Here is a 55758-nt window from a genome sequence, read left to right on the forward strand (position 1 = left end):
GACCGCCACCGCGGGCTCGGCGCCGACGGCGTGCTCCGGGTCGTCCGGGCCGGCGCGCTCGGCGAGGCGGTCGCCGAGGGCATCGCGCCGCAGGACTGGTTCATGGACTACCGCAACGGCGACGGCTCGGTCGCGGAGATGTGCGGCAACGGGGTCCGGGTCTTCGCCCACCACCTGCACGCCGCCGGCCTCGAGGTCCGCACCGGGTTCGTCATCGGCAGCCGGGCGGGCGCACGACCGGTGATCGTGCACGCTGCCGGTGCGGTGGGCGACGTCATCGTCGAGATGGGGCCGGCCCGCGAGGGCGGCACCAGCACGGCGACCGTGGGCGGGCGGCACGTCGAGGGTGTGGTGGTCGACGTCGGCAACCCGCACCTGGCCTGCGTGGTGGACGACGTCGCGGGCCTCGACCTCACGAGCCGGCCGGAGTTCGACCACGACGTCTTCCCGCACGGGGTCAACGTCGAGCTGCTGACCCCCCTGGTGGACGGGGCGGTGGACATGCGGGTGCACGAGCGCGGGGTGGGGGAGACCCGCTCCTGCGGGACCGGGACCGTGGCCGCGGCGCTGGCGGCCCTGCACCACGACGGACGCAGCACCGGTGAGGTGCGGGTCCACGTGCCCGGCGGCGAGGTCCTCGTCCGCATCGGGGGTGGACGGAGCTCGCTGCGCGGTCCGTCGGTGCTCGTGGCCCGCGGCGTCCTGGACGCCGCGTGGTGGGCCGCCCAGGTCTGACGCGTCCACCCCCCGCGTCCGCCCATGGAGTAATGACGTGCGCACCTGGAGCGGTGCGTGGGACCATGGAACGCACATGACGAACTCTGCGACGCGGTCCGACCACCACGAGCCCGACCGCCACCCCGACACCGACCTGCCCGAGAGCGCACGGGCGGAGGTCTACCTCGACGACCTGCTGCTCGACGGCCTGCCCGCCGGTCCCGCCCCGCGAGGCACGGCCGACGACCCGTCCACCGGGGACATGCAGCTCGAGGAGCGGACGTCGCTGCGCCGTGTCTCCGGGCTGTCCACCGAGCTCGCCGACGTCACCGAGGTGGAGTACCGCCAGCTCCGTCTGGAGCGGGTGGTGCTCGTCGGCGTGTGGACCAGCGGCACCAGCGCCGAGGCCGACGCCAGCATGGCCGAGCTGGCCGCGCTCGCGGAGACCGCCGGGTCCGAGGTGCTCGAGGGCCTCGTGCAGCGCCGCAGCACCCCGGACGCCTCCACCTACATCGGATCAGGCAAGGCCAAGGAGCTGCGCGACGTCGTGGCGGCAACCGGTGCGGACACCGTGATCTGCGACGGCGAGCTCACCCCGGCCCAGCTCACGGCGCTGGAGAAGGTCGTCAAGGTCAAGGTCGTCGACCGCACGGCGCTGATCCTGGACATCTTCGCCCAGCACGCCACGTCCCGTGAGGGCAAGGCGCAGGTCGAGCTGGCCCAGATGCAGTACATGCTCCCGCGGCTTCGCGGCTGGGGTGAGTCGCTGTCCCGGCAGGCCGGTGGAGGCACCGGTGGTGGCTCGACCGGCGGCGTGGGCACCCGTGGTCCCGGGGAGACGAAGATCGAGACCGACCGTCGACGGATCCGGTCCCGCACCTCCAAGCTCCGCAAGGAGATCGCAGGGATGCGGCAGGCCCGGGAGACCAAGCGCGACAGCCGCCGCCGCAACGAGGTCCCCTCCGTGGCCATCGCGGGGTACACCAACGCCGGCAAGTCCAGCCTGCTGAACGCCCTGACCGGGGCCGGCGTGCTCGTGCAGGACGCGCTGTTCGCCACCCTGGACCCCACCACCCGTCGCGCCGAGCTGCCCGACGGTCGCGAGTACGTCCTCACCGACACGGTGGGGTTCGTGCGCCACCTGCCCACCCAGCTCGTCGAGGCCTTCCGCTCCACCCTGGAGGAGGTGGCGCAGGCGGACCTGCTCGTGCACGTGGTGGACGGGGCCGATCCGTTCCCCGAGGCGCAGGTGGCTGCCGTCCGCCAGGTCCTGGTCGAGATCGCCGACGAGCGCAGCACCACCCTGCCGCCCGAGCTGCTCGTGGTGAACAAGATCGACACGGCCGACCCGGTGATGCTGACCCACCTGCGCAACCTCATGCCTGACGCGGTGTTCGTCTCCGCGCACACCGGGGAGGGTGTCGCCGCGCTGCAGGCCCGGCTCGTGGACCTGCTGCCGCACCCGGAGATCGACGCCGAGGTGCTGCTGCCCTACCAGCGGGGTGACCTGGTGGCCCGGGTGCACTCCGAGGGTGAGGTGCTCAGCGAGGAGCACACCCCCGAGGGAACCCGTCTGCACGCCCGGGTGCGGGGTGACCTGGGCGCGGTGCTGGCGCCGTTCGCGGTGGCGGCCACGCCCGCCTGACGCCTGCCCGCCGGGCCACCTGGAAGACTGCCGGACATGCTGCTGCCCGCCCTGCTGCTCGCGCCTGCGCTGCTGCTGACCGTCTCGACGGTGGGCCCTCCCACCCCCGGCACGCTGTGCACGCCGTCCGACGCACGGCTGGCGGAGCTCTCGGCGCTGGGTGTCCGTGCGGGGACGGTGCTCGCGACCGGGGACGGCGACGTCACCGAGGTGCTGGCGCTCGACCCGGCGAGCTGCGCGGTGACGGGGACCCTCGACGTGGGGCTCGACCTGCGTGACGTCGAGGACCTGGCGGTGGCCGCCGACGGGACGGTGTGGCTGGCCGACACCGGGGACAACCGCAGGACCCGCGACACGGTCGCCCTCGTCTCGGTGGGTGAGGCAGGGGTGCCGTCGGGCCTGCACCGGCTCAGCTACCCCGACGGCCCGCACGACGCCGAGGCCCTGCTCCTGCAGCGCGACGGACGGCCGGTGGTGGTGACCAAGGCCGTCTCCGGCACTGCAGGGGTGTACGCGCCGGACGTCCCGGTCGACCGGCTGGCCGAGCCGGGCCCGACCCCGATGGCCCGGGTGGGACAGGTGCGCATCGCCGCGACCGACACCCCCGGCGGGCCGGTGGGTTCGCTCGGGTCGGTGCTCGTCACCGGAGGAGCGGTGAGCACCGACGGGACGGTGGCGGCGCTGCGGACCTACACCGACGCCTACCTGTGGTCGGTGCCCGACGGAGACGTGGTGGATGCGCTGGCCAGCGACCCGGTGCGCGTGCCGCTGGCCGGCGAGCCGCAGGGCGAGGCGGTCGCGTTCACCGCGGACGGTGCGCTGCTGAGCGGATCGGAAGGCCCGGCTGGAGTGCTGCCGGCGATCCGGACCGTCGTGGGCGCGACGGGGCTCGCGGTGGTCGCGCCCGCCCAGACCCCCGGGGCCACCACGCCCCCGGCGAGCGACCAGCCCGCCCCGGCGAGCGACGGGAGCGGGCTGGAGCGGTGGCAGGCCGCGGTGATCGCCGTGGTGGTCGCCGGTGCCGTGGTGTGGCTGGTGGGCCGGCTGCGCAGGGCGGGCCGTCGCCGGTAGCTGCTCAGAGCTTGCGCATCACCGTGACGACCTTGCCGAGGATCGTCGCCTCGTTGCCCGGGATGGGGGTGAACGCGGGGTTGTGCGGCATCAGCCAGACGTGGCCGTCGCGGCGCTTGAACGTCTTGACCGTGGCCTCGCCGTCGATCATGGCCGCCACCACGTCCCCGTTCTCGGCCACGTTCTGCTGGCGCACCACCACCCAGTCACCGTCACAGATGGCCGCGTCGACCATGGACTCGCCGACGACCCGCAGCAGGAACAACGAGCCCTCGCCCACCAGCTCCCGGGGCAGCGGGAAGACGTCCTCCACGGCCTGCTCGGCCAGGATCGGCCCACCGGCCGCGATGCGCCCCAGCACGGGCACGAAGGTGGGCGTGGGCATCGAGTCGTGGCGGGCGGCCTCGTCCGGCTGGGCGTCCCCGCTCTCGACCTGCGCCGCGAGCGCGGCCGCGGCCAGGTCCTCCGGGGTGCGCACGTCCACGGCGCGGGGACGGTTGGGATCGCGCCGCAGGAGCCCCTTGCGCTCGAGGGCCTTGAGCTGGTGGGACACCGAGGAGGTGGACGTGAGGCCCACCGCGTCGCCGATCTCCCGGACGCTCGGCGGGTAGCCGCGCAGCTCGACCGACTCGCGGATGACCTCGAGCACCCGCCGCTGCCGGGAGGTGAGCCCACCGGCGACGGAGGTGACCTCGGCGGCGGCCGGAGCACCGGCCGCTCCGCCGACGTCCGCCGGGCCTGGCTGCTGGCTGTCCTTGCTGCTCATGGTGTGACGCCTCCTGCTCTGCGGTCCTGCGCCGACGCGGTTCCGACGGTGCCGAACGTAGCGGGGGAGGGGTTCCCGTTCAAACACCTGTTCGATCGACACGCCGACAGATCTCGTTTTTGTCGGACCGTCCTGGTAGACATCGCCCAGACGTTCGATCGAACGGGTGTTCGAGATGTGCGCCCGCACTGGATCGGGTGACCGACCGACGGAGGATGACATGACTGTTCTCGCTGACACCACACCGCTGGGCACCGGCGGCTGGACGCAGGGCTCGAGCGAGGCGCCACCGGTGCGGCGGCGGGCCGTCCCGCGGCAGCAGGCGCTGCGGCGCCCCGGCGGGCGGCCGCTGTCCTACTCCGGCGCTCCGGCCCCCGTCCGTGTGTCCCGTGCGCCGCACGCGCCCACGCGCGTGCAAGTGCGCCGGCGCCGCCTGGCGGCGTGGGTGGCGATCTCGGTGCTCGGCGTGGCGGCGGTGGCCGGGCTCGTCGCGCTGCGCTCGGCGGGGGCCGACGCCGTTCCGGTGGCCACCTCGGTGGTCCAGGTGCGGGCGGGGGAGAGCCTGTCCGAGCTCGCCGGCCGGGTCGCTCCGGGTGCGCCGACGTACGCGGTCGTGGAGCGCATCGTGTCGCTGAACGGGTTGTCGGGTGCCGTGGTCCGGCCGGGTGAGTCGCTGGTCGTGCCCGTCCGCTGATCACGACGTCGGCTGGTCACGTCCGCGGTCCCGCCCCGGCGTGCCCGGCGACCGCTGCCTCGACACGCTCGGGTACCTGCGGGAACGCGGTTTCCCTGCGTGTCACTTGCGCGGAGTCTTGGGTGCGCCTACCGTCCGGACCACAACATCTAGTGCTTACACCGTTGTAGTTCATCCACAGGTTGGGTCCGGTTGTCCACCGGAACTCACAGGCGCACGGGGAGTTGTTCACCGCACGGTCCACAGGGCCGGTGGACAACCTCGACTCGAGAGGGGGTCCGGACGTGCACTGCCCGTTCTGCCGGCACCCCGACTCCCGGGTCGTGGACTCCCGCGAGGCCGACGAGGGCCAGGCCATCCGCCGCCGCCGGTCGTGCCCCGAGTGCAGCCGCAGGTTCACCACGGTGGAGACCGCCGTGCTGGCCGTCGTCAAGCGCAGCGGGGTGACCGAGCCGTTCAGCCGCGACAAGGTCGTCCGCGGCGTCCGACGCGCGTGCCAGGGAAGGCCCGTCGACGACCACGCGCTCTACCTGTTGGCGCAGCAGGTCGAGGAGCAGGTGCGAGCCGGTGGTTCCGCCGAGATCCCCAGCCACGACGTCGGCCTGGCCATCCTCGGGCCGCTGCAGGACCTCGACGAGGTCGCCTACCTGAGGTTCGCCTCCGTCTACCGCTCCTTCACCTCCGCCGAGGACTTCGAGAAGGAGATCAGCCAGCTCCGTCACCACCAGTCCGGCTGAAACCGGACCCGCACGTCGCTCGACCCGCACGTCGCTCGAACCGCACGTCGCTCGAACCGCACCGCCGTCCCCGCAGCACACCAGGAAGAGGAACCACTCGATGACCGAGACCGTCGGAGCCGACACGGCCAGCAGCTCCTCCACCCGAGGGCACGGCGAGACCGCCGAGTCCGGCCGCAAGCTCGGCCTGCGCGTCGAGCGGATCTACACCACCGAGGGCGTGCACCCCTACGACGAGGTGACCTGGGCGCGACGTGACGTGGTCATGACCAACTGGCGCGACGGCACGGTGAACTTCGAGCAGCGCGGGGTGGAGTTCCCCGAGTCGTGGTCTCTCAACGCCGTCAACATCGTCACCAGCAAGTACTTCCGTGGGGCGGCCGGGTCCGACACGCGCGAGCAGAGCCTGCGCCAGCTGCTGGACCGGGTGGTCACCTCCTACACCGCGGCGGGCCTGGACAACGGCTACTTCGCCAGCGAGACGGACGCGGAGATCTTCTCCCACGAGCTCACCTGGATGCTGCTCCACCAGGTGTTCAGCTTCAACTCTCCCGTCTGGTTCAACGTCGGGACGCCGTCCCCGCAGCAGGTCAGCGCCTGCTTCATCCTCGCGGTCGACGACACGATGGACTCGATCCTCAACTGGTACAAGGAGGAGGGGCTGATCTTCAAGGGCGGCTCGGGCGCGGGGCTCAACCTCTCGCGCATCCGGTCCTCCAAGGAGCTGCTCTCCTCCGGTGGCACCGCGTCCGGCCCGGTCAGCTTCATGCGTGGAGCGGACGCCTCGGCCGGCACCATCAAGTCCGGTGGCGCCACCCGCCGCGCGGCGAAGATGGTCGTGCTCGACGTGGACCACCCGGACATCCAGGAGTTCGTGGAGACCAAGGCGCGTGAGGAGAACAAGATCCGGGTCCTCCGCGACGCCGGGTACGACATGGACCTCGGTGGCAGCGACATCACCAGCGTCCAGTACCAGAACGCCAACAACTCGGTCCGCGTCAACGACGAGTTCATGCGCGCGGTGGAGACCGGCGGTGACTTCGGCCTGCGTGCCCGTGGCACCGGTGAGGTCATCGAGACCGTCGACGCCAAGAAGCTTTTCCGCCAGATCTCGCAGGCCGCGTGGGAGTGCGCCGACCCCGGCATCCAGTACGACGGCACGATCAACGACTGGCACACCTGCCCGGAGTCCGGGCGCATCAGCGCGTCGAACCCCTGCAGCGAGTACATGCACCTGGACAACTCCAGCTGCAACCTCGCCTCGCTGAACCTGATGAAGTTCCTGGACGACGACGGCAGCTTCGACGCCCAGACGTTCAGCAAGGCCGTCGAGGTCATCATCACGGCGATGGACATCTCCATCTGCTTCGCCGACTTCCCGACCGAGCCCATCGGTGAGACCACCCGTCGGTTCCGCCAGCTCGGCATCGGCTTCGCCAACCTCGGTGCGCTGCTCATGGCCACCGGACACGCCTACGACTCGGAGGGCGGTCGGTCGCTGGCGGCGGCCATCACCTCGCTGATGACGGGCACCGCCTACAAGCGGTCGGCCGAGCTCGCCGGGGTGGTCGGCGCCTACGACGGCTACGCCCAGAACGCCTCGGCGCACCAGCGCGTCATGCGCAAGCACGCAGCGGCCAACGACCTGCTCCGCACGGTCGGGCGCTCCGATGCCGCCGTGCACGAGGTGGCCACGTCCGCCTGGCAGGACGGGCTCAAGATCGGTGAGCGCAACGGCTGGCGCAACGCCCAGGCCAGCGTGCTCGCGCCCACCGGCACCATCGGCTTCATGATGGACTGCGACACCACCGGCATCGAGCCGGACTTCTCGCTGGTCAAGTTCAAGAAGCTGGTCGGCGGCGGATCCATGCAGATCGTGAACCAGACGGTGCCGCGAGCGCTGGCGTCGCTGGGCTACCAGCCCGAGCAGGTCGAGGCGATCGTCGAGCACATCGCCGAGAAGGGCCACGTCCTTGACGCACCGGGCCTGCGCCCGGAGCACTACGAGGTGTTCGACTGCGCCATGGGCGAGCGGGCCATCGCCCCCATGGGGCACGTGCGCATGATGGCCGCGGCGCAGCCGTTCCTCTCCGGCGCCATCTCCAAGACGGTGAACATGCCGGAGACGGCCACCGTCGAGGAGGTCGAGGGCATCTACTTCGACAGCTGGAAGATGGGGATCAAGGCGCTGGCCATCTACCGCGACAACTGCAAGGTCGGCCAGCCCCTCTCGGCCGGCAGCACGGGCTCGGCCTCCTCGGACAAGACCGCCACGGCCGCGGTCGTGCACGCCGGACCCACGCGCAAGCGTCTGCCTAAGAAGCGGACCGCGCAGACGGTCTCCTTCGCCGTCGGTGGCGCCGAGGGCTACCTGACCACCGGCTCCTACCCCGATGGCGGGCTGGGCGAGATCTTCGTGAACATGAGCAAGCAGGGCTCGACCCTCTCGGGCGTGATGGACGCGTTCTCGCTGGCCATCTCCATCGCGCTGCAGTACGGCGTGCCGCTGGAGACCTACGTCGGCAAGTTCGTGAACAACCGGTTCGAGCCCTCGGGCATGACCGACGACCCGGACGTCCGCATCGCGACCTCGGTGGTGGACTACCTGTTCCGCCGGATCGCCCTGGACCACCTGCCGGAGGAGAAGCGGGCCCAGCTCGGCATCTACTCCGCCGCCGAACGCTCCGCCCAGGTCGCGGCGACGGACTACGGCACCGGTGCGCCGGCCGAGATCGACGTGGAGGGCCTGCGCTCGAGCGTCGGCACCGCACCGACGGTCAACGCCAAGGAGGTCGCGGTGGCCAGCCCGGCACCGTCCTCGGTGGGCTCCACGTCCGAGCTGCTCGAGGCGGTCACCGGCTTCGCCACCGACGCGCCGCTGTGCTTCACCTGCGGCACCAAGATGCGCCCCGCCGGCAGCTGCTACGTGTGCGAGGGGTGCGGCTCGACCAGCGGCTGCAGCTGAGTCCGGCGCGTTCGCCCCGTCCCCGAACCGGGGGCGGGGCGTTGCGCCGTGTGCGGATGACGCGGTCCGCCGTGGCCACCGCAGCGTGGTGCGCGGGTCCAGCGGTGCCGTGAGCGTGCAGGCCCGGTCGTGCGCCATCCGTGGCGTGCGGGTTGCGTCCGGTGGACGTTGCTCGACGCGCTGACGTCCCTTGTCGGCCGGAGCGACGCCGCCGTCCGCCGTTGATCAACGCTCGTCCTGCCCGGGGCCGATCGGCAGCAGACCGCCGCGGAGCTCCCGACGCGCCGAGGCCGGCGGCCTCACGCCCGCAGTCGGTGCCTCGCGACCTCCTCCAGCGCGTCCACCAGCCGCGCCGGCGCCGGCATCCCGGCCATCTCCCGCTGCACCTCCTGCGCGGCGCACCGCAGCCCGGGGTCGCGGACCAGGTGGGAGAGCACGTCGGTGGTGATCTCCCGCACCGGGACCGCCAGGGCGGCACCCCGCGCGGCCAGCAGCTCCGCCGTGGACCGGCGGTCCCCCGCGCCCGGCACCACCAGCTGGGGCAGCCCCGCCGCGAGCGCACCGAGCGCGCTGCCCGCCCCACCGTGGTGCACGAGCGCGGTCGCGTGCGGCAGCACCTGGTTCAGCGGCACCCATCCTGTGCGCCGGACGGAACCGGCCAGACCGCGGTGCGCGGCGTGGCCGCGGGGTCGGACCAGCACCACCTCTGCGTCCAGGGCGACGGCCGCAGCGGCCACCGCACGGGCGGGGTCGGCACCCGATGCACCCGGCGCGGTGCTGCGGCTGACCACGATGCGCGGGCGGTAGCACGGGCGCCGCAGCCACTCGGGGGCCTCGCCGCCGGCTTCCGGTGGCACGGCGCGCAGCGGGAGACCGGCCCGCGGGCCGACCACGCTGCGCGGCGCCACGGTGAGGACCAGCGCCGGCGCGGGCAGGTCGTCCAGCCCGTGGTGGTGCAGGGCGGCGCGCAGGGCCGGTGAGGTGAGGGTGGCCGCGACGAGCGCGGGACCGTCGGCGAGGCTGTTCTCCTGCAGCACCGCGGGCACCCCGAGCCGCGCAGCGGCCACCGCCCCCGCCACGGCGAGCGGTTCGTGGACCACGAGGTCGGGTCGCCAGCGCCGCGCGAGGTCCACCACGGCGTCCACCAGCCCGGCGTTGACCCGGCCGAACAGCTCGCCGACCACGGCGGTGCCCGCCCGACCACCGCGCTCGCGCACCGCGGAGCCGGGTCGGCGCAGCACCACGCCCGCCGTCACACGTCCGAGGTGAAGGCCGCCGGCCACGTCGTCCACCGGCAGACCTCGGGTGTTGACCTCGGTGACACCGCCGCCGCAGGCCACCCGTACCTCGTGACCGGCCTCCCGCAGCGCCACCGCCAGGGGGACCAGCGGCAGCACGTGGCCCAGGAGCGGGGCCGCGACGACGAGGATCTTCACGCCCCCACACCACCCTGGTGTGACGCGAAACACAAGTCCTGGGGGTGGGCGGGTTCGGTGTCGGCACCGCCACGGGCTGGCCGCGCGGGGGAGGGGACGTGGGCGGGGTTCCACCGCGGACCTCGCCACGGACCCGGCCGCGCGGTGCGCGCGGCTGCCGGTGCGGTCGCAGCAGGCTCGGGCGGTCCTCCCCACACGGTCCAGGGCGCGCAGAGCGGGGAGACTGGAGCCATGGGTGCCTACGACGAGCTCGCGACCACGGGGCAGGCGGGGGAGCTGACCACCGAGCTGCTCCGCCAGCTCGTGCTCGCCACGGTGCGGACCCGGGGGTTCGTCGCGCCGGCGACCCACACCGCGTGGACCCCGGACGCGGTGGACGAGACCATCTCGCAGCTCGTCGGGGCGCCCGGCACCGGTTTCCTGCTGACGTGCTGGGCCCGGGCGGAGGACGACGCGACGCTGGCGGCGGTGATGGCCGACCTGGTCGGGTCGCTGCTGGAGGAGGCCGGCACCGGGTGGTCGGCGGCGGAGGTGGCCCGTCGGCTGGACACCGCGGTGCTGCCGGGCGACCCGGGCCTGGAACGCACCTCGGAGCCGACCGGCTGGGGGCTGCCGGGTCAGGCCCGGTGGGACCCGGCGCGCCGGCCGGAGGTGGTGACCGCACTCGCGGCGGTGGCGGTGCAGACGCGCGGCCGCACCGGCATCGCCACCGTCCCCGTGCTCCGCGCGCTGGGCCACGCCGCGCTCCAGGCCGCCGGGGGCGCGATGACCACGGCCGAGCTCGCCGGGCTGGTGGTCGACCGGCTGGCGCCGGCCCGCCGCCGGCCACCGCGCCCGGTGCTCATGGACGGGGTGGGGGAGTCGGTGTCCCCGCTGCTGGACGGCCCCGAGCCGGGGCTCGTGGTCAACGACACCGCGGAGGAGATCTGGGCGTCGCTGACCTCCCTGGAGCGCACCCTGGTCCCCCACCTCGGCCTGCCGGTGGCCGAGCTCGCCGCCGTGGTCGAGCTGCCCGGTGCGATGGCCGAGGTGGCCGCCGACGGGCTCGTCGAGCGGCTGCGCGCGGCCTGCACCGACGACGAGCGTGCGGCCGAGGTGCTGGTGCGGCTGCGCGTGCTGTGCACCGAGCGCCCCTGAGCGCCGAGGTCAGTGGCTGTCGAAGTAGGCCTTGCCGCGCTCGGCGATCGCGGCGGCCTGCTCGGGGGTGGTGTCGGCGTAGCGGGTGGCGGCGGCGAGCTCCTCGCGCATGCCGTGCACGTCCTGACCGGTGACGTACGCGGCGGTGTCGCGCTGGAAGCGCCAGCCCTCGGAGAGCGCCCCGGCGTCGACCACGTCGAAGCCGAGCTCGTTGACGAGCCCCTGCACGGTCACCTTGGCGTCGTCGGAGTCCCCGGCGAGGGGCAGCGCGCGGCGGTCGGGCGAGCCCTCGGGCCGGCCCTGGGCGCCCAGGTGACCGAAGTAGATGTTGTTGAACACCTTCACCACGTGGCTCTCCGGCAGGTGCGCCTGCAGCAGCTCGCTGGTCGTGGTCGACTCGTCGTCGAGCTCGGGGATCTGGCCGTCCCGCTCCGGGTAGTAGTTGTTGGTGTCGATCACGACCTTGCCGCGCAGCGGCTCCACGGGCACCGTGGCGTAGGCCTTGAGCGGGATGGTCACGACCACCACGTCCCCGGCCTCGGCCGCCTCCTGGGCGGTGGCGGCGCGCGCCCGGTCGCCGAGCTCGAGGACGAGGGCGCTGAGGGTCTCGGGCCCCCGCGAGTTGCTGAGCACCACGTCGTGGCCCGCCTCCAGGAAGAGCCGGGCGAGAGTGCTGCCGATGTTGCCGCTGCCGATGAAGCCGATGGTCGTCATGGCTGGTCGAACACCGCCCCGGGACGGGGTGTTCCGCGACGGCCGCGCGGCTGGGCTACTGCGGCGGAACGGCGGGTCCCTGGTGCGCGGCGGCCACCCGCTCGTGCAGCCGGGAGCGGATCTCCTCCGGGGTGTACGCGCGGCGCTGCCGCTCCGAGCGCACGGTCATCGCCCCGCTGGCGGCCACCCCGACCACGCTCGCGAGCCCGATGATCTTCCAGAGCCTCATGGGGCGAGGTTACGTCGACGGAGGGCGTGCGTCAGTAGGTTGGCCCGGTGCCCCCTCGCCGCCGTGCTCCCGGCACCGTCCTGTCGCTCGACGAGGCCGTGGGCCTCACCCGCACCGGTGACGTGTGGATCTTCCGCGGCCGCTCCGGCGCCGACCGCGCCATCCAGGCGCTCACCAACGCCCCGGTGAACCACGTGGGGATGGCGGTCGTGGTCGACGACCTCCCGCCGCTGATGTGGCACGCCGAGCTGGGCCGCTCGCTGCCCGACGTCTGGACGGGCGCGCACCAGCGCGGGGTGCAGCTGCACGACCTGCGCGACGCCGTTCTCGTGTGGGCCGCCCGGTACGGCCAGCGCGCGTGGTTGCGCCAGCTCGAGCCGACCGCCACCGTGCCGCAGACCGACGCCGCGCTGCGCACGGTCGCGCGGATGGACGGCACCCCGTTCCCGTCGACGGCGAGCATGGCCGGCCGCTGGTTCGGCGGCCACCTGCCCGGCCGCGCCGCTCCGACCGCGAACCTGGAGAACGCCTACTGCGCCGAGGTGGTGGCCACGACCTACGAGGCCATGGGACTGCTGCCGCCCGGGCGCAAGCCCAGCTCGTACGACCCGGGCAGCTTCTGGAGCGGTGACGACCTGGCGCTGCGGGGGGCGAAGCTGGGCGGGGAGCTCGCCGTCACCCTGACCACCTCCGAGCTCGCGCCGTTCGTCCGCGCGGAGGAACCAGGCTCGCGCTCCCTGCTGGAGCGGCTGCCCTGGCGGCGGGGCGCGTCGTGATGCTCCGTCCCTGGCCGGGCGCGCCCGTGTCCCCGTGTCCTGCGCGACGCCGTCGGGCGTCGTGGTCTGATCATGGTCGCCAGCTCCCACCCACGTCGAGGAGACCCCGTGACCGTGCCTGAGCCCCAGCCGATCTGGACCCCGGGCCCCGAGGCCGCCGGCAGCCGCATCGTGGCCTTCGCCCGGGAGGCGAGCACGCTCACGGGCCAGGACCTCTCGGCCTACGCCGACCTCCAGCGCTGGTCGGCCACCGAGCTCGAGGCGTTCTGGAGCCTGGTGTGGTCCACCTTCGGCGTCCGCTCCACCACGCCGGTCGAGCAGGTCCTGACCGGTCGGGAACTTCCCGGGGCGCGGTGGTTCACCGAAACGACGCTGAGCTACGTCGAGCACGCGCTGCGCGGCGATCGCGACCGGCGCGCGGTGGTCGAGGTCGACGAGTCCGGCCACGAGCACGCCACCACTATCGGTGAGCTGCGGGCCGAGGTCGCCTCGGTGGCCGCGGCCCTGCGCGGGCTGGGGGTGCAACCGGGCGACCGGGTCATCGGGTACCTGCCGAACACCCGCGTGTCCGTCGTCGCGTTCCTGGCCACCGCCTCGCTGGGTGCGATCTGGTCTGCGTGCGGCCAGGACTACGGCCCCTCCGCCGCGGCCGACCGCTTCGGTCAGCTGCGGCCCACCGTCCTGGTCTCCGCGGACGGCTACACCTACGGCGGCACCACGCACGACCGCCGGGCCGCGGTGGCCGAGCTCGCAGCGGCCCTGCCCACGCTCACCGCCGTGCTGGTGGCCGACGTCGTCGGGGCTGGGCATCCGCTCGTGGCCGGGGTGCCGGTGCAGGACTGGGGCCAGGTGCTGGCGCAGCCGGCCGAGCTCGTGATCCTCGACGTCGCCTTCGACCACCCGCTGTGGGTGCTGTTCTCCTCCGGCACCACGGGCAAGCCCAAAGGGATCGTGCACGGCCACGGCGGGATCCTGCTGGCCCACCTGGCCGCCCTCGGGCTGAACCTCGACCTCGGTGGGGGTGACACCTTCTTCTGGTACACCACCACCAACTGGATGATGTGGAACCTCAACGTGGGCGGTCTGCTCCTCGGGGCTGCGGTGGTGCTCTACGACGGCAGCCCCGCGCACCCGGGGCCCGACGCGCTGTGGGAGGTGGTGGAGCGGCTCGGGGTCACGGTGTTCGGGGTGAGCCCGGGGTTCCTGCTGGCCGGCGAGAAGGCCGGGCTCACCCCGGGAACCGAGCACGACCTGACCGCGCTGCGCACCCTGGGCGTCACCGGGTCCGCCCTGCACGGCTCGGCCTTCCCCTGGGTCCGCGACCACGTGGGGCAGCGTGTGCAGGTGGTGTCCACCAGCGGCGGCACGGACGTGGCGGTGGGGTTCGTCGGTAGCGCGCCGACCCTGCCCGTCGTGGCGGGGGAGATCGCGGCCGCCGCGCTGGGCGTGGCCCTGGACGCCTTCGGCCCGCACGGTGAGTCGCTGCGCGACGCGGTGGGCGAGCTGGTGGTCACGGCGCCCATGCCGTCGATGCCGGTGTTCTTCTGGGACGACCCGGACGGCTCCCGCTACCGGGAGGCGTACTTCGAGACCTACCCCGGGGTGTGGCGGCACGGGGACTGGATCACCCTGACCTCGCGCGGCACCGTGGTGGTGCACGGGCGATCGGACTCCACGCTGAACCGCAACGGGGTGCGGCTGGGCTCGGCCGACATCTACGACGTGGTCGAGCGGTTCCCGGAGGTCCGCGAGTCCCTCGTCATCGGCGCGGAGATGCCCGACGGCTCGTACTGGATGCCGCTGTTCCTCGTGCTCGAGGACGGCGTGGAGCTCGACGACGACCTCCGTGGCCGCATCGTCGAGGCGCTGAAGCGGGACGCCTCGCCCCGGCACGTGCCGCAGGAGATGGTGGTGGTGGACGCCATCCCGCACACCCGCACGGGCAAGAAGCTGGAGGTGCCCGTCAAGCGGGTGCTGCAGGGAGCGGACCCGGCCACGGCGCTGAGCCTGGGGGCGGTGGACGACCCGACGCTGATCGAGCAGTTCGTCCGGATGGGGGCCGAGCGCCGGGCTCGCTGAGGCCTGACGTCGCTGCGCCGCACCGATCGCGGACACCTTCCGCGGGACGGCGTCCAGCGCCCGACGTCCAGCGCCCTACGTCCAGCGCCCGACCCGTCGCCGTCGCTGCGCCACACTCATCGGCTGTGACCGCCCAGGGGTGAGTCGGGCCGCGATGGGTGTGCGGACACGACGGTGCCGGGGGTCGCTGGCGCAGCACTCGGCCGCTGCGCAGCGGCCCTGCCGGTGCATCCCGCGGTGGTGCGGAGTCCCTGGGCCTGAAAGTGGTGTGCAGGTATGGGTTTCGCACATGCGCACCACCCTGAACCTGCCCGACGAGCTCTACCGTGCGGTGAAGGTGCGGGCCGCCTCGGACGGCCGGACGGTCACGTCGGTGGTGGAGGAGGCGCTGCGGACGTTGCTCGCCGAGCACCTCGCGGCGCCGGAGCCCTTCGTGCTGCGGGCGCTGCCGCTGCGGCCGGGGGACGACGACGACCTCCCGCCGCTCCCGTTCGACCTCTCGGACAACTCCGCGGTGCTGGACTACCTGGACCAGGTCGCGCTGAGCGAGGGGCGCGGGTACCCCGGGTGATCGTTCCCGACGTGAACCTCCTGGTCCCGGCCTGGAACCGGCTCGACCCGCTCCACGAGCGCGGACGCGCGTGGCTGGTGGAGCGGGTCGCGGACGAGGAGCCGTTGGGGGTGTCGGAGCTCGCGGTCAGCGGGGCGTTGCGCGTCCTGACGATGCCCGGGGTGCGTCGACTGAGCCACGACCAGGGGGCCGTGCTGGAGCTGGTCGACGAGCTGCTGGCCGCACCCGGCGTGGTCCGGCTGCGGGCGGGGGTGCGGCACTGGGGGATCTTCCGCGAGCTGTGCAGAACCACCGGCGCCACGGGCAACCAGGTCCCGAACTGCCACCACGCAGCGCTGGCCGTCGAGCACGGTGCGACGTGGGCGAGCCGGGACCGGTTCTTCGCCGACGTCCCGGGCCTGACCTGGACCTCTCCGTACTAGCGGGGCACCACGTCGAGCGCCTTGTAGATCCGCTGCTCGCTGATCGGGTAGGGCGTGCGCAGTGTCTGGGCGAACAGGCTGATCCGCAGCTCCTGCTCCATCCACCCGAGCTCGAGCACGTCCGGGTCGTCACGGCGCTCGGGGGGCAGTGCGGCGACCAGCGCGGTGAGCTCGGCCTGCACCCGGCCCAGCACCACCATTCCCGCCCGGTCCCGCGGGGCGCTGCCGGGCAGGGACTCAAGCCGGCGCTGCGCACCCTTCAGGTAGCGCACCACGTCGACCAGGCGGGCCTGCCCGGTCTCCACGACGAACCCCGGGTGCACGAGCGCGGCGAGCTGCGCGCCCACGTCGTCCGCCGGCTCGCCCCTCACCCCGGCCAGGGCGAGCCGCACCGCCTGCGCCGCCTCCAGCACCGGACGCACGGCCGCGAGCACGGCCGAGGTCCGGGCCGGCAGCTGCGTGCGCACCCGGGTCTGCAGGGCGGCGAAGCCCTCGCCCGACCACACCGGCCCACCCGCCTCGGCGACGATCGCGTCCAGCGCTGCGGAGGTGCAGTCCTCCAGCAGCGCGGCGACCGAGCCGTGCGGGTTCTGGCTCAGCGCCAGCTTGGCGGCGTTGCTCATCCCGCCCACCACGGCCTTGTTCGGCGAGCCCACCCCCAGCAGCAGCATCCGTCGCAGGCCCGCGGCCATCGCCCGGCGCTGCTCGGCCGCCGACGGGAGCACCCGCACCGCGACGGTCTCGCCGTCGTCGACCAGGGCCGGGTACCCGCGCACCGTGCGGCCGCCCACCGCGTGCTCCACCGTCCGCGGAAGCTCGCCCACCGTCCAGGCGGTGAGCCCGGCGCGCTCCACGCCCTGGACGGCCTGGCTGACGGCGGTGCGCACCCGGGGCTGCAGCTCCCGGCGTAGCGCCTCCAGGTCCTTGCCCTCGCCGAGCACGCGCCCCGCGCCGCCCTGCTGGCCGTCCGGCCCCAGCACCCGGAACGTCATCCGCAGGTGCGCGGGCAGGGCGGTGGTGTCGAATCCGGCCGCCCCGATCTCGTGCCCGCTCAGCGACCAGAGTGCCTCCGCGACCACCTCCGTCAGCGGCCCGGAGCGCGGCCTGACCCGGGCCAGCACGGCCGCGGCGTAGTCGGGTGCAGGAACGACGTTGCGGCGCAGCACCTTCGGCAGGCTCTTGATGAGCGCGGTGACCAGCTCGGAGCGCATCCCGGGCACCAGCCAGTCGAACCCGACCGGCCGGACCTGGTTGAGCAGGTCCACCGGGACGTGCACGGTCACACCGTCCGCACCTCGGCCGGACGCGGCGGAGCCCGGATCGAAGGAGTAGGTCAGCGGCAGCACGATCTCACCCTGGCGCCACGCGTCGGGGTAGTCGCCGTCCACCACCGCCGCGGCCGCCGGGTTGGTGACCACCTCGGGGGTGAAGGTCAGCAGCTCGGGGTCGGCGCGGCGGGCCTGCTTCCACCACGTGTCGAAGTGGCGGGCGCTGACGACCTCCGGGCCCACGCGCTGGTCGTAGAAGTCGAACAGCGTCTCGTCGTCGACGAGGATGTCGCGGCGGCGCGCCCGGCTCTCCAGCTCCTCCACGTCCTCCAGCAGTGCGCGGTTGGCGTGGAAGAAGCGGTGGTTCGTCCGCCACTCGCCCTGCACCAGGGCGTGGCGCAGGAACAGCTCGCGGCTGACCTCGCGGTCGATCGACCCGTACTGCACGGCGCGCTGGGCCACGAGCGGGATGCCGTAGAGGGTGACCCGCTCGTAGGCCATCACCGACTGCCGCTTGGTGGACCAGTGCGGCTCGGAGTACGTGCGCCGCAGCAGGTGCCCGGCCAGCGCCTCGGCCCACTCCGGCTCGATCTTCGCGGCGGTGCGACCCCACAGCCGGGAGGTCTCGACCAGCTCGCCCACCATCACCCAGCGCGGGGTCTTGCGCGCGAGCGACGACCCGGGCCACACCACGAACTTCGCCCCGCGGGCACCCTGCATCTCGCGGGTCTCGCCCTCCTTCAGCCCGAGGTGGCTGAGCAGCCCGGCCAGCAGCGCCTTGTGGACGGTGTCCGGTGCGGCGGGGGAGGGGTTGACGGTCCAGCCGAGCCCGCGGGTGATGCTGCGCAGCTGTCCGTGCAGGTCCTGCCACTCCCGGATGCGCAGCCAGTGCAGGAAGTCGGTCTTGCACTGCTTGCGGAACTGGTTGCTGCTCAGGGTGTCCCGCTGCTCGCGCAGGTGGTTCCACAGGTTCACGTACGCCAGGAAGTCCGAGGTGGGGTCGTTGAACCGGGCGTGCCGCTCGTCGGCGGCCTGCTGGTGCTCCACCGGCCGCTCGCGCGGGTCCTGGATGGACAGCGCCGCCACGATGACCAGCGCCTCGGCCAGGCAGCCCTCGCGGTGGGCCTGCAGCAGCATCCGCGCCATCCGAGGGTCCACCGGCAGCGCGGCCAGCTCCCGGCCGGCGGGCAGCAGCCGCTTGCGCGGGTCCGGCTCCGCCGGGTCGAGCGCACCGAGCTCCTCCAGCAGGGACACCCCGTCCTTGATGGCCCGGGAGTCCGGCGGCTGCAGGAACGGGAAGGCCGCGATGTCGCCCAGGCCCAGCGCGCTCATCTGCAGGATCACCGAGGCGAGGTTGGTGCGCAGGATCTCCGGGTCGGTGAACTCCGGGCGGGACTCGTAGTCGTCCTCGGAGTACAGCCGGATGCAGATCCCGTCGGCCACGCGACCGCACCGGCCGGCCCGCTGGTTCGCGCTCGCCCGGCTGACCGGCTCGATGGGCAGCCGCTGCACCTTGGTCCGCACGCTGTAGCGGGAGATGCGGGCGGTGCCCGGGTCCACCACGTAGCGGATGCCCGGCACGGTCAGCGAGGTCTCCGCGACGTTGGTGGCCAGCACCACCCGGCGCCGGGTGCCGGCCGGCGGCGGCTGGAAAACCCGGTGCTGCTCGGCCGCGGAGAGCCGCGCGTACAGCGGCAGGATCTCCGTCGCCCGCAGGTTCCGCTCGCGGAGGGCGTCGGCGGTGTCCCGGATCTCGCGCTCGCCGGAGAGGAACACGAGCACGTCCCCGTCGCCGGCGTGGCCCAGCTCCTCGACGGCCTCGCACACGGCGTCCACCGGGTCGCGGTCGACGGTGGCCGGGGTGCCGTCCTCGTGGGTGCCCGACTCCACGGTCAGCGGGCGGTAGCGGACCTCGACCGGGAACGTGCGTCCGGAGACCTCGACGATGGGGGCGGGTCCGTCGGCGTTGCCGAAGTGCTCGGCGAACTTCTGCGGGTCGATGGTGGCCGAGGTGATGATGACCTTGAGGTCGGGTCGGCGCGGCAGCAGCTGCTTGAGGTAGCCCAGCAGGAAGTCGATGTTGAGGCTGCGCTCGTGGGCCTCGTCGATGATGAGGGTGTCGTAGCGGCGCAGCAGGGCGTCGCGCTGGACCTCGGCGAGCAGGATGCCGTCGGTCATGAGCTTGACCAGGGTGTTGTCACCCACCTGGTCGGTGAAGCGGACGGTGTAGCCGACGGCCTCGCCCAGCGGGGTGTCGAGCTCCTCGGCGATGCGCTCGGCGACGGTGCGCGCGGCGATGCGGCGGGGCTGGGTGTGCCCGATGAGACCGCGGACGCCGCGGCCGAGCTCCAGGCAGATCTTGGGGATCTGGGTGGTCTTGCCGGAGCCGGTCTCGCCCGCGACGACGACGACCTGGTGGTCCCGGATGGCCGCCAGGATGTCCTCGCGGCGCTGCACGACCGGGAGCTGGTCGGGGTACCGCAGCTCCGGGACGGCGGCGCGGCGGTTGCTCGCGCGCAGCTCGGCGGCCGCGACCTCCTGGGCGATCTGGTCCAGGTTCGTCGGTGCGCCCCGGCGGCCGCCGCGGAGCTTCTGGCCGAGGCGGTGCTCGTCGCGCAGGCTCAGCTCGGGCAGCCGGGCGCGGAGGTCGGCGAGCGTCGGGGAGGTGGTGGTCATGCTGGCGACCAGTTTACGACGTGGCGGTGGTGTGGCCGCCGGAGTGGGTCAGGCGGCGGCCAGGACCTGCGCCCGGAACGCCGTCACCAGCCCGGCCGACTCGAGCTGCGCCGACTGCTCGAGGCACCACGGTGACCAGGTGGCGGGGTCGGCGCGGCTGTCGGCCAGGAACTCCTCCCACGTGGTCCAGCGGTGCTCCTCGACCTCGCTGGGCTCGCGGACCGGCTCGTCGTCGGTGACCGCGAGGTACACCGGGCACCACTCGTTCTCCACCACGCCACCCTGCTCGGCGCGGTAGCGGAAGCGGGGCAGCGCTGCGGTCACCGAGCGCACGCCCACCCCCAGCTCGAAGCGGGCGCGGCGGGCCACGGCCTGCGCGTGCGGCTCCCCCGGACCGGGGTGCCCGCACACGGTGTTCGTCCACACCCCCCCGAACGAGGCCTTGGCCACCGCCCGCCGGGTGACCAGCAGACGCCCCCGCGGGTCGAGCAGGTAGCAGGAGAAGCCGAGGTGCAGCGGGGTGTCCGCGTGGTGGGTCAACCGCTTGGGCAGTGTTCCGGTGGCGTGCCCGTCCTCGTCCAGCAGCACCACGAGCTCCTCGTCCACCCCGACCACGCTACGAGACCATCGGTCAGCGCGCCCCCTCGGAGTCCAGCGCCGCCGAGCACGTGCGGCCCACCGGGGCGGGCTCCCGCGGGCGCCCCGGGGAGGTGCGTGGCTGCGGACCGGGGGACACTGCCCTCCGGCGGGACGCGACGCGCGGCTCGCGACGGTGAGGACGAGGAGCAGCGGGTGGTGTTCGTGGGCACGAGGAGCGCGGCAAGGCGGACCCTGGGGGTCGACGGGCCTCCGGTGGGCGCGATCGGGCTGGGCTGCATGGGCATGAGCTGGGGCTACACGGCCGCCGAGCGGGACGACTCCGCCTCGGTCGCCGTGCTGCACCGGGCCCTGGAGATCGGGGTGACCCTCGTCGACACTGCCGACGTCTACGGTCCGTTCCACAACGAGGAGCTGGTCGGCCGGGCGTTGCGGGCCCGCCGTGACCACGCGGTGCTCGCCACCAAGGCGGGTCTCGTCGCCGACGACCAGCGCTCCATCACGCGCAACGGTCGGCCCGAGCACCTCCGGGCTGCCTGCGAGGCCTCCCTGCAGCGCCTGGACACCGACCACGTGGACCTCTACCAGCTGCACCGGGTGGACCCGGACGTCCCGATCGAGGAGAGCTGGGGCGCCATGGCCGAGCTGGTCGCGGCCGGCAAGGTGCGTGCGCTGGGACTCTCCGAGGTGGGGGTCGAGGAGCTGGAGCGTGCCCACGCCGTGCACCCCGTCAGCAGCCTGCAGTCGGAGCTGTCGCTGTGGACCCGGGGCCCGATCAACGACGGCACCCTGGACTGGTGCGTGCAGCACGGGGCCGCGTTCCTGCCGTTCGCGCCGCTGGGCCGGGGCTTCCTCACCGGCACGCTGCGTCCCGGCAGCTTCGCCGACGACGACTTCCGCGCCGCCAACCCGCGCTTCAGCGACGAGGCGATGGCCGCGAACCAGGCGATCGTGGACGCTGTGCGGACCGTCGCGGCCCGGCACGAGGCGTCGGCCGCGCAGGTCGCCCTGGCCTGGTTGCTGGCCCTCGGCGAGGCGGTGCTGCCCATCCCGGGGACCAAGCGGCTCACCTACCTGGAGGAGAACGCGGCCGCAGCCCAGCTGGACCTCACCCCGACCGACCTCGCCGAGCTCGACGCGCTGCCGACGGCCTCCGGCGAGCGCTACTGAGCTGGTGCGGGCTCGACGGACGACGGGCAGCGAGGGGGTCATGTCGGACCGGCCGGTCTCGGCACGGGCCGGGTGCGCCTATTCTCGGTGGATGACGACGAGCGCAGAGATGCCCAAGCGCGGGTGGTCCTACAAGGCTCGCACCCCCGAGGGCGTCACCCTGGGTCACATCCGCTGGACCACCGACGCCGAGGCCATCGCCTGGGTGGGGCCGATGACCCGCAACCCCGCGCGCGCCGTGGTCGTCGAGCGCTACGACGCCGAGCGCGACACCTGGAACTTCGTCGCCAAGGTGGGTTCCTCGCTGAGCCGCTGAGCTAGTCCGGGACGGGGAGGCGGCGGGCGAGGAACGGTGCCGTGCGGCTGCGGGGGTTCGCCGCCACCTCGGCCGGAGTGCCTGTCGCGACCACCCGGCCCCCTGCGTCACCCCCGCCCGGACCCATGTCGAGGACGTGGTCCGCGGCGGCCACCACGTCCATGTCGTGCTCCACGACCACCACGGTGGACCCGGTGTCGACCAGGCGGTGCAGCTGGGTGAGCAGCAGCCGCACGTCGGCCGGGTGCAGACCCGTGGTCGGCTCGTCGAGCAGGTAGAGGGTGTGTCCACGGGGGACGCGCTGGAGCTCGGTGGCGAGCTTGATGCGCTGGCCCTCCCCTCCCGAGAGCTCGGTGGCGGGCTGGCCCAGGCGCAGGTAGCCCAGGCCCACCTGCTGCAGCGCGTCCAGGGCGCGGGCCGCGGCGGGCAGCGCGGCCAGGTGCTCGACGGCGGCGTCGACGGTCAGCGCCAGCACCTGGCCGACGTCGAGCCCGTTCCACCGCACCTCGAGGGTCTCCGGGGTGAACCGGGCACCGTGGCAGACCGGGCAGGGGCCGTAGCTGCCGGGCAGGAACAGCAGCTCGACGGCGACGAACCCCTCGCCCGAGCACGTCTCGCACCGCCCGCCGGCGACGTTGAAGGAGAACCGGCCCGCGGTGTAGCCCCGCTCGCGGGCGGTGCCGGTGGCCGCGAAGGCCTGGCGCACCGCGTCGAACAGCCCCGTGTAGGTGGCCGGCGTGGAGCGCGGGGTGCGCCCGATCGGCTTCTGGTCCACCCGCACGAGCCGGTCGACGGCCTCGGCGCCCTCGACCCGGCGGACGTCGGTCGCACTGGTGTCGTCCTCGTCGTCCGGCGTCGAGCCCGGACCCACCACCTCCGGCAGCACCTGGCTGACCAGGGTGGACTTCCCCGATCCGGACACCCCGGTGACGGCGGTGAGCACGCCCAGCGGCAGGTCGACGTCGAGGCCGTCGAGGTTGTGCCGGTGCACCCCGCGCAGCCGCAGCCACCCCGTCGGCGTGCGCGGGGTGCGGGTGACCCGCCCGGTCGGGTCGGGGTGCAGGAACTCCCGGGTGCGGGACTCCGGCACGTCGGCGAGCCCGGCCGGCGGCCCGCTGTAGAGCACCCGCCCCCCGCCCTCACCCGCGCGCGGTCCGACGTCCACGAGCCAGTCGGCGGCCCGCGCCACGTCCATGTCGTGCTCGACGACGAAGACCGAGTTGCCCGAGGCGACGAGTGCGGTGAGCACCTCCTGCAGCGGCTCGGCGTCGGCGGGGTGCAGCCCGGCGGAGGGCTCGTCCAGCACGTAGACCACGCCGAACAGCCCCGAGCGCAGCTGGGTCGCGATGCGCAGGCGCTGCATCTCGCCGGGCGAGAGCGTGGTGGTGGAGCGGCCGAGGGCCAGGTAGCCCAGGCCGAGGTCGTCGAGCACGGCCAGGCGGCGCAGGAGGTCGTCGGTGATGGTGGCCGCCACCTCCCCGTCGGCCGGGGCGTCCAGCACGGTGACGAGCTCGGACAGCGGCAGCGCGCCCAGCTCGGCGATGCTGCGCCCGGCCACGGTGACGGCCAGCGCGGCGGGGGTGAGGCCGGCCCCGCCGCACGTGGGGCAGGTGCTGGAGACCATGTGTCGCAGGGCGCGGGCGCGCTGGGCCTCGCTGGGGGAGTCGGCCAGGGTGTGCAGCACGTGGCGCCGCGCGCTCCAGAACCGGCCCTTGTACGGCTTGGCCACCCGGTCGCGCTGCGGGTGTACCTGCACCACGGGCTGCTCGTCGGTGAACAGGATCCAGTCGCGGTCGGCCTGGGGCAGGTCGCACCAGGGGACGTCCACGTCGTGGCCGAGCACGGTGAGCACGTCGCGCAGGTTCTTGGCCTGCCACGCCCCGGGCCAGGCGGCGATCGCGCCCTCGCGGATGGTCAGGGTGGCGTCCGGCACCAGGGTGGCCTCGGTGACGGTGTGCGCGACGCCGAGGCCGTGGCACTGCGGGCACGCCCCGGCCACGGTGTTGGGGGAGAAGGAGTCCGAGTCCAGCCGTGGGGCACCGTCCGGGTAGGAACCGGTGCGCGAGTACAGCATCCGCAGCGAGTTCGAGAGCGTGGTGACGGTGCCGACCGAGGACCGCGAGCTCGGGGCCCCGCGCCGCTGCTGCAGGGCCACCGCCGGGGGCAGCCCGCTGATCGACTCGACCCGGGGGTTGGTGGCCTGGGTGAACAGCCGCCGGGCGTAGGGCGCCACCGACTCCAGGTAGCGGCGCTGGGCCTCGGCGTAGATGGTGCCGAACGCCAGCGAGGACTTGCCCGAGCCGGAGACCCCGGTGAAGGCCACGACGGCGTCGCGCGGGACGTCCACGTCGACGTGGCGCAGGTTGTTCTCGTCGGCGCCGCGCACCCGGACGAACGGGTCGGTGGTCACGGGCGGCGAGTGTGCCAGGGACACCGTGGGCCCGGAACCCTCGTTCACCCATCGTGTTGCCGGACCGGCAACGAACGTTGCCCGTCCGAGGGGCCAGGGGTGAGGCTGGCGTCATGACCGAGACGATGTTGCTGGAGGCACGCTACGACGTCGTGGTGATCGGGGGAGGCCCCGCCGGTCTGGCCGGGGCAGTGGCGCTGGGGCGCTCGCTGCGCACGGTGCTGGTGGCGGACGCGGGCCGTCCCCGCAACGCCCCCGCGGCGCACGCCCACAACTACCTCGGCCGCGAGGGGGTCCCGCCGCAGGAGCTGCTCGCCGACGGCCGCGCCGAGGCCCGGGGCTACGGGGTGCAGGTCCACGAGGGCACCGTGACCGCCGCGGTGCGCACCGACGACGGCTTCACCGTCACCCTCGCCGACGGCACCACCACCCGCGCCCGTCGGCTGCTGGTCACCAGTGGGCTGCGGGACGTGCTCCCCGACGTGCCCGGTCTGGCGCAGCGCTGGGGCCGCGACGTGCTGCACTGCCCGTTCTGCCACGGCTGGGAGGTCCGTGGGCAGCGGCTGGTGGTGCTGGGCACCGGCCCGATGGCCGCGCACCAGGCGGGGCTGTTCCGCCAGCTCAGCGACGACGTGACGCTGCTGCTGCACGGTGACGTGGACGAGCCGCCCGTCGAGGTGCTCGCCGGGCTGACCGCCCGGGGGGTCCGGGTGCTGCGCGGACGAGCCGTGGCGCTGGAGGTCACCGACGACGCGGTCACCGGGCTGCGGCTGGAGGACGGCGGTCTCGTGCCGGCGCGGGCGGTCGTCGTCGCGACCGGGCTGGACGCGATCTCCAGCCTGCCCAGCGGCCTCGACCTGGAACCGACCGAGCTGGTGGTCGCGGGCACGGTGCTCGGCCGTCACCTCGCGGTCGACGCCACGGGGGCGACCGCGGTGGCGGGGGTGTGGGCCGCCGGGAACGTGGCCAACCCGATGGCGCAGGTGGTCGTCGCTGCCGCGGCGGGGCTCACGGCGGGCGCGGCCGTCAACGCCGACCTGGTGGCCGAGGACACCCGGCACGCGGTGGACGACCTCCGGCGCACCGCGGAGTGGGACGAGGTGTTCGGCGAGACCCAGCGGTTCAGCGGCAACGTCAACGACGGACTCGTCCAGGAGGTGGCGGGGCTGGCGCCGGGCACCGCGCTGGACCTCGGGTGCGGCGAGGGCGGGGACGTGGTGTGGCTGGCCCAGCAGGGGTGGACCGTGACCGGGGTCGACGTCTCACCGGTCGCGCTGGAGCGGGCCGCGGCCGCGGCGAGAGCGGCGGGGGTGGCGGTCACGCTGACCCGCACCGACCTCGCCTCGTCGTTCCCCACCGGCTCCTTCGACCTCGTGAGCATGCAGTTCCTGCACTCCCGGGAGGAGGTCTCGCCCGGACCCGCGCTGCTGCGCCGAGCGGCCTCCGTCGTCGCCCCGGGCGGGCTGCTGCTCGTCGTCGGGCACGAGGGCGAGCCGGACTTCGTCGACGCGCACGGGCACCCCGTGGACCACGAGGTGCCGACGCTGCCCACCCTGGCCGAGGTCCGCGACCCGCTCGAGCGGCCCGGGTGGGAGGTGCTGAAGGCGGAGTCCTGGTCGCACGACCACGCCTTCCCCGACGGCAGCCACGGCCACCGCGGGAACTTCACGGTCCTCGTCCGGAGGTCCTGACCGCCGCGTCAGGCGAGCAGCAGGCCCACCCCCTGCGCCACCAGCACCCCGGCGCCGAGCAGCCGGCGGAACGGGTTCACCCCGCGCACGAGCTCGTCGAGCGCCCACACCACCAGTGCGACGGTGCCCACCGCCGTCACCGCGGTCACCGCCCCGTCGGGCACCACCCGCCGCGCCAGCAGCGATGCGACGTAGACCCATGCCGCGGCGTTCGGCCACTGCGCCACCACGATCCGGCCGGTCGCACGGTCGCGCAGCAGCCAGCCCAGCCCGACCCGCAGCCGGCTCACCGGTCACCGACCACGGTCACCACGAGCACGACCTCGCCCGCCTCGTCCGAGGCCGCGAGGTCCACGTCCGCCCGCACCGCCCAGTCGTGGTCCTCCGCGGGGTCGTCGAGCACCTGGCGCACGTGCCAGACCCCCGGCTGGGCGTCCACCTGGAACAGCAGGGGTCCCCGCGCGTCCGGACCGGTGCGGATCTCGGTGTGCACCTCCCAGTACCCGTCCAGCGAGGACTCCCAGTCGATGTCCGGGTCCAGCTCGTCGAGGGCGTCCCACCGCCGGCGCGCGGCCAGCTCCACCCGCCGCCACAGCGCGTTGCGCACGAGCACCCGGAAGCTGCGGAGGTTGCCCGTGACCGGACGCACGACCTCGACCAGGGCCTGCTCCAGCGGGACGTCGGTGGGGTTGGCCAGGGCCTCCCACTCGTCGAGCAGGCTGGAGTCCACGCCGCGGATGAGCTCGCCCAGCCACTCGGTGATGTCCTCCAGCTCGGAGGTGCGGGCCTCGGCGGGCACGGTCTGGCGCAGCGCCCGGTAGGCATCGGCCAGGTAGCGCAGCACCAGGCCCTCCGACCGGGTCAGCGAGTACTGGGAGATGAGCTCGGAGAACGTCATCGAGCGCTCGACCATGTCGCGGACCACGCTCTTGGGGCTCAGCGCGAAGTCGCTGACCCACGGCTGCCCGGCCCGGTAGGTCTCGAAGGCGGGCAGCAGCAGCTCCTCGGCCAGGGGCTTGGGCCAGGTGACCTGCTCCAGCAGCTCCATCCGCTCCTCGTACTCGATGCCCTCGGCCTTCATCGCGGCCACCGCCTCGCCCCGGGCGGCGTGCTGCTGGGCCATGAGCACCTGACGGGGGTCGTCCAGGGTGGACTCGACCACGCTGATGGCATCCAGGGCGTAGGCGGGGGACTCCGGGTCCAGCAGGGTCAGCGCGGCCAGGGCGAACGGGCTCAGCGGCTGGTTGAGGGCGAAGTTGCGCTGCAGGTCCACGGTGAGGGACACCCTGCGCCCGTGGGCGTCCGGCACCTCGAGCACCTCGACGATCCCGGCGTCGCGCAGCCCCCGGTACAGCCGGATGGCGTGCAGCGCGTGCCGGCGCTGCGCGGCGGGGGACTCGTGGTTGTCGGTCAGCAGGTGGCGCATGGCCTCGAACGCGTCGCCCGGGCGGCTGATGACGTTGAGCAGCATGGAGTTGCTGACCCCGAACTGCGAGGTGAGCTGCTCGGGCTCGGCGGCCACGAGCCGGTCGAAGGTCGGCCGGCCCCAGCTGACGAAGCCCTCGGGAGCCTTCTTGCGCTGGATCCGCTTGAGCTTGCGGGGGTCGTCGCCGGCCTTGGCCACCAGCCGGGCGTTCTCCACGTCGTGCTCGGGGGCCTGGACGACGACGGTGCCGAGCGTGTCGAACCCGGCCCGGCCGGCGCGCCCGGCGATCTGGTGGAACTCCCGCGCACGCAGGTGCCGGGTGCGCGTGCCGTCGTACTTGGTCAGGCCGGTGAACAGCACGGTGCGGATGGGCACGTTGATGCCCACGCCCAGGGTGTCGGTGCCGCAGATGACCTTCAGCAGCCCGGCCTGGGCGAGGCGCTCCACCAGGCGGCGGTACTTGGGCAGCATCCCGGCGTGGTGCACCCCGATGCCCATCCGCACCAGCCGGCTCAGGGTGGTGCCGAAGCCGGTGGAGAACCGGAACCCGCCGATGACGTCGGCGATCGCGTCCTTCTCGGCCTTGCTGCACAGCTTCAGCGAGGTCAGCGCCTGGGCCCGCTCCAGCGCCGAGGCCTGGGTGAAGTGCACGACGTACACCGGGGCCTGGTGGGTGCTCACCAGCTCCTCGATGGTCTCGGTGATCGGCGTGGACACGTAGGTGAACATCAGCGGCACCGGGCGCTCGGTCCCGCTGACCACCGCCACCGCACGCCCGGAGCGCCGCTGCAGGTCGGTGACGAAGAAGCTGACGTCGCCCAGGGTCGCGGACATGAGCACCAGCTGGGCCTCGGGCAGCTCCACCAGCGGCACCTGCCAGGCCCAGCCGCGGCCGGGTTCGGAGTAGAAGTGGAACTCGTCCATGACGACCTGGCCGATGTCCGCGCCCGAACCCTCGCGCAGAGCCAGGTTCGCCACGATCTCGGCCGTCGCACAGATGATCGGCGCGCTCGAGTTCACCGCGGCGTCACCGGTCATCATGCCGACGTTCTCGGCCCCGAACACCTCGCACAGGGCGAAGAACTTCTCGCTGACCAGGGCCTTGATCGGCGCGGTGTAGAAGCTGCGACGCCCGGCCGCCATGGCCGCGAAGTGCGCGCCGATGGCGACCAGCGACTTTCCCGAGCCGGTGGGCGTGGCGAGCACCACGTGGCTCCCGGACACGATCTCCAGCACCGCCTCCTCCTGGGCCGGGTACATCGTCAGGCCCCGCGACCGCGTCCACGTGGTGAAGGCCTCGAAGAGGTCGTCGGGGTCGGCGGTGCCGGGGAGCAGGGCGGTCAGGGTCGCGGCGGGAGCGGTCATCGTGGGGTGGGGTGGGGGAGGGTCATGGTGACCCTGATCCTGCCCGACGAGCCGTGGCGGGCCGACCTGCGTAGGTTCCGGCCATGGCGGACGCAGTGGTGACGACGGTCGACTCGGGAGCACGGAAGGTGACGCGGCAGGTGCTGGTGCACGCGCCGTCGGCGGAGGTCTTCGCCCTGGTGGCCGATCCCCACCGCCACCCGGAGCTCGACGGCTCCGGCACGGTGCGCGACACCGACGTGCAGGGTCCGGCGACGCTCAGCCAGGGAGCCACGTTCAGCGTGGGCATGAAGCAGTACGGGGTGCCCTACCGGATCACCTCCACGGTCACGGCGTTCACCGACGGTCGCCTGGTCGAGTGGCGCCACCCCATGGGTCACCGCTGGCGCTGGGAGCTGGTGGAGTCCGCGGCGGGCACCACCCAGGTCACCGAGACCTTCGACTACTCCACCGCGAGGTCCCCCAAGGTTCTCGAGCTGCTCGGTCAGCCCGCCAAGAACGCCCAGGGCATCGAGAGCACCCTCACCGCGCTGGCCGCCCGCTTCGCCTGAACCGGCCGCCACTCCGGCGGGGGGTGCCGCGGTCCGGGTGCGGGGGTGTTGAGTGCAGGGGTCCGCACCCCCAGCGCAGGAGGACCACCGTGCTCGACCGCACCCCCGACCCCACCGACCTCGAGCCGATCGAGCGGGCGTCCGTCGACGAGCTGCGTGCGCTGCAGCTGGAGCGGTTGCAGTGGTCGGTGCGCCACGCCGTGGCGAACGTCCCGCACTACCGGGAGGCCTTCGCCGCGGCCGGGGTGCACCCCGACGACGTCCGCGAGCTGTCCGACCTCGCCCGGCTGCCGCTGCTGACCAAGGCCCACCTGCGCGCGGGTTACCCCTTCGGCATGCTCGCCGTCCCCCGGGCGCAGGTCTCCCGGGTGCACGCCTCCTCCGGCACCACCGGTCAGGCCACCGTCGCCGGCTACACGGCCCGGGACGTGCACACCTGGTCGCAGCTCATGGCCCGCTCGCTGCGCGCGGGCGGGGTGCGGCCCGGTGACATGGTGCACGTGGCCTACGGCTACGGGCTGTTCACCGGTGGCCTCGGCGCGCACTACGGCGCGGAGGCCCTGGGCTGCACGGTGGTGCCCGTGTCCGGCGGGATGACCGAGCGCCAGGTGCAGCTCATCCGGGACTTCTCCCCCGACGCGATCATGGTGACGCCGTCGTACATGCTCGCGATCCTCGACGAGATGGAGCGCCAGGGGGTGGACCCGGCGTCGACCTCGCTGAAGGTCGGGGTGTTCGGCGCCGAGCCGTGGACCAACCACATGCGCGCCGAGGTGGAGCGGCGCCTGGACCTGCACGCGGTGGACATCTACGGGCTCTCGGAGGTGATGGGCCCCGGCGTGGCCATGGAGTGCGTGGACACCAAGGACGGGCTGCACCTGTGGGAGGACCACTTCTACCCGGAGATCATCGACCCGGTGACCGAGGAGGTGCTGCCCGACGGCGAGGAGGGCGAGCTCGTGCTGACCTCGCTGACGAAGGAGGCGATGCCGGTCATCCGGTACCGCACGCGCGACCTCACCCGGCTGCTGCCCGGCACCGCGCGGCCGATGCGCAGGATCGAGAAGATCACCGGCCGCAGCGACGACATGATCATCCTGCGCGGGGTGAACCTGTTCCCCATGCAGGTCGAGGAGCTCATCCTGCGGATCCCGGCCCTGTCGCCGCACTTCCAGTGCGTGCTGCACCGCGAGGGCACCCTCGACGAGATGACGGTGCGGGTGGAGCGTCGCGAGGACGCGAGCGCCGACGACGCCGCCACGGCCGGGGCCGCGCTGCGTGGTCTGGTCAAGGCCGGCCTCGGGGTCACCGTGGGCGTGGACGTGGTCGATCCCGGGGGCATCGAGCGCTCGGTGGGGAAGATGCGCCGGATCGTGGACCAGCGCGCCACCCGCTGACCGGTCCGGCGCCCGAGCGTCAGGGTCCCGGCCACCCGGGGCAGGATGGGGTGGTGGACGCCGATCGGACCGGGCCGCGTCTGCTCGCCGTCTCCGTGCTGGTGGGTCTGGCCGCGGGGCTCGGCGGTGCCGTGCTCGTGCTGGTCCTGCACGGGGTCCAGCAGCTGGCCTACGGGTACCGGACCGACACGTTCCTCGCGGGCGTCGAGCAGGCCGGTGCCGCACGCCGGGTGCTCGCGCTGACCGTCGGCGGTGCCGTCGTCGGGACCGGCTGGTGGGTCCTGGCTCGCTGGGCCGGTGCCCGCACCACGGTCACGCACGCGGTGGCCGACCCGGCGGGGGGGATGCCCGTGCGCGCCACCACCGTCGACGCCGTGCTCCAGGTCGCCGCGGTGGGCGTCGGTGCCTCGCTGGGACGTGAGGGTGCCCCGCGGCAGGTCGGGGCCGCGGTGGCCGGGTGGATGGCGCGCCGTGCGGGACTCGGCCTCGACGCGCAGCGCACCCTGCTGGCGTGCGGGGCCGGCGCCGGGCTGGCCGCCGTGTACGACGTGCCGCTGGCCGGGGTGGTGTTCACCCTCGAGGTGGTGCTCGCCTCGGCGCGGGTGCGTCACCTGCTGCCCGCGGCCCTCAGCGCGGGAGTGGCCACGGTGGTCGCCTGGCCGGCGGTGGGGCGGGGACCGGTGTACTCGGTCACGGCCATGACCACGACGCCGTCCCTGCTGGTGGGTGCCCTGCTGCTGGGCCCGCTGGCCGGGGTGGTGGGGGTGGTGTTCGTCCGGCTCACCGGGCCCGTGCGCCGGCCCGGGGGCTGGCGGCTCCCGGTCGTCGTGACCGCGGTGCTCGCGGCCCTGGGCGGGGTGGCGGTGGTGTTCCCCCAGCTGCTGGGCAACGGGCGGGGGGCGGCCCAGCTCGCCCTGGACGGCACGTCGCCGCTGCCGTTGCTGGCCGTGCTGCTCGTGCTCAAGCCGCTCGTGACGGCGGCGTGCCTGCGGGGGGGAGTGGTGGGCGGCCTGCTCACCCCGGCGCTGGCGACCGGCGCGCTGCTGGGTGCGGTGGCCGGACGGGGGTGGTCCGTGCTGTGGGCGGGCAGCTCGACGGGGGCGCTGGTGGTGGTGGGCGCGGCCGCGGTGCTCACGGCGACCACGGCGGCGCCGGTCACCGCGGTGGTGCTCACCCTGGAGCTCACCGGCTCCGGGCCCGGGGTGTGGCTGCCCGTCCTGCTCGCGGTGGCCGGTGCGGACCTCACCCGGCGGGCGGTGCGGCGCCGCGGGAGCCCGGACGGCCACCCGGCGTAGGCCCGGCCGACAGCCCGGTTCTCCGCGGCACCCCTCGAGGGCCTCAGCGCAGGACGGCGGTGATCTCGGCGCAGATCTCGGCGATCGCCTGCTTGCCGGCGGGGACGAGGCCGGGCACGGACAGGAAGCCGTGCGGGGCGTCGACGTAGTCGGTGTGCCGCACGGGGACCCCGGCCTCCCGCAGGACCGCGGCGTAGCGGCGGCCGTCGTCGCGGATGGGGTCGTGCTCGGCGGTCAGGATCAGGGCCGGGGGGAGGCCGGTGTGGTCGGGGGCCAGCAGCGGGGAGGCGAGCGGGTCGCGGGGGTCGCCGCCGGGGCCGAGGTAGTGCTCGGTGAAGGCGTCCACCCCTGCCTTCGTCAGGAACGGGGCCTCGGCGTTCTCGACCAGCGAGGGGGACTGCTTGGTGAGGTCGGTGCCGGGGTAGATCAGCACCTGCAGGGCGATCCCGGGCGAGCCCTGGTCGCGGCTGGCCAGCGCCAGGGCGGCGGCCAGGTTGCCGCCGGCGCTGTCGCCCATGACGACGATCCCGGCCGAGGAGGACGCCAGCTCGGCGGCCCAGCGGAGCCCGTCCAGGCAGTCCTCGACCCCGGCGGGGAAGCGGTGGGTGGGGGCGAGGCGGTAGTCGACGGAGACCACCTGCGCGCCGGTCCGGGCGGCGACGGTGCTGCACGTCCAGTCGTTGCCGTCCAGGTCCCCGAGGACCCATCCACCACCGTGCAGGTTGACCACGCACCCCCGCGGCGTCCGGCCGGTGGGGGAGTAGAGCCGGACCCGGAGGTCGCCGGACCTCGCAGCGACGACCCGGTCCTCGATGGCGACGCCCTCGGCGACCCTCCCGAAGACCAGGTCCCGCACCCGGCTGTGGCCGACGTGGGTGGTCTGCGCCGTGGCGATGTCGGCGGCGCTCATGGAGGTGATCTCGCCACCGGCGCGACGGCGGACGAGATCGGCGAGGCGGACGCGGAGGCTGACGGTCATGGCCGCATCATGCCCGGGCCCACGGGTGGGCCGTGCCAGGCCTGCCCGGGGGCGCCGACGTCCCCGCGGGCAGGGTGCGGGCGACGACCTGCCGGGCCGCGTCGGTCACCTCGGTGCCGAGCCGCTGCGCGTGGGCGGCCAGCGCCGCCGCCGCGGTGGCGATGTCGACCTCCTGGGCGGCGGCGACCATGCCGACGGCCTGGTGCACCACCACGTCGACCTCGAGGGTGGTCTGCAGGTGGGTCAGGACCCGCGCCCACCGGTGCGCGGGCGCTGGCATCTGCAGGACCACCGAGCACCCGTCGGCGAGTGCCTGCCCCGCACCCCCACCACCCCCACGGTCCCCGCCTGCTCGGCCCACCGGGTTCACCGCGCGCTCGGGGTGCGGGCGTCCTCGATGGTGCTGACCGCGCCCGAGGAGGACGTCGTCCGGACGGGTCCGGAGAGCAGGACGCCCTCCGGCACGGTCACCAGGGCGCCGGCCCGGGACGCGGAGGTGGTGTGCACGGTGAGCCCGGCGCGGGGGTCACCGAGGACGACGGTGCAGGCCGACGTGTCGGCGCCCATCGCCTGCTGCGCCGCGGTGGCCACCATCCGCAGCAGGGTCCCGGTGGTCGCGCCCCCGGCGGCGTGGTGCAGCACGGTGCCGAGGGCGAGCTCGACCGGGGAGGTGGTCGCAGCGGTCATCGCGGGGCGTCCTTGTCCAGGCGGGTGGTACCGGTGAGCACACGGTCGGCGAGCTCGGTGAGGCTGGTGTCCTGCGTGTAGGCGGCGGCCCGGAGACGGGCCATCGCGTCGGGGATGCTGACCCCGAGGTGCACGGCGACCATGCCCGCGGCCTGGTGCACCCCGGCGTGCGCGGTGGTGAGCCGCCCGGGCCAGGAGTGCGGGAGCGCCTCGGTGGCCGGCGCCCCGAACAGCTCGTCCAGCGCCACCCGGGTCACCGCCTCGACCGCGGCGAGAACCGTCTCGAGGTCGGCGGCGCTGAGAGGGCCGGGGGTGCGACGGTACAGCTCGAGCACCCCGAACCCCACCTCCCCGCTGACCATCGGGAACGCGAACGCCGCCGCGGCGCCGGCGGCGGAGGCCTCCAGCGCGAAGACCGGCCACCGGGCCCGGGAGTCGGTGTCGGTGAGGTCGTGGGCCAGCACGGGTGCCCGGGTGGCGTGGGCGTCCAGGCAGGGGCCCTCGGCGAGGGTGAACTGGAGCTCGTCGAGGTGGCCGATGACGGGGTCGGTGGCGTGCACCAGGTCCCGTTCCCCTGCCTTGGTGATCATCGCGACCGCGGCACCGTCGAGCTCCACCGCCGCGGCGAGGGCCTGGCACAGCTGCTGGGTGCGAGGCACTGACCGCACCCAGCCCCGGGGCTGTGGCCGGTGGTCCTCCAGCGAGCCGGGCCAGGGCTCCGACGGGTCGTGCTCGGATTCCTCGACCATCGGTCCTCACCTCGTCGCCGTGGCGACCCAGCCTGCCACCACTCCCGCCACGACCGCCGCACGAGACCGGCGACGTGGGTCAGGTGGTCCGCGTCCTCGGGCAGGGCGGTGAGGTGCCGCTGGAGGGTGCGGTACCAGCTCGTGCCCGAGATCGGGCGCTCCCACGTTCCGCTCACCCGGCGCGTGGCGTCCTCGTCCGCGTGGTCACCACATGCCGCGGCGTCTCGGGGTGAGCGTCCTGCGCCGTGATGACCTCGTCGGCCGAGGTGCCGGGGCCGGAGAGCAGCCGCCCCAGAGCTGTCGGGATGCAGGATCAGGACAGCTGCACGAGGCGGGTCACGTCCTCGGTGGGCAGGTCGCCGGCCACCACCGCGCGCACCTCGGCGCTCTGCAGGTACACCGCACCGCCGTAGTTGGACAGGAACGCGGTGTCCGCGGCGTCCCGACCGGTCGATATCCGCACCAGCGAGCTGCGCGGCGCGAGCAGGGTCGCGTCGACCACCCGCCAGCGCCCGTCCACGAGGGCCTCGGCCACGGCGTGGAAGTCCATGGGGGACAACCCGGGTGCGTAGACGGCGACCAGGCGGGCGGGGACGTCCATGGCGCGCAGCAGGGCGACGACGAGGTGTGCGTAGTCGCGGCAGACGCCGGCGCGACCCAGCAGGGTGTCCACGGCGCCGTCTGTGGGGCCGCTGCTGCCGGGCACGTAGGCGAGCCGGTCCCCGACCCAGGACGACACCCCCGCGAGGAGCTCGGCCTGGCCGCGGAGCCCGCCGAACTCCGCAGCCGCCTCCGCGGCCAGCCGGTCGGACTCCGCGTAACGGCTCGGGCGCAGGTACGTGGCGCGGTCCAGCGGCTCCTCCGTGACCTCGTCGGCGGTGCCGGTGACGCTCGCCGAGTAGGTGATCTCGAGGCGGCCGCGCGGGCAGTCGAGCACGTGCACCCGGCTGCGGTGCGGGCCCGCGAGCTCCCTGGGCTCCTGGCGCACACCGTCGAGCAGAAAGGTCAGCTCCTCGGTCACCCGGGCACCGGGGTGCTGGGCCACGGCCACCTGCACCACCAGGTGGGAGGTGTCCTCGACGTCGAGCCGGAGCTGGCTGTACACCTCGCGGGTCATGGGTGCTGATGATGGTGGTCGAGGGCAGCGACGGCCAGATGGGTGGCCCTCAGCGGCTGGTGGCGCGCCGGTACTGGGCGTTGGCCAGCGGCACGAACACCACGAGCACCGCCGCGGCCCAGATCAGGGTGTAGAGCTCGGGGTGCTCCAGCGCCCACGCCCCGGACGCCGGCGCGGTTGGGTCGGGGTTGGGGTTGCCGAACAGGTTGCGCGCCGCCTGGGTCACCGCGGAGACGGGGTTCCACTCCGCGAAGGCCCTCAGCGGCCCCGGCAGCGTGCTCAGGGGGACGAAGGTGTTGGCCACGAAGGTCAGCGGGAAGATGACGATGAACGAGGCGTTGTTGACCACCTCGGGGCTCGGCACGAGCAGCCCGACCCAGGCCATCACCCACGAGATGGCGTACGCGAAGACCAGCAGCAGCACGAACCCCAGCAGCGCGTCGAGGAACGACGTGCGGATGCGCCAGCCCACCAGCAGCCCGGTCAGGGACATGACCACGAGCACGATGACGTTGTTCACCACGTCGGACAGCGTCCGTCCGGTGAGCACCGCCGAGGGCGCCATGGGCAGCGAGCGGAAGCGGTCGACGATGCCCTTCTTCACGTCCTCGGCCAGGCCGGCGCCGGTGATGGTGGCCCCGAACACCACGGTCTGGGCGAAGATCCCGGCGATGAGGAACTCGCGGTAGCCGCTGCCGCCGCCCCGGGTGTCGATGGCGCCGCCGAACACGTAGGCGAACAGCAGCACGAACATGATCGGCGAGAGCGTGGTGAACACCAGCAGGTCGGGCACGCGCTTGATCTTGATGAGGTTGCGCTTGGCGACCACCGCAGCGTCGGAGAACACGTCCAGGGAGCTCATCGAGCCACCTCCTTCTCGGCAGGACCGGTGGGGGCCGCGCCGGCGGCGGCGGGGGCATCGTCCGCCCCGTGCCCGGTGAGGGTGAGGAACACGTCGTCCAGGGTCGGACGGCGCAGCCCCGCATCCTCGACGGCCAGGTCGTCCTGGTCGAGCAGGCGCAGGGCCTCGCGCAGGACGGCCACTCCGCCGGTGACGGGCATGAGCAGCGAACGGCGGTGCTCGTCGAGGGCGGGGGCCGCGACGCCGAGGGGGGCCAGCAGCAGCCCGGCCGCGGCCAGGCGGGCGGGGTCGGCGACCGTGATCTCCAGACGCTCGCCGCCCACCTGCGTCTTGAGCTGGTCGGCGGTGCCCTTCGCGATGACCCGTCCGTGGTCGATGACCACGATCTCGTCGGCCAGCAGGTCCGCCTCCTCGAGGTACTGGGTGGTGAGCAGCAAGGTGGTGCCGCCGGAGACGAGCTGCTGGAGCACCTCCCACATGTCGGAGCGGCTGCGCGGGTCCAGCCCCGTGGTGGGCTCGTCGAGGAAGAGCACCGGGGGCTCGGCGACCAGCGCCCCCGCGAGGTCCAGGCGGCGGCGCATGCCGCCGGAGTAGGTCTTGGACGGGCGGTCGGCGGCGTCGGTGAGGTTGAAGCGGGCGAGCAGCTCCCGTGCCCGCTCCCGGCTCTGCCTGCGGCCCAGGTGGTACAGCCGCCCGATCATGTCGAGGTTCTCGAAGCCGGTGAGGTGCTCGTCGACCGCGGCGTACTGGCCGGACAGGCCGATCCGGCGGCGGACGGCCCGCGGGTCGGACAGGACGTCGACCCCCGCCACCTCCGCGGTGCCCGAGTCCGGCTTCAGCAGGGTGGTGAGGATGCGCACGACCGTGGTCTTGCCGGCACCGTTCGGGCCGAGCAGCCCCAGGACGGTGCCGGTGGGCACGGAGATGTCCACCCCGTCCAGCGCGGTGACGTCCCCGTAGCGCTTCACCAGGCCCGTGGCGTGGATGGCGTTGGTCATGTCGGTGGTGCCTCCCGATCGGTTCATCTGCCCGGCGCGCCCATGTTGGCACCGAGGCCCGACACTTTCGACCGGGTCGTCCGGTGGCGCTCCAGGGCCCGACCGGCGCGGGATCGTGAGCTCATCGGCGCGCCGGCGCGCCGTCCTCGACGACACGGCGGGAACGGCCGACCGGTCGTGAGCGGAGCGCAGGTGGGTGTCGTCGGGCGCCCGCTCAGGCGTCGGGAGTGGTTCCCTCGGTACCGCTGGACCCGTCCTTGCCCTGCTCGGCCAGGAAGCGCTCCAGCTCGGCGCCCAGCTCGTCCCCGCTCGGGAGCGCCCCGTCCGCGGCCAACAGAGAGGTCCGCTCCTGGGACCCCACGTAGGCGTCGTACTGGCGCTCGAGGGCCTTGACGACCGAGCGGACCTCGTCGGACCCGCTGACCTGGGTCTCCACCTCCTCGCGGACCCGCGCCGCGGCCTCGCCGAGGGCGGCGTGCGGCAGCTGGAGGTCCGCCGCGCGCCCGACGTGCTCGAGCAGGGTCTGCGCAGCCTCGGGATAGTCGGTCTGGGAGAGGTAGTGCGGCACGTGCACCGCGAAGCCCATGGCCTCGTGACCGGCCTGGCCCATCCGCAGCTCCAGCAGCGAGGCCGCGCTGGCCGGCACGCGGACGGTGCCCGCCCACGGCTCGTAGCCGCTGACCAGGTCGGTGGGGCTGCCGTGCGCGGTCACCCCGACCGGCCGGGTGTGCGGCACGGCCATCGGGATCGCGTTGAGGCCCACCGTGCGGCGCACACCGAGGCGCTCGGCGAGCAGGCGCACCGCGGTGGTGAACCGTTCCCAGTGCAGGTCCGGCTCCAGGCCGGCGAGCAGCAGGAAGGGCGTGCCCACGGTGTCGCGCACGGCGTACAGCGTCAGCTCAGGGGTGTCGTAGGAGGAGAAGTGGTCGCCGTCGAAGGTCATCATCGGCCGGCGGGAGCGGTAGTCGAGCAGCTGGTCGAGGTCGAAGGAGGCCACCACCTCGGTGTCCAGCTCGTCGCGCAGGTGGGCCGAGGCCAGCTTGATGGCGTGACCGGCGTCGGAGAATCCCTGCAGGGCGTGCACCAGCACCGGTCCGCGGCCGTCCTCGGACACGAGCTCGGGGGAGGGGAACTCGAGCTCGTACATCGCAGAGCCCTGGTACCCGTGGCTCGGGTCCTGCTGTCCCGGGAAGCCCGCGACGGGCTCGTCCCGACCGGTCACGCTCTCGTCCTGCTCGCTCATGCCGCACCACACCTTCGTCTCGTCGTCACCCAGTGTCCCTCAACGCCGGTGGGGCCGTGGTCTGTTCCGGCCGCCGCTCTCTGCCAGGCTGTGCCCATGGCTGATCCGTTGCTGCACATGACGACCTCCGCGGCGTGGGCGGAGGTCGTCCCGGGCGGCGAGCTGCGGCCGGGTTCCCTCGCGGAGCAGGGCTTCGTCCACCTCTCGACCCCCGAGCAGGTGCACCTGCCGGCCAACCGCCTCTACGCGGGGTCCACCGACCTGGTGCTGCTGTGCCTGGACCCGGCGCGGATCGAGCCCGAGGTGCGCTGGGAGCCGGGCGTGCCCACCGACCCGTCGTCGATGCTCTTCCCGCACCTGTACGGACCGCTGGACTCCGACTCGGTGATCGCCGTGCTGCCCTACCGGCCGGGTGCGGACGGCACCTTCGCGCCTCCGACGGACCTGCCCAAGGTCTAGGCCTGCGCCCCCACCCCGCCCACGCAGCGGGCCGCGGCGGCGAGACCGCGCTCCAGGCATCCCGGGCCGTCCGACCCGGCGAGCAACCCGGCCACGGCCCCCGCGGTGAAGGCGTCCCCGGCCCCCACGGTGTCCACCACGACCACCCCGTGCGCGGACCGGGACGTGACCTGCCCGCCGCGGGCCCACAGGGCGCCGTCGGCTCCGCAGGTGACGGCGACGGCGGTGTGCTCGCGGGCGAGCGCGGTGGCCGCCCGTGCCGGGGTCGGTTCGCCCGTCAGGGCCAGCGCCTCCTCGGCGTTGGGCAGAAGCAGGTCGACCCCGGCCGTGTCGGTCCGGAACTGCGTGGGGCCGTAGGCCCGCAGCGGGGCCACCGACGCGGGGTCCAGCGAGACGGTGAGCCCCAGCGCCCGGGCCCGGGCCAGCACGTCCAGGGTGGCGTCCCGCGGCGGGCCGAACAAGGCGTACCCGGAGACGTGCAGGTGCCGGTGCGCGAGGAGCAGCTCGTCCGGTACGTCGTCGGCGTGCAGGGCGAGGTTCGCGCCGCGGTCGCAGGCCATGCTGCGGTCCCCGTCAGCCTCCACGAGCACCACCACGGTGCCGGTTGCCGCCCCCGGCACGGTCCGCAGGGCGAGCTTCACGCCCTGGGCCCGCAGCGCGCGGGTCGCGGTCTCCGCCCCGTCGTCGCCCACGCAGCCGACCATGGTGACGGAGAGCCCCTCGCGGGCGAGGCCGGCCGCGACGTTCGCCCCCGCACCACCGGGCAGCAGGGCGATCTCGGCGTCGGTGTCCGTGCCGCGCAGCACCCGTCCGCCGGTGTGCACCACCACGTCGAGCACCACGTCGCCGAGCACGAGGACGTCGCACCCCGCGGGGGACACCGCTAGACCCCCAGCGCGGCGAGCTCGACGGCGATCTCCGCGGCCAGCCCCGCGTTGCGCAGCACGAGCGTCACGTTGACCTCTCGGGTGCGCCCGGCGCTCACGGTGTGCAGGTGGTCGAGCACGAACGGGGTGACGTCCTTGCCCGACACCCCGGCCGCGTCCGCCGCGGCCAGGGCGGCCGTGATGACCTCGTCGTGCTCGGTCGGGTCGAGCTGCAGCCCGGTCGGCAGCGGGTTCGCCACCACCAGGGCGGCCGTCGTGAGCCCGGCCCCGGCGGCGAACACCCGGGCGAGCTCGGCGGGGTCCTCGCACCGGGTGTCCACGGTCGAGCCGGAATCGGTGACGTAGAAGCCCGGGAACACGGTCGTCCGGTACCCGACCACCGTCACCGACAGGCTCTCCAGCCGCTCCAGGGTGGCGGGCACGTCGAGGATGGACTTGACGCCCGCGCAGACCACGACGATCCGGGTGCGGCCGAGCGCGGTGAGGTCGGCGGACTCGTCGAAGGTGTCCTGGGCGCCGCGGTGGACGCCGCCGAGGCCGCCCGTCGCGAAGACCTCCACCCCCGCGGCCCGGGCGAGCGTCGCGGTGCTGGCCACCGTGGTGGCGCCGCTGCCACCGGTGCCCAGCGCCACGGGCAGGTCCCGGACGCTGAGCTTGGCCAGGCCGTCGTCGCGGCACACCCGCGCCAGCTGGTCGTCGGTGAGCCCGACGTGGGCCACCCCGTCGAGGACCGCGATGGTGGCCGGGACCGCCCCGCGGGCCCGGACGGCGGCCTCGAGCTCGCGGCCGGTGTCGAGGTTGCCGGGGCGGGGCAGCCCGTGGGCCAGGATCGTCGACTCGAGGGCGACCACGGCGCGACCCTGCGCCAGCGCGTACGCCACCTCCTCGCTGGGGCGGACGGTGGGCGGCAGCGGGGCAGGCGTCGGCACGGCGCGGATCTTGCCACGGCACTCCGGCCCTCCTTCCCGCGTCGTGCGCGCACAACGCGGGAAGAAGGGCCCGGGAACGGCGTCGTGCGCGTACAACGTCGTTCCCGGCCACGCACGGCAGGCCCGTGAGTCCCGGACGCACGACGACCCCCGGCCCGGGGTGGGCAGGGGGTCGTCGACGGAGCCGGCCGAGAACACCTGCATCTCTAGTCCGTGGTGGACGGTGCTGACCGCCAGTCCACCTCGGTCGCGATGGTGCGGATGCTGGCGCCCTCGGAGCGCAGCATGCCGATCGCGGCGTCATGGTTGCGGGTCGCAACCTACCGGCTCGCGGGCCGGGCTTGTTCCTGGTCGATGAGCAGCAGCAGGTGACCGAGCGATCCGAGCAGGTGGCGGTTCACCTCCTGTGCCTCGACCATGGCCGGGAAGTGGTCGGCTACCCCGAGCGCTCCGAGCTGGGAGTAGGGCGGGGTGGCGGTGCCGTTCATCCTGGCCCGGGCGGTGGCCACGCTGTGCTCCTTGCGGATCGCGGCGATGCGCTCACGGAGGCGGTCGGCGCGGGCTCGGCTTGCGGCGGTGGCGGGCATTGCACCAGGATCGCGCCGGGCGCCCGGACGGTTCCAGGTCAGGGAGGTCCGGTGGTTGTGGGGGCTGGTTGTTCGGGGGTGAGTCCGAGGCGTCCGGCGAGCCAGTCCAAGCTGGCGACCAGTCCTGCGCGCCACGCTGCGAAGTCGTGCCCGCCCAGGACCTCCACGTACGAGACGTCCATCCCCGCCGCTTGCGACGCGGCGACGACCGCGCGAGCTTGCGGTCCGTAGACGTCGTCGTTCGCGCCAGCGGTGAGCACGCCGTGCACCGCGGGCGGGTTGCGGGCGATGACGTCCAGGGGGTTGACCGCCGTGAAGCGCGACTCGTCACCTCCGAAGGCAGCGGCCACGGTGGCGTCTCGTGTTCCCAGGGTGGGCTCCGACTGTCCCGACAGGTCCAGGAACGTTGGGTAGAGGTCGGGGTGGTTGACCGCGAGCTGCAGGGAGCAGGTCCCACCGTAGGACTGCCCGCCCACGGCCCAGTCGGCGTGGTCGGTGCTGACCTGCAGGTGGCTGCTGATCCAGGCGGGGACGTCCACGGACAGGTACGTGTCCAGCTGGCCCAGCGCGGAGTCCAGGCACAGCGGGTTCGCCAGCAGAGAACCGGTCCCGTCCGGTATCACCACCACCGGGGCGAGCCCGTCGTGCTGCGCCGCGTAGGCGTCCATGACACCCGCGAGCCCGACGTAGAGCACCCAGTCCGAGGGGGACCCGGGCTGGCCCGACAGCAGGACCAGGACGGGAAGCCGGGCTCGGGGCGTGCCGAGGTAGGCCGGCGGGAGGTACACCTGGGCGTCGCGTCCCTGGAACCCCGATGTCGTGCCAGGGATCGCCACGGTGGACACCCGGCCCGCGGCCGGGGTGGACAGGGGAGCGCGCCAGGTCGCCGACAGCGGCCGCCCGGAGACGACCTCGGTGGGCCCTGGCACCTTGGTGAAGTCGATCGATTGTCCCGGTGGGCGCCCCAGGGCCGCGGCGACGGTGGGAAAGGCGGCGAAGGCGGTGTTGACCCCGAAGACCGCCACCAGCACAACGGTGGGCACCGCGATCACCGTGACGGCCCACCCGAGAAGACCGTGGGAGCGGCGCAGCCGTGGCCCGGCCAGGAACACTGCCAACACGGCGCTCGCTGTCCAGGCGACCACGGGGGCGGGCAGCGGGTCGGGAAACGGCCGCCACACCCGGTCGACGACCACCACCGCCACCAGGGCCGCCCCCGCGGCAGCCGCCGCGGCCCGGGGCAGCGAACGGGTCAAGAACGAAGGATCGCGCGTACCGACCAGCCACACCCAGGCCAGCACGCCGACCGCGACCATGAGCAGCGGCACCCAGCCCGTCAGCAACGACAGCTCGCCCACTCGGTGCCGCAAAACGTGCACCCCACTTCAGCTCGATCTTGACCTCGAACCCCATCGGTCCGCGTACCAGCCAGTGTGGCCCCGGCGGCGTGGGCCAACCTGATCGGCGCGCGAAACAGCCGCGTCAGGTGGATCCCCACCGCGAGAAGCCGCCACGCCCCTGCCATCGAACACATGTTCGACGGCAGGGGCGTGGTATCGACGCCATGGGCAACGGCGTAGTCGTCGACCCACCCTTACGGATGATCCTGGACGGCCGCCCGCTTGCCCACCTGGCCTGGTTTCTGGCCTGGTCAACACCACGCTCTGCCGGACCCGATTCGGTTATCGGTCAGGCTGAGCGGAGCCGTGTCAGCTCACGATGGCCTGTATTGCTCCACCGGTCTCAACCACCCACGGGCTGTAGAGGCTGCCGTCCTTGGCCCACACCTCAGTGCCACGGAGAGCGGCGAGACGCTGTCCGGCGAGGCTGACGGAACTGGTTCCGTCGGTCTCGACGACCCAGGTGCTGAAAAGGTCTCCGTCCTTCATCATCAAGGTTCCGTTGTTCAGGACCACGCCGAGGCGGGCGGCAGACAGAACAACCTGGTGGGCGCCGGCCGTCTCCACGACCCAAGGGGCATAAAGTCCTCCCTCCTTGACGATCACAGTCCCGTCCGTGGTGACGACGCCGATGCGAGTGCCGTCTACCGAGGCCTGCGTCACCCCGGTCGCCTCCACCACCCAGGGCGCGTAGAGGTTGCCCTGCTTTACCATCAGGGTGCCGTCGGTGGTGAGGACCGCGACGCGGTCGCCTGAGAGCCCTATCGAACGTGCCCCGCTGGTCTCGGCCACCCAGCCCTGATAAAGGTTGCCTTCTTTCACGTACACGGAGCCATCGGTTCCTACTGCGCCAAGGCGGTTTGTAGTCACCGCGACGTGGGCGACACCGCCGCTTTCAGTGACCCAGCCCGCAGTGAGACCCCCCTCCTTGACCATCAGCAGACCAGTCTTGTCGACCACGGCCAGCCGTGTGCCCGCAGAACCGACCTCGACCCCGTTGCTGGTCTCGGTCACCCATGGCGCGGTGCGGCCACCCTCCCTGGCGTACACGAGCCCGTCGGTACCGAGCACGACCAGCCGAGGCGGGGGCGCCGGGAGACGCACGACACCACCGGGCAAGGCCAAGCGGGCCTCCTGGGTGACCACATCCGAGAGTGCCCCCCCGTAGCCGGGGCCCTGGGTGAGGATCGCCACCGCGAAGCGGTCACCGTTGACGACGCCAGTGGAGTTCTGCTCCGGCACCCCGGTGGGGGTGTCGTTGCCCCACCCCTGTTTGATGCCCGCTCCGGTGGTCGCGCTGGGGATACCGAAGAACTGGTAGAAGCCGTCCGAGCCGTAGGGCGTCGCGTTGTGGATTGCGTTGGACAGCCACGGCCACACCACGGGATCGGCGCGGACTGCTGCGTAGAACGACACCATCCCGTGCGCCGTCACCGGGGTCGCCCCCCAGTACCCCGCCTGGGGCGGTGGCGACCCGAGCCACGGGATCCCGTAGCGCTGCTCGACCCACGTGATGTTGGCGTCGCCGCCCGTGCGCCCGTAGAGAGTGTTCGCTGAGGCGTCATCGGACTGGGTGATCATCTTGTAGGCGGTGGTCTCGTTGAACCCACTCATGTTCCCGTCGGCAAGCAGGCGGGTGGCGATGAAGAGCTTGATGAGGGACTCCGAGGAGTACGTCGCGTCCGGGTCGCCCGCGGTCCAATACCCGCCGCTGTTCATGTCGAGCACGGCCACGGCCGAGCGGTAGCCCTGCTGATGGGCATACGCAACTGCGGCCGCGACGTCGTCGGGGGCGGCGCCCGCGGCGGCCGCTGCAGCCGCGGGGGTCGCCGTCACGGTCAGGGCCGTCACCAGGACCGCGGCGGCGGCAACAAATCGTGCCCTGAGGACCCCACCCTGCACTGCTACCACCCTTCGCCAGAAGCCTTCGTAAAGTTTGCGAATCTAGGCCATCAATGGGATCGGTCGCGGGGAGGGTCAGCCCCGTCCCACGCCTGTGACCCAGTTATGGCCGTCCGGCTCTGCGGTGACCGTGACCGTGAGGCGACCTCGTCGCCCGTCATAGACGAACACCGACGTGCTGCTGGCGGACTCATTGAGGGTATAGGCGCTTCCCTTGGTGCCCGTCACCAGCAGCCCCCGGCTGGTGTCCTCGGGCACCGTCCCGGGATAGACGCACGCGGTGGCCTGCGCGAGCTGGCCTGAGCTCAGCGCCCCTGTGTATGCGTCTGCAGTGTCTCGGGGCTGCTCAGCTGCCTGGCAAAGGAACTGCGGGATTGCCGCGGACAAGGCCGTGGATGTGCTCGCGGCTGGTCCACCGGGCTTCGGCACGGGAGAGCTGGTAGCGGGAAGGGTCGTCACCATGGTCGAGGGCGTGCTTCTCACCGTCGCTGCAGCGGTCGCAGACGGCGGCACCGAGTTGCCCGACATGGTCCCCGAGGTCCCCGGCGCGCACGCCGCGGCGAACACCGTCAGGACCACGGGAACGGCCCGATACAAGCGACAGGAGCGCGGCACCACCACAACCATGGCGCCACCCTTGCACAGGAACCCCTGCCGCCACCGGTGGACGGCCAAATGACGCCAGACAGCACGACAACCCGCCCACGGCAAGCGGCCCTAGGTGTGGCGCCCTTGCGCGGTTGGTCCCTGCGGCCCCTTGAGAGGTCGACGTCGGGCGTGGTCAGGGAGACGATCTCCCGGGCGCGCATCCCGGTCTCGGTCATCAGCCGCACGATCGCCTCGTCCCGGCCGTCCCGGAGTTCGCGGCCGGTGCACGCCTTCACCAGGGCCTCGAGCTCGTCCGACGTCAGCGACGGGGTGACCTTGGTGTCGAGCTTGGGCGGCTCGAGCATCAGCAGCACGTCGGTCTCCTGCTCACCCTCGTCGGTGAGCCACGCGGAGAAGCGGCGGATCGCAAGCTGGCGGGAGCGGGCGGGGGACGGCTCGGCGCCACCGTCGAGCAGGGCGGTGGTGAAGGCATTGCCCGTAGGGCGGTCCAGCACCGCGGGCACACCCTCGGTGTCGGCCCAGGCGAGGGAGCGGCGCACGCCGTCCCCGTAGGCCTTGAGCGTGGCGGGGCTCTTGCGCTCGGCCCGCAGGTGCAGCAGCCACGAGTCGGGCAGGGTGGAGACGTCCAGCGGTGGGGGAGGAGAGCGACGGGGCACAGGACTAACAGCGCTGTGCTTGTCTGCTCTCCTCCCCGTTACCTGCACCACCGCAGGTCAACCCACCGAGAGGTCCTGACCGCTAGTCCAGGTAGTCGCGCAGGACCTGGGACCGCGACGGGTGGCGCAGCTTCGACATCGTCTTGGACTCGATCTGCCGGATGCGCTCGCGGGTCACCCCGTACACCTGGCCGATCTCGTCCAGCGTGCGTGGCTGGCCGTCGGTGAGGCCGAAGCGAAGCCGCACCACGCCCGCCTCGCGCTCGCTCAGCGTCGCGAGGACCGACTGGAGCTGGTCCTGCAGCAGGGTGAAGCTCACCGCGTCCACGGCCACGACGGCCTCGGAGTCCTCGATGAAGTCACCGAGCTGGCTGTCACCCTCGTCGCCGATGGTCTGGTCGAGGCTGATGGGCTCCCGGGCGTACTGCTGGATCTCCAGCACCTTCTCCGGGGTGATGTCCATCTCCTTGGCCAGCTCCTCCGGCGTGGGTTCGCGGCCCAGGTCCTGGAGCAGCTCGCGCTGGATGCGCCCGAGCTTGTTGATGACCTCGACCATGTGCACCGGGATGCGGATGGTGCGGGCCTGGTCGGCCATGGCCCGGGTGATGGCCTGCCGGATCCACCAGGTGGCGTACGTGGAGAACTTGTAGCCCTTGGTGTAGTCGAACTTCTCGACGGCGCGGATCAGGCCGAGGTTGCCCTCCTGGATGAGGTCGAGGAACGCCATGCCACGACCGGTGTACCGCTTGGCCAGGGACACCACCAGGCGCAGGTTGGCCTCGAGCAGGTGGTTCTTGGCCCGGTTGCCGTCGCGGGTGATCCAGGTGAGGTCGCGGCGGACGGGGACGGTGAGCTTCTCGCCCTTCTCCGCCATGACCCGCATGCGCTCGACGGCGTAGAGCCCCGCCTCGATGCGCTTGGCCAGCTCGACCTCCTCCTCGGCGTTGAGGAGGGCGACCTTGCCGATCTGCTTGAGGTAGGCGCGGACCGAGTCGGCGGACGCGGTGAGCTCGGCGTCCTTGCGGGCCTGGCGCAGCGCCTCCGACTCCTCCTCGTCCCAGACGAAGTCTCCCGAGGCCTTGTCCTTGTCGGAGGGCTCGGTGTCGACCTCGTCCTTGTCGTCGTCGCCGGCAGCACCGACGGCCACGACCTCGACGACGTCGCTCTCGGGTGAGACGTCGGCGTCCGGGTCCACTACCAGGTCGGCAGCGGCCGACCCGGCGGCCAGGTCCACGACCTCGGCGGGGGCGGTCGTCTTCGCCGCTGGGCCCGCCGCGGGAGCGGCCTTGGCCGCAGCCTTGCGGGCCGGCGCCTTGGTGGCCGCACCCGGACTCTTGGTGGCGGTCGCCGCAGTTTTGGTGGTGGCGGTCGCCGCAGTCTTGGTGGCGGGAGACTTCTTCGCCGGGGCCCGCTTGGCGGGGGCCTTGGCGGCGGGCGCGGATGCGCTCGGAGCCTCTGCGGTCTTGCTGGTGCTGGTGGCTGCCACGTACGCCCTTTCGCGACGGTGTCGTGCGGCGTCACGCCGGGGGTGGTGGCCCCGGCGGAGAGGTCGTGTGGTCGGGCCGGCTCTTCAGCAGCGGCCCGGAAACCATTGTAACGACGTTTCGTACTGCTGCGGCGCAGGTCGCCCGCAGCACCCGGAGGCGGGTCAGGGGGCCACGCCCGTGGCCACCGCGACCGCGGCCCCCACGATGCCGGCGGTGTTCTCCAGGGTGGCCGGGACGACCTTCGTCCTGTTGTCCAGCAGCGGGATCCACTTGGCCGCCTTGCGGCTGACCCCACCGCCGGCGATGAACAGGTCCGGCCAGAGCAGGTTCTCCAGCGTCGTGAGCACCTGCGAGACGAGGGGGGCCCACTCCTTCCAGGAGAGGCCCTTGGTCTCCTTCACCGAGGCGGCGGCCCGGTGCTCGGCCTCCTTGCCGTCGACCTCGAGGTGGCCCAGCTCGGTGTTCGGCAGCAGCACCCCGTCCTGGATCACGGCCGAGCCGATGCCGGTGCCGAAGGTGAGCAGGATGACGACGCCGTCGACGTCCTTGCCCGCGCCGTAGAGGTTCTCGGCCATGCCGGCGGCGTCGGCGTCGTTCAGCACGGTGATGGTGCGCCCCGGCAGCACGCCCTGGAACAGCGCGACCGCGTCGGTGCCGATCCAGCCCGGGTCGACGTTGGCGGCGGTGCGGGCGGTGCCGGACTTGATGACGCAGGGCAGCGTGATCCCGACGGGGCCGTCCCAGTCGAACTGCCCGACGAGCTCGGCGACGGTGTCGGCCACCGCGTGCGGAGTGGCGGGCTGAGGGGTGTCGATGCGGACGCGGTCCCCCACGAGCTCCCCGGTGTCGAGGTCGACGATGCCGCCCTTGATGCCGCTGCCGCCGACGTCCACCCCGAACCCGCGGCTGCCGGGGGCGGGGGTGGTGGCGACGCCTGCGGCGGTCCGCGCGGTCCTGGCCGGGACCGCGCCCACTCCGGCCGCTCCCGGCGCAGCGTGCGGAACGTCTGCCTCGCTCATCGCGCTGGTCTCCTCCGTGGTCGGGCCGGGCGGCCGCGTCGTCCTGCTGCGCGGAACCCTAGTGGGGGTCCGCCCGGAGGTCGGTGTGTGCTGGGGTGGGGTGTGGACGACACCGGAAGCCCCAGCCCCGTCGAGCTCCGGGAGGTGGCCGTGCACCTCGCGACCACCGCGGCCGCACTCGTGCGACGTCGTCGCGAGGAGGTCTTCGGCCACGACGTGACGGGTGCGGTCACCGCGGCGGCCGGGAGCACCGCGACCAAGAGCACCGACACCGATCCCGTCACCGTGGTGGACACCGAGTCCGAGCGACTGCTCCGCACCGAGCTCGCCCGGCTGCGGCCCGACGACGCGGTGCTCGGCGAGGAGGACGGCGGCGACCCCGCGGCCACGGCGGGGCTGCGCTGGGTGCTCGACCCCGTCGACGGCACCGTGAACTTCCTCTACGGGCTGCCCGTGTACGCGGTCTCGGTGGGGGTGCAGCGCGACGGTGTGAGCGTGGCCGGCGCGGTGGTCGACGTGGTGGCGGGCCGGGTCTTCGCGGCGGCGCGCGGGGCGGGAGCCACGCTGGACGGGCGGCCGCTGCGGTGCACGGCGGTGACGCAGGCGCGGATGTCGCTGGTCGCCACCGGGTTCGCCTACGACCCCGCCCGCCGGGCGTTGCAGGGCGCCCTGCTCGCAGGGGTGCTGCCGCACGTGCGCGACGTGCGCCGCGCGGGGTCGGCCGCCCTGGACCTGTGCTCGGTGGCCGCGGGCTGGGTCGACGCGTACTACGAGCACGGCACCAACCCGTGGGACTGGGCCGCCGGCTCGCTCGTCGCCGAGGAGGCCGGGGCAGTGGTGCGCCTGCCGGAGCCGAGTGCGCTGAGCGCGGCCGGCCGGCTGGTGGTGGCTGCCGCACCCGGGGTGCACGCCGAGCTGGCCGCTCTGCTGGCCCGGCACGCTCCCGGGGGCCTGGAGCGCTGACCAGCCCGCGCCTCAGCAGTTCGCGTTGCTCGCAGCGTCCAGGCTCGCCTGGTCGATCGTGGCGGGGGTGCCCGGCGCTGCCGAGTTCAGCGCCGTCAGCACGGTCTGGGCGGCGGCGCTGGGGGTCACGGCGCTGAAGGTGGTCCCGAGGGCGAGGTCGACGACGGCATCGGCGCGAGCGTCCTGGACGAGCTCGGCGCAGGGCACGACGAGCGCCAGCGTGCGCGCCTGGGCGAGTCCGGCGGGGCCGAAGCGGATCTGGCCCACGCACTGCATGTTCTGGTCGGTGTAGATCGTGTCGTTGCCGCTGGGCTTGTCCGCCGCGGGCACGAAGCCGATCTGGGGCTGTGCGAGCTCGGCGGAGACGAGCCCCGCCTGGCCCCGCTGACCGTTCGCGTTGAGCACGCGCACGCTGGTGTCCCGCGGGGCGGCGGGCGCGGTCGCCTCGAGGGTGGTGCGGTTCACGGTGGTGCCGACCACCGGAGCAGCGGCGGCGGGGACGGCGGGATCACTGCTGGCCGACGGGGTCGGGGGGGCCGGGCAGGCGGACGCCCCGGCGACGGTGGCCTCGCTGCCGAGCACCTGGCGCCACACCACGCCCACCACCACGGCCAGCACGAGCAGGAGAACCAGGGCGGGGAGGCGCCGTCGCCGGCGGTAGCCACCCCGGCCCGTCGCGGTCTCCTCTGAGGTCGTCACCACCGTGTCGTCGGACCTTCCACTCTGCTGCGGCGACCGTGCGCCGTCCTGCCCGCCGCGCCGGGTGCGTCGCGGGCGCCCCAGCCTAGGGGCGCGGGCTCGTGCCCCGGCGCGGCCGCGCCGGGGCCCGGGTCACTCGAGCCCGTGGTCCAGCACGTGGTGGCCGAGGGCGACCAGCGGGTCGAGCGCGCCCTGCAGTCCGCGGCCGGTGCGGGCGTCGGCGGCGCCGGCGCTGGCGCGGGCCACCACCCCGGCGAGCACCACCGCGAGCTTGAACGCGCCGAAGCCGACGTAGAACGGGACCTGCTCGGCGAGCTGGTCGGGGTCGAGCGCCCGTCTCTGCGCGTACCGCGCCACCACCTCCGTGCGGGTGGGGAAGCCGGGCGCGCTGCTCGCGCTCGGCAGGTACTGCGCCGCGCTCCACGGCGGGCGCTCCTGCGCCTGGTGCCAGTACACGAGCAGCAGCCCGACGTCGGCCAGCGGGTCGCCGAGGGTGGACATCTCCCAGTCGAGCACGGCGCGCACCCGCGTGGGCTCGGCCCGGTCGAAGATCGTGTTCTCCAGCCGGTAGTCCCCGTGCACCACCGACACGGCGTCGGAGGTGGGCACGGCCGCGGCCAGGCGCTCACCCAGCCTGGTCAGCTCGGGGCGGTCGGCACCGGCACCGTCCGCGGCGCCGAAGGCCTCCCGCCAGGTCTCCCACTGGGTGCCCCACCGGCGCACCTGCCGGGTCATGAAGCCCGCGGGGCGGCCGAACTCCGCCAGGCCCACCGACGCGGGGTCCACGGCGTGCAGGTCGGCGAGCACGTCCACCACGGCGTTGCCCGCCGCCCAGCGCTGCTCGGGGGTGCTCACCCAGGGCTGCGTGGCCGAGCCGGGGGGCACCACGCCGTCCACGAGCTCCATGACGTAGAAGGGCGCGCCGAGGACGTCGCCGGTGGTCTCGGTGGCCAGCACGCGGGGGACCGGGACGGCGGTGTGCTCCAGCCCGGTGAGCACGCGCTGCTCGCGCCCCATGTCGTGCGCGGTGGCCGCCACCGAGCCCAGCGGCGGCCGCCGGAGCACGACGGAGCCGGCGGTGCTCGTCACCGAGTAGGTGAGGTTCGACCGCCCGTCGCCGATGGGGGCCACGCGGGACTCCGCCCACGCCGGGTCTCCCAGCTGCTGGGCCAGCCACGGGCCCACCACGGCCGGTGGGGCGCCGGCGGCGACGGTGTCGACGGCTCCGCCCGGGACGGTGTCGGCGGGCTGGTCGGGCGTCGTCGGCGACGTCGTGTCGTGGCTCACCGCCGCACCGTACAACCGCGCCCTCCGGCCGCCCGTGCCGCCCGGGTGTGCCCGTCGGCGAGGGCGGGTCCCGGTGGGCTATTGTCCAGCCGCCTCACGGGTCCGTGGGGCGTCCACGACCCCCTGCCCACCGGTGAGACGCACGTCACAGCAGCGCAGCTGCGACGGCGGGCACAACTACCCGTTCCCGCACGTTGTGCAGCCGCACGGCAGCGGAGCAGGGGCACGACCACCAGGCACGACCCACGCCGCCGGCCACCACCGGGACGGACCAGCCGTCGAGCCACCGGCGGGCCAGCACCACGCACGAGAACGCGCACCCGCGAGAGCACGCGCAGGACAGGGGTTTGAGGAACATGGCACAGGACTACGACGCTCCGCGTCGCACCGAGTCCGACGAGGTCTCGGAGGACTCGCTGGAGGAGCTCAAGGCCCGCCGCAACGAGGCGCAGTCCTCCGCGGTCGACGTCGACGAGACGGACACGGCGGAGTCGTTCGAGCTCCCCGGGGCCGATCTCTCGGGCGAGGAGCTCTCCGTCCGGGTGGTGCCCAAGCAGGCCGACGAGTTCACCTGCTCGAGCTGCTTCCTGGTCCACCACCGCAGCCGGTACGCCGGTGATCGGAAGGGTCTCGCGATCTGCCGGGACTGCGCCGCCTGAACTGACGCGACCGGTCGGTCAGGCGGGGCTGCCGGCCCCGTCGACCACGGTGACGCCCCCGGCCCGCAGCGCGCCCAGCAGGCGCTGCGGGTGCCGGGTGCTCAGGAGCCAGTAGGGCGTGGGGTCGTCGGGGTCGTCGAGCACCAGCAGCACCATCGTCGGCACGAAGGAGCGGTGCTGCACGAACGCCGACGGGTCGAGCTGGCGTCCGAGCGCCGCGCGCTTGGCCGAGGCGGGGACGGCGGCCGCCCGGGCCACCACGTCGAGCGGCAGGTGCGCCTGCCCCACCCGGAGCTCGCCCTCGGTCACCTGCACCCGCATGCGGCCGTAGCGGGCGATGAGCCACACGACCAGCGGCACGAGCACCACGTACGGCAACCACGCCTGCACGCCGGGGCTCCCCATGTGCACCTCGGCGGCGAGGATCAGCGTGGGGCCCAGCCCGGCCACCCACCACCACGCCGGCACGCTCAGCCGCTCGTCGTGCTGCGCCCCGGCGGGATCCGCCCCGTCGCGTGGCCCCGGCACCGTCGGCACGGTCAGCGGCGGAAGAGAAAGGTCAGCCATGGATCCCAGAGTAGTCTCGCCCGTCGTGCTCCCTTCCTCCGCCCGCGACGGCCTCCCGCTCGACGTGCCCGTGCGGGTGCTCGACGTGGAGCTCGGCCTGCCCCGGCGGGCCCGGGAGGGCGACGCCGGGCTGGACCTGCTGGCACGGACCGACGTCCGGCTCGAGCCGGGGGCGCGCGCCCTCGTGGGCACCGGGCTGGCACTTGCCCTGCCGGTCGGGACCGTGGGCCTCGTGCACCCGCGCTCGGGTCTCGCGGCCCGGGCCGGGCTGACGGTGCTGAACGCGCCGGGCACGGTCGACTCCGGCTACCGCGGTGAGGTCCTCGTCTGCCTGGTCAACCACGACTCGACGGAGGCCGTCCAGGTGCGCCGGGGCGACCGGATCGCACAGCTGCTCGTGCAGCGGGTCGAGGACGTGCGCCTGGTGCCGGTGGAGGAGCTGCCCGCGTCCGAGCGCGGGGAGCAGGGGCACGGGTCGAGCGGCGGGCACACCAGTCTCGTCGGCGGCGTGGGACCGGGAGGTCGGTGACGGTGTTCGGACGACGGAGCAAGAAGAACGGGGTGACCCCGGTCGACGAGCGGGCACCGCTGGGTGACCCGGGCGGCGAGCGGGACGCGTCCACCGACGAGGACGGTCCCGAGACCGGCCCCTGGGACAGCAGCGAGGTCGGACCACCCACCGAGGGAGAGGGTCGTCTGGACCTCGGCTCGGTCCGGGTGCCGATGCCCGAGGGTGGCCAGGTCCAGGTGGAGATGGAGACCTCCGGCTCGGTCCGCTCGGTGCACCTGGTGACGGCGGACGGGCGGATCACCGTGGCGGCCTTCGCGGCCCCGCGCAGTCCCGGCCAGTGGCGCGAGGTGGCCGCCGAGCTGTCCCAGGGCCTGCGTGCAGACCAGGCGCAGGTCACCGTGGAGGACGGCCCGTGGGGCCGTGAGGTGCTCGGCATCGGTCCCGGGGGGGCCATGCGCTTCCTCGGTGTAGACGGCCCGCGGTGGATGGTGCGCTGCGTGGCGTCCGGCCCGGCCTCCACCGTGGCTGCGCTGGCCGTGACGGCCCGTGAGGTGCTCGCCGACACGGTCGTGGTCCGTGGGGACGAGCCCCTGCCCGTGCGCACGACGCTGCCGGTCACGCTGCCCGCGGTGCTGGTGCAGCAGCTCGACGCGGCCCGGGCCCAGGCCGCCGAGCAGGCCGCCATGTCGGCGGCCGACCAGCAGACCGGGGACCCGGACGGCGGCTCCTCGGCGATGCAGCAGGCCGAGGGCGTGGCCCCCGGACCGCAGTAGCGCCCACCTGCTCGCGGATTCCTGCGCGGTGCTCGACCCGGCCGGGTGGGTGCACCCGGGGGGCGCTGGATCAGCCGGCGGTGCCGCCGGCCTGCTGCCACGCCCGGACGGCCGCGCGGCCCAGCGAACCGGGATCGGCACCGAGCTCGGCCAGGGTGACCAGCTCCAGCCGCGCCGCCGGGGCGGCCGTGGCCAGCTCCAGGGCCACCGCGAGCGGGTGCACCGGGTCGTCCACCGCGGCCACGAGGCCGATCGGGACGTCGAGGGCGGCGAGTGCGGTGACGGTGGGCGCGAGGTGTGCCGCCGCCTCGTCCAGCGCTGCGGGCAGGTGCGGCCACTGGCGGCTCCAGGCCCGGCGCAGCTCTGCGGCCAGCCACGGGGGTGAACCCGCCTGCACCTCGGCCAGGGCACCCTGCAGCCCCAGCTCCCGCAGCCGCGCGGCGCTGTGCGCGGCGAGCACGGCCGCTGCCGCGCCGGCGGGCGCACCCCACCAGGCGGGCAGGGCGAGCAGCAGCCCACAGGCGCGGCCCGGGTGCCGCAGCGCCCACCCGGCGGCCACCGCTGCGCCCAGGGACACCCCGCCGACGAGCAGCGGACCGGGCTCCGCCGCAGCCTCGTCCAGCGCCCGTCGGCCCGAGTCCGCGACCGCCGACGGGTCGGGTTCCACGGCCACCGCACGCGCGCCCACGGCGGACAGCGCAGCGGAGAACGCGCGGCCGAGGAACACCGCGTCGGAGCCGCTGCCGGGCAGCAGCAGGGCGCGCGTCGGCGGGGTGGCGGAATGCACCGGAGGAGTGTGCCCGTCGGTTGACACGGTCGGTGCGGGCGCGGCTACGCTGGCGCCTGCACCGACCGGACGCACCGGTCACCCCACCCGTGCCAGGAGCGCTCCCATGGCCAGCACCGCCGCCGGCTACTTCCGTCGTCTCGCACGACGCATCACCACCGACGTGGACACCCTGGACGCCCGCGAGATGTCGGAGACCTCCGAGGCCTCCGGCGCCCAGCGGGCCTGCGACTGCTCCCGTGGCGAGGAGGTCACGGTGCTGGGCCGGCTCCGCTCCGTCGAGGTCTGCCCGCAGGCCGCCGCGGCCACGCTGGAGGCCGAGCTCTTCGACGGCACCGAGGGTGTGACGCTGGTGTGGATCGGTCGTCGCCGCATTCCCGGCATCGAGCCCGGACGCACCATCCGCGTGCACGGGCGCCTCGCCGAGCGGGACGGCCGCAAGGTCCTCTACAACCCGGAGTACGAGCTGAAGTGCACGTCCTGAGCCGACCCGCGCGGTGCCCCTGGTGAGCGCGCCCCGCACCGACGGCTCCAGCACCGACGGCTCCAGCACCGACGGCCTCAACACCGAGGTCCGCGGCAAGACCATCCTCGAGCAGCTCGGGGGGGTCCCCGGGCTGGTCTCGTCCTCGCTACCGGTGCTCGTCTTCGTCATCGTCAACGCCGCCACCGGTCTGACGCCGGCCATCTGGTCGGCCGTCGGGGCCGGCACCGCGATCGCCGTGTGGCGGCTGGTGCGGCGGGAGGCCCTCCAGCCCGCGGTCTCCGGCCTCCTCGGGGTGGCCGTCGCCGCGTACGTCGCGCACCGCACCGGCTCCGCC

Annotated in this window: 54 protein-coding genes (2 of these 54 running past the window's edge); 24 read left to right on the forward strand and 30 right to left on the reverse strand. The window is 73.8% G+C overall.

Annotation, left to right across the window (positions count from 1 at the left end; genetic code table 11):
• From dapF to RHODO2019_RS05340, 3 genes are all read left to right on the forward strand, one after another.
• Positions 1-735: the 3' portion of a diaminopimelate epimerase gene (gene dapF / locus RHODO2019_RS05330; protein ID WP_435532181.1), read on the forward strand. Its footprint begins 120 nt before the window's first position; only the last 735 of its 855 coding nucleotides appear in the window; its start codon lies off the left edge, out of view; it ends in the stop codon at positions 733-735.
• A gap of 76 nt (positions 736-811) precedes the next feature.
• Positions 812-2362, forward strand: coding sequence for a GTPase HflX (gene hflX, locus RHODO2019_RS05335; protein ID WP_265383964.1), 1551 nt, complete (start codon positions 812-814; stop codon positions 2360-2362).
• Positions 2363-2398: 36 nt separating this feature from the next.
• On the forward strand, positions 2399-3433 hold the full coding sequence (locus RHODO2019_RS05340; RefSeq protein ID WP_265383965.1) for a hypothetical protein: 1035 nt from the start codon (positions 2399-2401) through the stop codon (positions 3431-3433).
• A gap of 4 nt (positions 3434-3437) precedes the next feature.
• Here the strand turns inward: RHODO2019_RS05340 and lexA are convergent, their stop codons facing one another.
• Positions 3438-4199, reverse strand: coding sequence for a transcriptional repressor LexA (gene lexA / locus RHODO2019_RS05345; RefSeq protein WP_265383966.1), 762 nt, complete (start codon positions 4197-4199; stop codon positions 3438-3440).
• A gap of 220 nt (positions 4200-4419) precedes the next feature.
• On the opposite strand from lexA, the gene RHODO2019_RS05350 reads away from it, so the two are divergent.
• The 3 genes from RHODO2019_RS05350 to RHODO2019_RS05360 all read left to right on the forward strand — a co-directional run bounded on the left by RHODO2019_RS05350 (position 4420) and on the right by RHODO2019_RS05360 (position 8595).
• The gene (locus tag RHODO2019_RS05350) at positions 4420-4893 is read left to right on the forward strand and encodes a LysM peptidoglycan-binding domain-containing protein (protein WP_265383967.1); all 474 of its coding nucleotides are present in this window, start codon (positions 4420-4422) and stop codon (positions 4891-4893) included.
• Positions 4894-5177: 284 nt separating this feature from the next.
• Positions 5178-5630 (forward strand): transcriptional regulator NrdR, encoded by a 453-nt coding sequence (nrdR, locus tag RHODO2019_RS05355; protein WP_265384637.1) that lies wholly within the window; start codon positions 5178-5180, stop codon positions 5628-5630.
• Positions 5631-5730: 100 nt separating this feature from the next.
• On the forward strand, positions 5731-8595 hold the full coding sequence (locus tag RHODO2019_RS05360) for a vitamin B12-dependent ribonucleotide reductase (protein WP_265383968.1): 2865 nt from the start codon (positions 5731-5733) through the stop codon (positions 8593-8595).
• Positions 8596-8894: 299 nt separating this feature from the next.
• Here RHODO2019_RS05360 and RHODO2019_RS05365 read toward each other — a convergent pair whose 3' ends face one another.
• On the reverse strand, positions 8895-10031 hold the full coding sequence (locus tag RHODO2019_RS05365; protein WP_265383969.1) for a glycosyltransferase: 1137 nt from the start codon (positions 10029-10031) through the stop codon (positions 8895-8897).
• Positions 10032-10262: 231 nt separating this feature from the next.
• Here RHODO2019_RS05365 and RHODO2019_RS05370 point away from each other — a divergent pair, with 231 nt between their 5' ends.
• Complete coding sequence (locus RHODO2019_RS05370; RefSeq protein WP_265383970.1) at positions 10263-11168, forward strand: hypothetical protein; 906 nt, start codon at positions 10263-10265, stop codon at positions 11166-11168.
• A 9-nt stretch (positions 11169-11177) separates the two neighbouring features.
• Here the strand turns inward: RHODO2019_RS05370 and RHODO2019_RS05375 are convergent, their stop codons facing one another.
• Positions 11178-11882, reverse strand: a complete 705-nt coding sequence (locus RHODO2019_RS05375; protein ID WP_265383971.1) for an NADPH-dependent F420 reductase — start codon at positions 11880-11882, stop codon at positions 11178-11180.
• Positions 11883-11937: 55 nt separating this feature from the next.
• Complete coding sequence (locus RHODO2019_RS05380) at positions 11938-12111, reverse strand: hypothetical protein (protein ID WP_265383972.1); 174 nt, start codon at positions 12109-12111, stop codon at positions 11938-11940.
• A gap of 47 nt (positions 12112-12158) precedes the next feature.
• Here RHODO2019_RS05380 and RHODO2019_RS05385 point away from each other — a divergent pair, with 47 nt between their 5' ends.
• The 4 genes from RHODO2019_RS05385 to RHODO2019_RS05400 all read left to right on the forward strand — a co-directional run bounded on the left by RHODO2019_RS05385 (position 12159) and on the right by RHODO2019_RS05400 (position 15959).
• Positions 12159-12887, forward strand: coding sequence for a hypothetical protein (locus RHODO2019_RS05385; RefSeq protein WP_265383973.1), 729 nt, complete (start codon positions 12159-12161; stop codon positions 12885-12887).
• 108 nt (positions 12888-12995) lie between these two features.
• Complete coding sequence (locus tag RHODO2019_RS05390) at positions 12996-14966, forward strand: acetoacetate--CoA ligase (protein WP_354005579.1); 1971 nt, start codon at positions 12996-12998, stop codon at positions 14964-14966.
• A 289-nt stretch (positions 14967-15255) separates the two neighbouring features.
• The gene (locus RHODO2019_RS05395; protein WP_265383974.1) at positions 15256-15537 is read left to right on the forward strand and encodes a type II toxin-antitoxin system VapB family antitoxin; all 282 of its coding nucleotides are present in this window, start codon (positions 15256-15258) and stop codon (positions 15535-15537) included.
• Positions 15538-15548: 11 nt separating this feature from the next.
• Positions 15549-15959, forward strand: coding sequence for a TA system VapC family ribonuclease toxin (locus RHODO2019_RS05400; protein ID WP_265383975.1), 411 nt, complete (start codon positions 15549-15551; stop codon positions 15957-15959).
• Here RHODO2019_RS05400 and hrpA read toward each other — a convergent pair.
• On the reverse strand, positions 15956-19903 hold the full coding sequence (gene hrpA / locus RHODO2019_RS05405; RefSeq protein ID WP_265383976.1) for an ATP-dependent RNA helicase HrpA: 3948 nt from the start codon (positions 19901-19903) through the stop codon (positions 15956-15958). The genes RHODO2019_RS05400 and hrpA overlap by 4 nt on opposite strands.
• Before the next feature lie 48 nt (positions 19904-19951).
• Complete coding sequence (idi, locus tag RHODO2019_RS05410; RefSeq protein ID WP_265383977.1) at positions 19952-20509, reverse strand: isopentenyl-diphosphate Delta-isomerase; 558 nt, start codon at positions 20507-20509, stop codon at positions 19952-19954.
• Positions 20510-20785: 276 nt separating this feature from the next.
• On the opposite strand from idi, the gene RHODO2019_RS05415 reads away from it, so the two are divergent.
• Together RHODO2019_RS05415 and RHODO2019_RS05420 are read left to right on the forward strand one after the other, a co-directional pair.
• The gene (locus tag RHODO2019_RS05415; protein ID WP_265384639.1) at positions 20786-21670 is read left to right on the forward strand and encodes an aldo/keto reductase; all 885 of its coding nucleotides are present in this window, start codon (positions 20786-20788) and stop codon (positions 21668-21670) included.
• A gap of 91 nt (positions 21671-21761) precedes the next feature.
• Entirely contained in the window at positions 21762-21986 is a 225-nt protein-coding gene (locus tag RHODO2019_RS05420; RefSeq protein WP_265383978.1) for a hypothetical protein, read from the forward strand.
• Position 21987: 1 nt separating this feature from the next.
• Here RHODO2019_RS05420 and RHODO2019_RS05425 read toward each other — a convergent pair whose 3' ends face one another.
• Positions 21988-24396 (reverse strand): excinuclease ABC subunit UvrA, encoded by a 2409-nt coding sequence (locus RHODO2019_RS05425; RefSeq protein WP_265383979.1) that lies wholly within the window; start codon positions 24394-24396, stop codon positions 21988-21990.
• A gap of 113 nt (positions 24397-24509) precedes the next feature.
• On the opposite strand from RHODO2019_RS05425, the gene RHODO2019_RS05430 reads away from it, so the two are divergent.
• A complete protein-coding gene (locus RHODO2019_RS05430; protein WP_265383980.1) occupies positions 24510-26087 on the forward strand; it encodes an FAD-dependent oxidoreductase in 1578 nt (525 codons plus the stop codon).
• Positions 26088-26095: 8 nt separating this feature from the next.
• On the opposite strand, the gene RHODO2019_RS05435 is transcribed toward RHODO2019_RS05430, so the two are convergent.
• Entirely contained in the window at positions 26096-26377 is a 282-nt protein-coding gene (locus tag RHODO2019_RS05435) for a hypothetical protein (RefSeq protein ID WP_265383981.1), read from the reverse strand.
• Entirely contained in the window at positions 26374-28878 is a 2505-nt protein-coding gene (locus RHODO2019_RS05440; protein WP_265383982.1) for a DEAD/DEAH box helicase, read from the reverse strand. The genes RHODO2019_RS05435 and RHODO2019_RS05440 overlap by 4 nt, the downstream gene beginning before the upstream one ends.
• Before the next feature lie 83 nt (positions 28879-28961).
• Here RHODO2019_RS05440 and RHODO2019_RS05445 point away from each other — a divergent pair, with 83 nt between their 5' ends.
• The 3 genes from RHODO2019_RS05445 to RHODO2019_RS05455 all read left to right on the forward strand — a co-directional run bounded on the left by RHODO2019_RS05445 (position 28962) and on the right by RHODO2019_RS05455 (position 32121).
• The gene (locus tag RHODO2019_RS05445) at positions 28962-29429 is read left to right on the forward strand and encodes an SRPBCC family protein (protein ID WP_265383983.1); all 468 of its coding nucleotides are present in this window, start codon (positions 28962-28964) and stop codon (positions 29427-29429) included.
• Between the two features lie 89 nt (positions 29430-29518).
• Positions 29519-30826 (forward strand): phenylacetate--CoA ligase PaaK, encoded by a 1308-nt coding sequence (gene paaK, locus RHODO2019_RS05450; RefSeq protein WP_265383984.1) that lies wholly within the window; start codon positions 29519-29521, stop codon positions 30824-30826.
• 53 nt (positions 30827-30879) lie between these two features.
• Positions 30880-32121 (forward strand): chloride channel protein, encoded by a 1242-nt coding sequence (locus RHODO2019_RS05455; RefSeq protein ID WP_265383985.1) that lies wholly within the window; start codon positions 30880-30882, stop codon positions 32119-32121.
• Positions 32122-32164: 43 nt separating this feature from the next.
• Here RHODO2019_RS05455 and RHODO2019_RS05460 read toward each other — a convergent pair whose 3' ends face one another.
• The 8 genes from RHODO2019_RS05460 to RHODO2019_RS05495 form a co-directional block, all read right to left on the reverse strand.
• Positions 32165-33100 (reverse strand): alpha/beta hydrolase, encoded by a 936-nt coding sequence (locus RHODO2019_RS05460; RefSeq protein ID WP_265383986.1) that lies wholly within the window; start codon positions 33098-33100, stop codon positions 32165-32167.
• A gap of 7 nt (positions 33101-33107) precedes the next feature.
• On the reverse strand, positions 33108-33380 hold the full coding sequence (locus RHODO2019_RS05465; protein WP_265383987.1) for an ANTAR domain-containing protein: 273 nt from the start codon (positions 33378-33380) through the stop codon (positions 33108-33110).
• A gap of 86 nt (positions 33381-33466) precedes the next feature.
• Positions 33467-33787, reverse strand: a complete 321-nt coding sequence (locus RHODO2019_RS05470) for a hypothetical protein (RefSeq protein WP_265383988.1) — start codon at positions 33785-33787, stop codon at positions 33467-33469.
• On the reverse strand, positions 33784-34536 hold the full coding sequence (locus RHODO2019_RS05475) for a GAF and ANTAR domain-containing protein (RefSeq protein WP_265383989.1): 753 nt from the start codon (positions 34534-34536) through the stop codon (positions 33784-33786). Before RHODO2019_RS05475 ends, RHODO2019_RS05470 begins: the two co-directional genes overlap by 4 nt.
• A gap of 313 nt (positions 34537-34849) precedes the next feature.
• Positions 34850-35653, reverse strand: a complete 804-nt coding sequence (locus RHODO2019_RS05480; protein ID WP_265383990.1) for a transglutaminase-like domain-containing protein — start codon at positions 35651-35653, stop codon at positions 34850-34852.
• Positions 35654-35702: 49 nt separating this feature from the next.
• The gene (locus RHODO2019_RS05485) at positions 35703-36515 is read right to left on the reverse strand and encodes an ABC transporter permease (protein ID WP_265383991.1); all 813 of its coding nucleotides are present in this window, start codon (positions 36513-36515) and stop codon (positions 35703-35705) included.
• Positions 36512-37513 carry an ATP-binding cassette domain-containing protein gene (locus tag RHODO2019_RS05490; protein WP_265383992.1) on the reverse strand — a complete coding sequence of 334 codons (1002 nt, stop codon included), beginning with the start codon at positions 37511-37513 and terminating at the stop codon, positions 36512-36514. Before RHODO2019_RS05490 ends, RHODO2019_RS05485 begins: the two co-directional genes overlap by 4 nt.
• A 214-nt stretch (positions 37514-37727) precedes the next feature.
• Positions 37728-38660 carry a proteasome assembly chaperone family protein gene (locus RHODO2019_RS05495; protein WP_265384640.1) on the reverse strand — a complete coding sequence of 311 codons (933 nt, stop codon included), beginning with the start codon at positions 38658-38660 and terminating at the stop codon, positions 37728-37730.
• Positions 38661-38852: 192 nt separating this feature from the next.
• Here RHODO2019_RS05495 and RHODO2019_RS05500 point away from each other — a divergent pair, with 192 nt between their 5' ends.
• Positions 38853-39215 carry a DUF952 domain-containing protein gene (locus RHODO2019_RS05500; RefSeq protein ID WP_265383993.1) on the forward strand — a complete coding sequence of 121 codons (363 nt, stop codon included), beginning with the start codon at positions 38853-38855 and terminating at the stop codon, positions 39213-39215.
• Here the strand turns inward: RHODO2019_RS05500 and RHODO2019_RS05505 are convergent.
• From RHODO2019_RS05505 to ppgK, 9 genes are all read right to left on the reverse strand, one after another.
• On the reverse strand, positions 39212-40096 hold the full coding sequence (locus RHODO2019_RS05505) for a carbohydrate kinase family protein (protein WP_265383994.1): 885 nt from the start codon (positions 40094-40096) through the stop codon (positions 39212-39214). The two genes, RHODO2019_RS05500 and RHODO2019_RS05505, sit on opposite strands and share 4 nt — an antisense overlap.
• Before the next feature lie 2 nt (positions 40097-40098).
• Positions 40099-41031 (reverse strand): pseudouridine-5'-phosphate glycosidase, encoded by a 933-nt coding sequence (locus RHODO2019_RS05510; RefSeq protein WP_265383995.1) that lies wholly within the window; start codon positions 41029-41031, stop codon positions 40099-40101.
• A gap of 320 nt (positions 41032-41351) precedes the next feature.
• Positions 41352-41618 carry a hypothetical protein gene (locus RHODO2019_RS05515; RefSeq protein WP_265383996.1) on the reverse strand — a complete coding sequence of 89 codons (267 nt, stop codon included), beginning with the start codon at positions 41616-41618 and terminating at the stop codon, positions 41352-41354.
• Positions 41619-41656: 38 nt separating this feature from the next.
• Positions 41657-42997 carry an alpha/beta hydrolase gene (locus RHODO2019_RS05520; protein WP_265383997.1) on the reverse strand — a complete coding sequence of 447 codons (1341 nt, stop codon included), beginning with the start codon at positions 42995-42997 and terminating at the stop codon, positions 41657-41659.
• Positions 42998-43327: 330 nt separating this feature from the next.
• Positions 43328-44920: a serine hydrolase gene (locus tag RHODO2019_RS05525; protein WP_265383998.1), complete on the reverse strand. Its 1593-nt coding sequence runs from the start codon at positions 44918-44920 to the stop codon at positions 43328-43330.
• A gap of 75 nt (positions 44921-44995) precedes the next feature.
• On the reverse strand, positions 44996-45178 hold the full coding sequence (locus RHODO2019_RS05530) for a hypothetical protein (RefSeq protein ID WP_265383999.1): 183 nt from the start codon (positions 45176-45178) through the stop codon (positions 44996-44998).
• Positions 45179-45489: 311 nt separating this feature from the next.
• Positions 45490-46185: a tyrosine-type recombinase/integrase gene (locus tag RHODO2019_RS05535; protein ID WP_265384000.1), complete on the reverse strand. Its 696-nt coding sequence runs from the start codon at positions 46183-46185 to the stop codon at positions 45490-45492.
• A gap of 82 nt (positions 46186-46267) precedes the next feature.
• The gene (locus tag RHODO2019_RS05540; RefSeq protein WP_265384001.1) at positions 46268-47671 is read right to left on the reverse strand and encodes an RNA polymerase sigma factor; all 1404 of its coding nucleotides are present in this window, start codon (positions 47669-47671) and stop codon (positions 46268-46270) included.
• 162 nt (positions 47672-47833) lie between these two features.
• The gene (gene ppgK / locus RHODO2019_RS05545; RefSeq protein ID WP_435532201.1) at positions 47834-48646 is read right to left on the reverse strand and encodes a polyphosphate--glucose phosphotransferase; all 813 of its coding nucleotides are present in this window, start codon (positions 48644-48646) and stop codon (positions 47834-47836) included.
• Positions 48647-48793: 147 nt separating this feature from the next.
• On the opposite strand from ppgK, the gene RHODO2019_RS05550 reads away from it, so the two are divergent.
• Positions 48794-49654: an inositol monophosphatase family protein gene (locus tag RHODO2019_RS05550; RefSeq protein WP_265384003.1), complete on the forward strand. Its 861-nt coding sequence runs from the start codon at positions 48794-48796 to the stop codon at positions 49652-49654.
• 12 nt (positions 49655-49666) lie between these two features.
• Here the strand turns inward: RHODO2019_RS05550 and cei are convergent, their stop codons facing one another.
• A complete protein-coding gene (gene cei, locus RHODO2019_RS05555; RefSeq protein ID WP_265384004.1) occupies positions 49667-50353 on the reverse strand; it encodes an envelope integrity protein Cei in 687 nt (228 codons plus the stop codon).
• Positions 50354-50485: 132 nt separating this feature from the next.
• Positions 50486-51640, reverse strand: a complete 1155-nt coding sequence (locus tag RHODO2019_RS05560; protein WP_265384005.1) for a phosphotransferase family protein — start codon at positions 51638-51640, stop codon at positions 50486-50488.
• A 356-nt stretch (positions 51641-51996) separates the two neighbouring features.
• Between RHODO2019_RS05560 and RHODO2019_RS05565 the strand changes: the two genes are divergently transcribed.
• A complete protein-coding gene (locus RHODO2019_RS05565; RefSeq protein ID WP_265384006.1) occupies positions 51997-52299 on the forward strand; it encodes a DUF4193 domain-containing protein in 303 nt (100 codons plus the stop codon).
• Positions 52300-52317: 18 nt separating this feature from the next.
• Here the strand turns inward: RHODO2019_RS05565 and RHODO2019_RS05570 are convergent, their stop codons facing one another.
• On the reverse strand, positions 52318-52866 hold the full coding sequence (locus RHODO2019_RS05570; protein WP_265384007.1) for a DUF3093 domain-containing protein: 549 nt from the start codon (positions 52864-52866) through the stop codon (positions 52318-52320).
• On the opposite strand from RHODO2019_RS05570, the gene dut reads away from it, so the two are divergent.
• Both dut and RHODO2019_RS05580 read left to right on the forward strand, forming a co-directional pair.
• The gene (dut, locus tag RHODO2019_RS05575) at positions 52865-53395 is read left to right on the forward strand and encodes a dUTP diphosphatase (RefSeq protein WP_265384008.1); all 531 of its coding nucleotides are present in this window, start codon (positions 52865-52867) and stop codon (positions 53393-53395) included. The genes RHODO2019_RS05570 and dut overlap by 2 nt on opposite strands.
• Before the next feature lie 2 nt (positions 53396-53397).
• Positions 53398-54150, forward strand: a complete 753-nt coding sequence (locus tag RHODO2019_RS05580) for a DUF3710 domain-containing protein (protein WP_265384009.1) — start codon at positions 53398-53400, stop codon at positions 54148-54150.
• A gap of 70 nt (positions 54151-54220) precedes the next feature.
• On the opposite strand, the gene RHODO2019_RS05585 is transcribed toward RHODO2019_RS05580, so the two are convergent.
• On the reverse strand, positions 54221-54937 hold the full coding sequence (locus RHODO2019_RS05585; protein WP_265384010.1) for an alpha/beta fold hydrolase: 717 nt from the start codon (positions 54935-54937) through the stop codon (positions 54221-54223).
• Positions 54938-55043: 106 nt separating this feature from the next.
• Between RHODO2019_RS05585 and RHODO2019_RS05590 the strand changes: the two genes are divergently transcribed.
• Together RHODO2019_RS05590 and RHODO2019_RS05595 are read left to right on the forward strand one after the other, a co-directional pair.
• Complete coding sequence (locus RHODO2019_RS05590) at positions 55044-55421, forward strand: OB-fold nucleic acid binding domain-containing protein (protein WP_265384011.1); 378 nt, start codon at positions 55044-55046, stop codon at positions 55419-55421.
• A 103-nt stretch (positions 55422-55524) separates the two neighbouring features.
• Positions 55525-55758: the 5' end (the start) of a DUF3159 domain-containing protein gene (locus RHODO2019_RS05595; RefSeq protein ID WP_435532202.1), read on the forward strand. Its footprint extends 405 nt past the window's final position; 234 of the gene's 639 nt are visible here — the first part of the coding sequence; it begins with the start codon at positions 55525-55527; its stop codon lies beyond the right edge, outside the window.

Source organism: Rhodococcus antarcticus (assembly GCF_026153295.1).
Classification (GTDB): domain Bacteria; phylum Actinomycetota; class Actinomycetes; order Mycobacteriales; family Mycobacteriaceae; genus Rhodococcus_D; species Rhodococcus_D antarcticus.

Coding starts and splice junctions, on each gene's coding strand:
- RHODO2019_RS05350 (WP_265383967.1), top strand. CDS start 4,420: ATGACTGTTCTCGCTGACACCACACCGCTGGGCACCGGCGGCTGGACG.
- RHODO2019_RS05495 (WP_265384640.1), bottom strand. CDS start 38,660: ATGTACGAGCTCGAGTTCCCCTCCCCCGAGCTCGTGTCCGAGGACGGC.
- dut (WP_265384008.1), top strand. CDS start 52,865: ATGGATCCCAGAGTAGTCTCGCCCGTCGTGCTCCCTTCCTCCGCCCGC.
- RHODO2019_RS05480 (WP_265383990.1), bottom strand. CDS start 35,653: ATGACCCGCGAGGTGTACAGCCAGCTCCGGCTCGACGTCGAGGACACC.
- RHODO2019_RS05395 (WP_265383974.1), top strand. CDS start 15,256: ATGCGCACCACCCTGAACCTGCCCGACGAGCTCTACCGTGCGGTGAAG.
- RHODO2019_RS05485 (WP_265383991.1), bottom strand. CDS start 36,515: ATGAGCTCCCTGGACGTGTTCTCCGACGCTGCGGTGGTCGCCAAGCGC.
- RHODO2019_RS05470 (WP_265383988.1), bottom strand. CDS start 33,787: ATGACCGCTGCGACCACCTCCCCGGTCGAGCTCGCCCTCGGCACCGTG.
- RHODO2019_RS05475 (WP_265383989.1), bottom strand. CDS start 34,536: ATGGTCGAGGAATCCGAGCACGACCCGTCGGAGCCCTGGCCCGGCTCG.
- RHODO2019_RS05515 (WP_265383996.1), bottom strand. CDS start 41,618: ATGCCCGCCACCGCCGCAAGCCGAGCCCGCGCCGACCGCCTCCGTGAG.
- RHODO2019_RS05565 (WP_265384006.1), top strand. CDS start 51,997: ATGGCACAGGACTACGACGCTCCGCGTCGCACCGAGTCCGACGAGGTC.
- RHODO2019_RS05460 (WP_265383986.1), bottom strand. CDS start 33,100: ATGACCGTCAGCCTCCGCGTCCGCCTCGCCGATCTCGTCCGCCGTCGC.
- RHODO2019_RS05590 (WP_265384011.1), top strand. CDS start 55,044: ATGGCCAGCACCGCCGCCGGCTACTTCCGTCGTCTCGCACGACGCATC.
- RHODO2019_RS05570 (WP_265384007.1), bottom strand. CDS start 52,866: ATGGCTGACCTTTCTCTTCCGCCGCTGACCGTGCCGACGGTGCCGGGG.
- RHODO2019_RS05380 (WP_265383972.1), bottom strand. CDS start 12,111: ATGAGGCTCTGGAAGATCATCGGGCTCGCGAGCGTGGTCGGGGTGGCC.
- hrpA (WP_265383976.1), bottom strand. CDS start 19,903: ATGACCACCACCTCCCCGACGCTCGCCGACCTCCGCGCCCGGCTGCCC.
- RHODO2019_RS05420 (WP_265383978.1), top strand. CDS start 21,762: ATGACGACGAGCGCAGAGATGCCCAAGCGCGGGTGGTCCTACAAGGCT.
- lexA (WP_265383966.1), bottom strand. CDS start 4,199: ATGAGCAGCAAGGACAGCCAGCAGCCAGGCCCGGCGGACGTCGGCGGA.
- RHODO2019_RS05360 (WP_265383968.1), top strand. CDS start 5,731: ATGACCGAGACCGTCGGAGCCGACACGGCCAGCAGCTCCTCCACCCGA.
- RHODO2019_RS05370 (WP_265383970.1), top strand. CDS start 10,263: ATGGGTGCCTACGACGAGCTCGCGACCACGGGGCAGGCGGGGGAGCTG.
- RHODO2019_RS05415 (WP_265384639.1), top strand. CDS start 20,786: ATGAGCTGGGGCTACACGGCCGCCGAGCGGGACGACTCCGCCTCGGTC.
- RHODO2019_RS05440 (WP_265383982.1), bottom strand. CDS start 28,878: ATGACCGCTCCCGCCGCGACCCTGACCGCCCTGCTCCCCGGCACCGCC.
- RHODO2019_RS05340 (WP_265383965.1), top strand. CDS start 2,399: ATGCTGCTGCCCGCCCTGCTGCTCGCGCCTGCGCTGCTGCTGACCGTC.
- RHODO2019_RS05465 (WP_265383987.1), bottom strand. CDS start 33,380: ATGCCAGCGCCCGCGCACCGGTGGGCGCGGGTCCTGACCCACCTGCAG.
- RHODO2019_RS05445 (WP_265383983.1), top strand. CDS start 28,962: ATGGCGGACGCAGTGGTGACGACGGTCGACTCGGGAGCACGGAAGGTG.
- RHODO2019_RS05430 (WP_265383980.1), top strand. CDS start 24,510: ATGACCGAGACGATGTTGCTGGAGGCACGCTACGACGTCGTGGTGATC.
- RHODO2019_RS05500 (WP_265383993.1), top strand. CDS start 38,853: ATGGCTGATCCGTTGCTGCACATGACGACCTCCGCGGCGTGGGCGGAG.
- RHODO2019_RS05490 (WP_265383992.1), bottom strand. CDS start 37,513: ATGACCAACGCCATCCACGCCACGGGCCTGGTGAAGCGCTACGGGGAC.
- hflX (WP_265383964.1), top strand. CDS start 812: ATGACGAACTCTGCGACGCGGTCCGACCACCACGAGCCCGACCGCCAC.
- RHODO2019_RS05375 (WP_265383971.1), bottom strand. CDS start 11,882: ATGACGACCATCGGCTTCATCGGCAGCGGCAACATCGGCAGCACTCTC.